The 56,679-nt window shown below is 62.2% G+C and carries 52 protein-coding genes and 2 pseudogenes (2 of these 54 only partly in view); 32 read left to right on the top strand and 22 right to left on the bottom strand.

Annotation, left to right across the window (positions count from 1 at the left end; genetic code table 11):
- Positions 1-1,030, bottom strand: the 5' portion of a protein-coding gene (locus tag ADU59_RS15890; protein WP_068955185.1) for a Gfo/Idh/MocA family protein. 113 nt of this gene lie to the left of the window's left edge; the window shows 1,030 of its 1,143 coding nt (coding positions 1-1,030); its start codon is at positions 1,028-1,030; the stop codon falls past the left edge of the window.
- Between the two features lie 172 nt (positions 1,031-1,202).
- Here ADU59_RS15890 and ADU59_RS15885 point away from each other — a divergent pair, with 172 nt between their 5' ends.
- The 11 genes from ADU59_RS15885 to ADU59_RS15835 all read left to right on the top strand — a co-directional run bounded on the left by ADU59_RS15885 (position 1,203) and on the right by ADU59_RS15835 (position 11,165).
- Complete coding sequence (locus ADU59_RS15885; RefSeq protein WP_068955104.1) at positions 1,203-2,549, top strand: ABC transporter substrate-binding protein; 1,347 nt, start codon at positions 1,203-1,205, stop codon at positions 2,547-2,549.
- A gap of 104 nt (positions 2,550-2,653) precedes the next feature.
- A complete protein-coding gene (locus ADU59_RS15880; RefSeq protein WP_244506448.1) occupies positions 2,654-3,484 on the top strand; it encodes a carbohydrate ABC transporter permease in 831 nt (276 codons plus the stop codon).
- Positions 3,481-4,317 (top strand): carbohydrate ABC transporter permease, encoded by an 837-nt coding sequence (locus tag ADU59_RS15875; RefSeq protein WP_068955103.1) that lies wholly within the window; start codon positions 3,481-3,483, stop codon positions 4,315-4,317. Before ADU59_RS15880 ends, ADU59_RS15875 begins: the two co-directional genes overlap by 4 nt.
- 4 nt (positions 4,318-4,321) lie before the next feature.
- The gene (locus ADU59_RS15870) at positions 4,322-5,140 is read left to right on the top strand and encodes a sugar phosphate isomerase/epimerase family protein (protein ID WP_068955102.1); all 819 of its coding nucleotides are present in this window, start codon (positions 4,322-4,324) and stop codon (positions 5,138-5,140) included.
- A gap of 11 nt (positions 5,141-5,151) precedes the next feature.
- Complete coding sequence (locus ADU59_RS15865; RefSeq protein ID WP_068955101.1) at positions 5,152-6,228, top strand: Gfo/Idh/MocA family protein; 1,077 nt, start codon at positions 5,152-5,154, stop codon at positions 6,226-6,228.
- Entirely contained in the window at positions 6,228-7,046 is an 819-nt protein-coding gene (locus ADU59_RS15860; RefSeq protein WP_068955100.1) for a sugar phosphate isomerase/epimerase family protein, read from the top strand. Before ADU59_RS15865 ends, ADU59_RS15860 begins: the two co-directional genes overlap by 1 nt.
- Positions 7,046-7,882, top strand: coding sequence for an alpha/beta fold hydrolase (locus ADU59_RS15855; RefSeq protein ID WP_068955099.1), 837 nt, complete (start codon positions 7,046-7,048; stop codon positions 7,880-7,882). The genes ADU59_RS15860 and ADU59_RS15855 overlap by 1 nt, the downstream gene beginning before the upstream one ends.
- On the top strand, positions 7,879-8,601 hold the full coding sequence (locus tag ADU59_RS15850) for a ribulose-phosphate 3-epimerase (protein ID WP_068955098.1): 723 nt from the start codon (positions 7,879-7,881) through the stop codon (positions 8,599-8,601). The genes ADU59_RS15855 and ADU59_RS15850 overlap by 4 nt, the downstream gene beginning before the upstream one ends.
- Positions 8,601-9,635 (top strand): ROK family protein, encoded by a 1,035-nt coding sequence (locus ADU59_RS15845; protein WP_083198293.1) that lies wholly within the window; start codon positions 8,601-8,603, stop codon positions 9,633-9,635. Before ADU59_RS15850 ends, ADU59_RS15845 begins: the two co-directional genes overlap by 1 nt.
- Positions 9,628-10,719 (top strand): ABC transporter ATP-binding protein, encoded by a 1,092-nt coding sequence (locus tag ADU59_RS15840; protein WP_068955096.1) that lies wholly within the window; start codon positions 9,628-9,630, stop codon positions 10,717-10,719. The genes ADU59_RS15845 and ADU59_RS15840 overlap by 8 nt, the downstream gene beginning before the upstream one ends.
- Before the next feature lie 26 nt (positions 10,720-10,745).
- A complete protein-coding gene (locus ADU59_RS15835) occupies positions 10,746-11,165 on the top strand; it encodes a GlcG/HbpS family heme-binding protein (protein ID WP_068955095.1) in 420 nt (139 codons plus the stop codon).
- A 44-nt stretch (positions 11,166-11,209) separates the two neighbouring features.
- Here the strand turns inward: ADU59_RS15835 and ADU59_RS15830 are convergent, their stop codons facing one another.
- The 3 genes and pseudogenes from ADU59_RS15830 to ADU59_RS29670 all read right to left on the bottom strand — a co-directional run.
- Entirely contained in the window at positions 11,210-12,043 is an 834-nt protein-coding gene (locus ADU59_RS15830; RefSeq protein WP_068955094.1) for a DUF3313 domain-containing protein, read from the bottom strand.
- Between the two features lie 167 nt (positions 12,044-12,210).
- A pseudogene (locus tag ADU59_RS15825) lies at positions 12,211-12,612 on the bottom strand (sensor histidine kinase); the annotation flags it as partial.
- 11 nt (positions 12,613-12,623) lie between these two features.
- A pseudogene (locus ADU59_RS29670) lies at positions 12,624-12,827 on the bottom strand (DNA-binding response regulator); the annotation flags it as partial.
- Positions 12,828-13,134: 307 nt separating this feature from the next.
- Between ADU59_RS29670 and ADU59_RS15815 the strand changes: the two are divergent.
- The 5 genes from ADU59_RS15815 to ADU59_RS15795 all read left to right on the top strand — a co-directional run bounded on the left by ADU59_RS15815 (position 13,135) and on the right by ADU59_RS15795 (position 19,688).
- Positions 13,135-14,319, top strand: coding sequence for a M20 metallopeptidase family protein (locus ADU59_RS15815; RefSeq protein ID WP_068955091.1), 1,185 nt, complete (start codon positions 13,135-13,137; stop codon positions 14,317-14,319).
- A gap of 188 nt (positions 14,320-14,507) precedes the next feature.
- Positions 14,508-16,091 carry an ABC transporter substrate-binding protein gene (locus ADU59_RS15810; RefSeq protein WP_068955090.1) on the top strand — a complete coding sequence of 528 codons (1,584 nt, stop codon included), beginning with the start codon at positions 14,508-14,510 and terminating at the stop codon, positions 16,089-16,091.
- 183 nt (positions 16,092-16,274) lie between these two features.
- Positions 16,275-17,261, top strand: a complete 987-nt coding sequence (locus ADU59_RS15805) for an ABC transporter permease (protein WP_068955183.1) — start codon at positions 16,275-16,277, stop codon at positions 17,259-17,261.
- The gene (locus ADU59_RS15800; protein WP_068955089.1) at positions 17,258-18,088 is read left to right on the top strand and encodes an ABC transporter permease; all 831 of its coding nucleotides are present in this window, start codon (positions 17,258-17,260) and stop codon (positions 18,086-18,088) included. The genes ADU59_RS15805 and ADU59_RS15800 overlap by 4 nt, the downstream gene beginning before the upstream one ends.
- Positions 18,081-19,688 carry an ABC transporter ATP-binding protein gene (locus ADU59_RS15795; RefSeq protein WP_068955088.1) on the top strand — a complete coding sequence of 536 codons (1,608 nt, stop codon included), beginning with the start codon at positions 18,081-18,083 and terminating at the stop codon, positions 19,686-19,688. The genes ADU59_RS15800 and ADU59_RS15795 overlap by 8 nt, the downstream gene beginning before the upstream one ends.
- A gap of 133 nt (positions 19,689-19,821) precedes the next feature.
- Here the strand turns inward: ADU59_RS15795 and ADU59_RS15790 are convergent, their stop codons facing one another.
- The 10 genes from ADU59_RS15790 to ADU59_RS15745 form a co-directional block, all read right to left on the bottom strand.
- Entirely contained in the window at positions 19,822-21,051 is a 1,230-nt protein-coding gene (locus tag ADU59_RS15790) for a cystathionine beta-lyase (RefSeq protein WP_425332024.1), read from the bottom strand.
- Between the two features lie 44 nt (positions 21,052-21,095).
- Complete coding sequence (locus ADU59_RS15785; RefSeq protein WP_068955086.1) at positions 21,096-21,692, bottom strand: 2-hydroxychromene-2-carboxylate isomerase; 597 nt, start codon at positions 21,690-21,692, stop codon at positions 21,096-21,098.
- Positions 21,693-21,746: 54 nt separating this feature from the next.
- Positions 21,747-22,787, bottom strand: coding sequence for an LLM class flavin-dependent oxidoreductase (locus tag ADU59_RS15780; RefSeq protein ID WP_068955085.1), 1,041 nt, complete (start codon positions 22,785-22,787; stop codon positions 21,747-21,749).
- A gap of 14 nt (positions 22,788-22,801) precedes the next feature.
- Positions 22,802-23,740 (bottom strand): ABC transporter substrate-binding protein, encoded by a 939-nt coding sequence (locus ADU59_RS15775; protein WP_068955182.1) that lies wholly within the window; start codon positions 23,738-23,740, stop codon positions 22,802-22,804.
- A gap of 77 nt (positions 23,741-23,817) precedes the next feature.
- Positions 23,818-24,762, bottom strand: coding sequence for an ABC transporter substrate-binding protein (locus ADU59_RS15770; protein ID WP_068955084.1), 945 nt, complete (start codon positions 24,760-24,762; stop codon positions 23,818-23,820).
- A gap of 78 nt (positions 24,763-24,840) precedes the next feature.
- The gene (locus ADU59_RS31320; RefSeq protein WP_083198290.1) at positions 24,841-26,619 is read right to left on the bottom strand and encodes an amino acid ABC transporter permease/ATP-binding protein; all 1,779 of its coding nucleotides are present in this window, start codon (positions 26,617-26,619) and stop codon (positions 24,841-24,843) included.
- 35 nt (positions 26,620-26,654) lie between these two features.
- Positions 26,655-27,197: a GNAT family N-acetyltransferase gene (locus ADU59_RS15760; protein WP_068955083.1), complete on the bottom strand. Its 543-nt coding sequence runs from the start codon at positions 27,195-27,197 to the stop codon at positions 26,655-26,657.
- A gap of 39 nt (positions 27,198-27,236) precedes the next feature.
- On the bottom strand, positions 27,237-28,424 hold the full coding sequence (locus ADU59_RS15755) for a M20 aminoacylase family protein (protein ID WP_068955082.1): 1,188 nt from the start codon (positions 28,422-28,424) through the stop codon (positions 27,237-27,239).
- Positions 28,425-28,441: 17 nt separating this feature from the next.
- Positions 28,442-29,791 carry an LLM class flavin-dependent oxidoreductase gene (locus ADU59_RS15750; protein WP_068955081.1) on the bottom strand — a complete coding sequence of 450 codons (1,350 nt, stop codon included), beginning with the start codon at positions 29,789-29,791 and terminating at the stop codon, positions 28,442-28,444.
- Between the two features lie 24 nt (positions 29,792-29,815).
- Positions 29,816-30,808 (bottom strand): MsnO8 family LLM class oxidoreductase, encoded by a 993-nt coding sequence (locus ADU59_RS15745; RefSeq protein ID WP_068955080.1) that lies wholly within the window; start codon positions 30,806-30,808, stop codon positions 29,816-29,818.
- 202 nt (positions 30,809-31,010) lie between these two features.
- Here ADU59_RS15745 and ADU59_RS15740 point away from each other — a divergent pair, with 202 nt between their 5' ends.
- On the top strand, positions 31,011-32,039 hold the full coding sequence (locus ADU59_RS15740; RefSeq protein ID WP_068955079.1) for an NADP-dependent oxidoreductase: 1,029 nt from the start codon (positions 31,011-31,013) through the stop codon (positions 32,037-32,039).
- 38 nt (positions 32,040-32,077) lie between these two features.
- Here ADU59_RS15740 and ADU59_RS15735 read toward each other — a convergent pair whose 3' ends face one another.
- Positions 32,078-33,445 (bottom strand): FAD/NAD(P)-binding protein, encoded by a 1,368-nt coding sequence (locus ADU59_RS15735; RefSeq protein ID WP_068955078.1) that lies wholly within the window; start codon positions 33,443-33,445, stop codon positions 32,078-32,080.
- A 328-nt stretch (positions 33,446-33,773) separates the two neighbouring features.
- On the opposite strand from ADU59_RS15735, the gene ADU59_RS15730 reads away from it, so the two are divergent.
- The 5 genes from ADU59_RS15730 to ADU59_RS15710 all read left to right on the top strand — a co-directional run bounded on the left by ADU59_RS15730 (position 33,774) and on the right by ADU59_RS15710 (position 38,857).
- The gene (locus ADU59_RS15730; RefSeq protein ID WP_068955077.1) at positions 33,774-35,363 is read left to right on the top strand and encodes an ABC transporter substrate-binding protein; all 1,590 of its coding nucleotides are present in this window, start codon (positions 33,774-33,776) and stop codon (positions 35,361-35,363) included.
- Between the two features lie 69 nt (positions 35,364-35,432).
- Positions 35,433-36,446 (top strand): ABC transporter permease, encoded by a 1,014-nt coding sequence (locus ADU59_RS15725; protein WP_068955180.1) that lies wholly within the window; start codon positions 35,433-35,435, stop codon positions 36,444-36,446.
- Positions 36,443-37,303, top strand: coding sequence for an ABC transporter permease (locus tag ADU59_RS15720; RefSeq protein ID WP_068955076.1), 861 nt, complete (start codon positions 36,443-36,445; stop codon positions 37,301-37,303). The genes ADU59_RS15725 and ADU59_RS15720 overlap by 4 nt, the downstream gene beginning before the upstream one ends.
- Positions 37,296-38,129, top strand: a complete 834-nt coding sequence (locus ADU59_RS15715) for an ATP-binding cassette domain-containing protein (RefSeq protein ID WP_068955075.1) — start codon at positions 37,296-37,298, stop codon at positions 38,127-38,129. The genes ADU59_RS15720 and ADU59_RS15715 overlap by 8 nt, the downstream gene beginning before the upstream one ends.
- Positions 38,126-38,857 carry an ABC transporter ATP-binding protein gene (locus tag ADU59_RS15710; protein WP_068955074.1) on the top strand — a complete coding sequence of 244 codons (732 nt, stop codon included), beginning with the start codon at positions 38,126-38,128 and terminating at the stop codon, positions 38,855-38,857. Before ADU59_RS15715 ends, ADU59_RS15710 begins: the two co-directional genes overlap by 4 nt.
- 57 nt (positions 38,858-38,914) lie before the next feature.
- On the opposite strand, the gene ADU59_RS15705 is transcribed toward ADU59_RS15710, so the two are convergent.
- The 3 genes from ADU59_RS15705 to ADU59_RS15695 form a co-directional block, all read right to left on the bottom strand.
- Complete coding sequence (locus tag ADU59_RS15705) at positions 38,915-39,841, bottom strand: fatty acid desaturase (protein ID WP_068955073.1); 927 nt, start codon at positions 39,839-39,841, stop codon at positions 38,915-38,917.
- A gap of 71 nt (positions 39,842-39,912) precedes the next feature.
- The gene (locus ADU59_RS15700) at positions 39,913-41,235 is read right to left on the bottom strand and encodes an O-acetylhomoserine aminocarboxypropyltransferase/cysteine synthase family protein (protein ID WP_068955072.1); all 1,323 of its coding nucleotides are present in this window, start codon (positions 41,233-41,235) and stop codon (positions 39,913-39,915) included.
- Positions 41,236-41,268: 33 nt separating this feature from the next.
- Positions 41,269-41,919, bottom strand: a complete 651-nt coding sequence (locus ADU59_RS15695; RefSeq protein ID WP_068955071.1) for a peroxiredoxin-like family protein — start codon at positions 41,917-41,919, stop codon at positions 41,269-41,271.
- A 356-nt stretch (positions 41,920-42,275) separates the two neighbouring features.
- Between ADU59_RS15695 and ADU59_RS15690 the strand changes: the two genes are divergently transcribed.
- From ADU59_RS15690 to ADU59_RS15655, 8 genes are all read left to right on the top strand, one after another.
- On the top strand, positions 42,276-43,319 hold the full coding sequence (locus ADU59_RS15690) for an amino acid ABC transporter substrate-binding protein (protein WP_083198289.1): 1,044 nt from the start codon (positions 42,276-42,278) through the stop codon (positions 43,317-43,319).
- A gap of 19 nt (positions 43,320-43,338) precedes the next feature.
- Positions 43,339-44,529, top strand: coding sequence for an amino acid ABC transporter permease (locus tag ADU59_RS15685; RefSeq protein WP_083198288.1), 1,191 nt, complete (start codon positions 43,339-43,341; stop codon positions 44,527-44,529).
- A complete protein-coding gene (locus tag ADU59_RS15680; RefSeq protein ID WP_068955070.1) occupies positions 44,526-45,599 on the top strand; it encodes an amino acid ABC transporter permease in 1,074 nt (357 codons plus the stop codon). The genes ADU59_RS15685 and ADU59_RS15680 overlap by 4 nt, the downstream gene beginning before the upstream one ends.
- 242 nt (positions 45,600-45,841) lie before the next feature.
- Positions 45,842-47,404, top strand: a complete 1,563-nt coding sequence (locus ADU59_RS15675; RefSeq protein ID WP_068955069.1) for an ABC transporter substrate-binding protein — start codon at positions 45,842-45,844, stop codon at positions 47,402-47,404.
- Between the two features lie 44 nt (positions 47,405-47,448).
- Positions 47,449-48,435, top strand: coding sequence for an ABC transporter permease (locus ADU59_RS15670; protein ID WP_244506446.1), 987 nt, complete (start codon positions 47,449-47,451; stop codon positions 48,433-48,435).
- Positions 48,432-49,277: an ABC transporter permease gene (locus tag ADU59_RS15665; protein WP_068955068.1), complete on the top strand. Its 846-nt coding sequence runs from the start codon at positions 48,432-48,434 to the stop codon at positions 49,275-49,277. Before ADU59_RS15670 ends, ADU59_RS15665 begins: the two co-directional genes overlap by 4 nt.
- Positions 49,274-50,251 (top strand): ABC transporter ATP-binding protein, encoded by a 978-nt coding sequence (locus ADU59_RS15660; RefSeq protein ID WP_068955067.1) that lies wholly within the window; start codon positions 49,274-49,276, stop codon positions 50,249-50,251. The genes ADU59_RS15665 and ADU59_RS15660 overlap by 4 nt, the downstream gene beginning before the upstream one ends.
- Positions 50,248-51,207 (top strand): ABC transporter ATP-binding protein, encoded by a 960-nt coding sequence (locus ADU59_RS15655; RefSeq protein ID WP_068955066.1) that lies wholly within the window; start codon positions 50,248-50,250, stop codon positions 51,205-51,207. Before ADU59_RS15660 ends, ADU59_RS15655 begins: the two co-directional genes overlap by 4 nt.
- Here the strand turns inward: ADU59_RS15655 and ADU59_RS15650 are convergent.
- Positions 51,189-52,004 carry a phosphate/phosphite/phosphonate ABC transporter substrate-binding protein gene (locus tag ADU59_RS15650; RefSeq protein WP_068955065.1) on the bottom strand — a complete coding sequence of 272 codons (816 nt, stop codon included), beginning with the start codon at positions 52,002-52,004 and terminating at the stop codon, positions 51,189-51,191. The two genes, ADU59_RS15655 and ADU59_RS15650, sit on opposite strands and share 19 nt — an antisense overlap.
- A 101-nt stretch (positions 52,005-52,105) precedes the next feature.
- On the opposite strand from ADU59_RS15650, the gene ADU59_RS15645 reads away from it, so the two are divergent.
- Together ADU59_RS15645 and ADU59_RS15640 are read left to right on the top strand one after the other, a co-directional pair.
- Entirely contained in the window at positions 52,106-53,719 is a 1,614-nt protein-coding gene (locus tag ADU59_RS15645; RefSeq protein WP_068955064.1) for an FAD-dependent oxidoreductase, read from the top strand.
- Positions 53,719-54,039, top strand: a complete 321-nt coding sequence (locus ADU59_RS15640) for a 4Fe-4S dicluster domain-containing protein (protein ID WP_068955063.1) — start codon at positions 53,719-53,721, stop codon at positions 54,037-54,039. The genes ADU59_RS15645 and ADU59_RS15640 overlap by 1 nt, the downstream gene beginning before the upstream one ends.
- Positions 54,040-54,112: 73 nt before the next feature.
- Here the strand turns inward: ADU59_RS15640 and kduD are convergent, their stop codons facing one another.
- From kduD to ADU59_RS15625, 3 genes are all read right to left on the bottom strand, one after another.
- Positions 54,113-54,862, bottom strand: coding sequence for a 2-dehydro-3-deoxy-D-gluconate 5-dehydrogenase KduD (kduD, locus tag ADU59_RS15635; RefSeq protein WP_068955062.1), 750 nt, complete (start codon positions 54,860-54,862; stop codon positions 54,113-54,115).
- Between the two features lie 3 nt (positions 54,863-54,865).
- Positions 54,866-55,702: a 5-dehydro-4-deoxy-D-glucuronate isomerase gene (gene kduI, locus ADU59_RS15630; protein WP_068955176.1), complete on the bottom strand. Its 837-nt coding sequence runs from the start codon at positions 55,700-55,702 to the stop codon at positions 54,866-54,868.
- A gap of 100 nt (positions 55,703-55,802) precedes the next feature.
- A protein-coding gene (locus ADU59_RS15625) for an ABC transporter substrate-binding protein (RefSeq protein ID WP_083198287.1) crosses the window boundary here: on the bottom strand, positions 55,803-56,679 show its 3' portion. The gene runs 407 nt beyond the window's last position; only the last 877 of its 1,284 coding nucleotides appear in the window; its start codon lies beyond the right edge, outside the window; the stop codon is at positions 55,803-55,805.

Genomic DNA, 56,679 nt, shown 5'->3' with positions numbered 1-56,679 from the left:
TTTCAAGCACATGCAGGGCGAGATCACCGGAGGCGCGCGGCGCACGGCCATCGGCCAGAGCGCGAACGAGATCGGCAACCCCGAGCATGCGATAATTGGCACGGTCGGGAGCGGCATAGGGCCAGTTGCGGGCACCATAGAGCTCGCCTTCGCTTTCGAAATTCACCCACTCGGCGCCGCGCTCCGACAGGGACACCGTGCCGCCGAACGTATCGGGATCCGGCAACCGCAGCGAGCCTTCCGTGCCATGCAGTTCGATCGGATGGTTGGAGTGGCGGAAGACATCCCAGGAGGCGCCGAAATTGACAGTGGCGCCTGAATGGAATTCGAGCAGGGAGAGGACGTTGGTCGGCGTTCCGACGGTGAACGTGGTATTCTGAAACGGACCTTCGGCGGTGATGCGGCGTTCTTCCTGACCCTTGGTCGCCAAGGCCATGACGCTTTTGACCGGCCCCAGAAGATTGACCAGCATGGTCAAATAATAAGGCCCCATGTCAAAGACCGGACCGCCGCCGGCCTGATAGTAGAATTGCGGGTTGGGGTGCCAGTGTTCCATGCCACGGCCCATCATGAAGGCCGTGCCGGTGACGGGGCGGCCGATCGCGCCCTTGTCCATCAGCCGACGCGCCCGCCGGCCGGCCGCGCCGAGAAAGGTATCGGGTGCCGAACCGAGCAGCAGTCCCCGCCGTTTCGCTTCCGCCACCAGCTTGCGCCCATCGGCAGCGGAGGTTGCCAGCGGCTTCTCGGTAAAGACGTGCTTGCCCGCCGACAGGGCCGACAGGGTGACGTCATAATGGACGGCCGGGATTGTCAGATTGAGGACGAGATCGATCTCCGGATCAGCCAGCAGCGTATCCACATCGAGCGCGCGGATTCCGTATTCCTTCGCCCGCAAGGCCGACATGTCGGCGGAGATATCCGCGCAAGCTTTCAGCTCGACGGCTCCGAAGAGCGCGGCATTGCGCAGGTAGGTCATGGAGATATTGCCGCATCCGATGACACCGATACCCAGTTTCGTTTTCGTCTTCATTGAGCCGGCCTCCTCCGCCGATTCCACATCAATAACACACATGCCCATATCGCAAGGGGCAGCCTTCCGGATGCTATAAAGCATTTTATTTATTGACGCGCGACAAATTTTAATGACACATACGGCAAGCTGGATCGGTATGGAGGCCGCCAGTTTCCTTGGGAGGAAAACAATGACTGATATTAAAAAACCGCTCGGCGGTGCGTCTTCTGTCGGGCATGTTACGATGGCGGATCGCCGCAAATTCCTGCTTGGTGCCGCCGGCGTCGCGGCCGGAGCTGCTGCACTCACCGTCGGATCCGGCCTTGGCATCCGCACCGCCCGCGCGCAAAGCCGGGCTGAAATCAGCTTCGCCAGCGCCGCATTCTTCGGAAACGAGACCTTTGGTGATCTCTGCAAGACATTCAACGAATCGCAGGACCGCGTCACCGTCACCTATATCGAACTGCCGCCACCGAGCTCCTCGACAGAGGTTTATCAGGGGCTGGTACAGCAGCTGGCCCGCCGCAACGGCACTCCCGATGTCTTCAGCCAGGACGTGATCTGGATTGCCGGCTTTGCCGCCGCCGGCTGGGCCTTGCCGCTGGATGAGTATTTCCCGGCCGACAAGCGCGGAGACTATTTTGCCGGAACCGTCGCAGCGTGCACCTATCAGGAAAAGCTGACGGCCCTGCCCTGGTTCCTCGATTCCGGCATGTTCTACTATCGCAAGGACATCCTCGAAAAACACGGCGCCAAGGTGCCGGAAACCTGGGACGAGATGGCAACGATCGCAGCCGCTGCACAGGCGGCAGGCGATGCCAAGTTCGGCTATCTCTGGCAAGGAAAGCAGGCAGAAGTTCTGGTCTGCGACGCGGTTGAAATCATCACCTCGAACAATGGCTCTATCCTTGCGGCCGACGGCAAGTCATCGCTCATCGGCGACAAGCCGGCCGTGGATGCCATCCAGTTCCTCTACGATACCATCAACAAGACCAAGATCAGCCCGCAGAACGTGCTGTCCTGGGATGAGGAGCCGTCACGCCAGCCATTTACGTCGGGAGAGGCGATGTTCATGCGCAACTGGTCCTATGTCTATCCGATCGCTCAGGATCCCAAGGCATCCGAGGTCGTCGACAAGGTCGGCGTCGCGCCGCTTCCGCATTTTGCAGGCGGCAAGAGTGCAGCCTGCCTTGGCGGCTACCAGCTCGGCGTCAATGCCAACTCCAAGCAGCGCGAAGCGGCAATCGAGTTCCTGACCTGGCTGTCATCGACGGAAACCCAGCAGCGGATCGCCTTGAACTTCGGCCTGGCGCCGACGCGCCCTGCCCTGTTCAAGGATGCAAAGATCAAGCAGGAACAGCCGTTTATGGCGAGCCTCGAAAGCGTTTTCACAGGCGCGACGGGCCGCCCGATCACCCCGGAATATGCAAAAGTGACGCTCGCGCTGCAATCCGGAATTTCAAAGGCCCTGGTGTCCGGCAACGTGCAGGCGGAGCTTTCCGCATGCGCCGAGCAGATCAACAAGATTGTCGGCTGATGTTGTCACAGGCGGCCACTCTCCCTCCCGACGGTGGGCCGCTCCGGGCCCGGAGGGCGCTACCCAGCGCCCTCTGGCCTTGGCTCCTGCTGCTGCCAGCCTTCATGGCACTGGCATCGGTTTCTTTCTATCCGATCGTCAATGGCCTCTATCTTTCCCTGACCAACACATCGCTGATCAGCCAGGAAAATGACTTCACCGGCTTTGCCAACTATGTCGAGCTTTGGAACGACCCGCTGTTCTGGAATGCCTGGTGGCATACGATCTGGTTCACGTTCGCCTCGACCACCCTTGAGACGCTCATCGGCCTGGCCATGGCGCTGATCCTGTGCGAGGCATTCAGCGGGCGCGGCCTGGTGCGCGCCGCCATGCTGGTTCCCTGGGCCATGCCGACTGTCGTAACCTCGAAGATGTTCGGATGGTTGTTCGACGGCCAGCACGGCATCATCAATTTCGTACTCCTGCATCTCGGGCTGATCGACCAGAACGTCAACTGGTACGGCTCTCCCGATACCGCAATGACGACCATCATCATCGCCGATGTGTGGAAGACCACGCCCTTCATGGCGCTGCTGCTCCTGACCGGCCTCCAGACCGTGCCGAAATCGCTGGTCGAGGCGGCGCGCATGGATGGTGCAAAGGCGTGGGTGATCTTCTGGAACATCCGGCTGCCGCTGCTGATGCCGACGCTGCTGATCGCCGGTCTGTTCCGGGCGCTCGATGCGTTCCGCGTCTTCGACCTTGTCTACGTCCTGACGGGCGGCGGCCCCGCCGACAGCACCGAAACGCTGTCCACCTTGTCCTACAAAGTGCTCTTCTCGACGCTGCAATTCGGTTACGGCTCGGCTGTCTCCACCGCCATGTTTATCACCGAAGGCCTGATCGCACTTGCTTTCTGTCTTTACCTCGTCCGCCAGATCAGGAGGACGACATGAACGAGACACGCTCCCCGCTGCAAAGCATTGCCATCTATTTCGGCGCGGCCCTGATCCTCATCTGGTCGGGTGGCCCCTTCCTGTGGCAATTCTCGACCTCGTTCCAGCTCGACAAGGCCCTGACGGCCGAAACGCCGTCCTTCATTCCCGATCCTTTCACGCTCGAGCACTATTACAATGCCTTCGTGCAGAAGGGCCTGCATCGTTACGTCTGGAATTCGCTGGTCGTATCGCTGGCAACCACGTTCCTGTGTCTGCTGGTCGGGTCGCTCGCCGCCTTCGCGCTGTCGCGGCTGAACGTCAAGGGCCGCTTCGGCATCCTCATGGTCATTCTCTCCGTGTCGATGTTTCCGCAGATCGCGCTGGTCGGACCGCTCTACCTGCTGGCTGCCAATCTCGGCCTGCTCGACACCTATACGGCGCTGATCATCACCTATCTGGCGCTTGGCCTGCCGCTCGTCACCTGGGTCCTGTTCGGCTATTTCGAAACGCTGCCGAAGGAAATCGACGAGGCCGCCCGCATGGACGGCGTCGGCGTCATCGGCCTGCTCTGGCACATCATCCTGCCGATGTCGCTGCCAAGTCTCGTCACCACCGGGCTGCTGGCCTTCATCACCGCCTGGAACGAGTTCCTGTTTGCGCTTGCCTTTACCTCCAACATCGATCGCCAGACCATTCCCGTCGGCATCGCCAACTTCACCAACCTCTACTACGTGCCCTGGGGCGATATTGCCGCAGCGTCAGCCGTCGTCACCGTGCCGCTCATCATTCTGGTTCTCTTCTTCCAGCGGCACATCATCGAAGGCCTGACACAGGGCGGAATCAAGGAATAAGCCTATGACCAAGGACCTCAAAGTCGGCTGCCAGACGTTTACCTGGGAAATGCTCGGCAACGCCTTTGCCGGCGGCCCCGACGATCTTCTGCGGGCGATTTCTCAGGGCGGCTATAGCGGTATCGAAATCACCGACACGATGATCGGCCACTATGCCGGCAAGCCGGCCGAATTCGCCGCTGCCCTGAAAGACAATGGCCTCACGCTCGTTTCCTTCGCCATGGGCTCGAAAAGCGGCTTCACGGTAAAGGAAGAGATCGGCACAGATCTTGAGGCGACGCAGCGCTGGATCGATTTCGCCGCCGAATTCCCCGGCGCGATGGTGTCGATCGGCTCGGCGACCGTTGTTTCCGAAGGCCCGCGCGACGACAAGTTTGCCATCGCTGCCGAATTCTACAATCGGGCCGGTGAGCTGGGTAAAAAGTCGGGCGTGGATGTCGCAGTCCATCCGAGCTCGCACCACAATACGCTGCTGTTTGACCGCGCCGACTACGACCGGATTTTTGCCCTGCTCGACGGGGATCTGGTCGGCTGGGTGCCGGACACGGGCCATATCCTGCGCGGCCATGCCGACATTCTCGACACGCTGCGAACCTATCAGGATCGCATTCGCTACCTGCACCTGAAGGATGTCGATGCCGGCGGCAAATGGGCCATGCTCGGCAAGGGCGTCTGCGACACGCCGGCCGTCATCGACATCGTTGCCGCCGCACCGAAATTCAACGGCTGGCTGGTCCTGGAAGAAGAATCCGACACCGCGGCGGCTGACCCGGCTGCCGCCGTGAAAATCAATCGCCAAACGATGCGCGGCTACGGCGCCTGAGGAAGAAGACGATGATTGAAAAGGAAAGCCGGCGTCTGCGTGTTGGCGTGCTGGGTTGCGGACCGATCGCCCAGTTCGCGCATCTGGAATCCTGCGTCAAGGCCCGCAATGCGGACCTGTATGCGATCTGCGATGCGGCGCCCGATCTTCTGGCGCGGATGGGTGCGACCTACGAACCGCAGAAGATGTATGCCGATTACGATGCCATGCTGGCCGATCCGGAGCTGGAAGCCGTCATCGTCGCGACGTCGGATGCCTATCACGTGCCGATGTCGATCAGGGCGCTCAATGCCGGCAAGCACGTGCTCTGCGAGAAGCCGACCGGCGTGACCATCGAGGAAGGCCGGGAACTCGCCGATGCGGTGAAACGTTCCGGCAAGGTGCTGCAGGTCGGCCACATGAAGCGCTTCGATCCGGCGCTGGAAGCGGCCCACGACTTCGTGCGCAACGACATCGGCGACATCTTTGCCATGAAAGCCTGGTATTGCGATTCCACCCATCGCTACACCAACACCGACGCGGTGCAGCCTTTGCCGATCACCAGCAAGCTGGCCAAGAAACCGGCCGGCAATCCCAAGGCCGACCTGCGGCAATATTTCATGCTGGCGCATGGCTCGCATCTGGTCGATACCGCCCGCTTCTTCTGCGGCGAGATCGTCGCGGTGCGGGCGCGCCTTCTGGAACGGGCCGGTGCCTATTGCTGGTTCGTCGAGACCGAATTCGCCAATGGCGCACTCGGCCATCTCGACCTGACCGTCGCCGTGCGCATGGACTGGCACGAGGGCTTCCAGCTCTATGGCGAAAACGGCTCCGTCCTCGCCAAGACCTTCAACCCCTGGTACCTGCGGGCCAGCGAAGTCGAAATCTTCCATGAGAGAGATGCAACGACCCGCAAACCGCTGGGCGCCGACGGCCATTTCTTTCGCCGCCAGCTGGAAGGGCTTGCCGACACGGTTCTGACCGGCGCACCGATGCGCGGGGCCGACATCGAAGACGGCATCGCATCGATCCGCGCCATGGTCGCTATCGCCCGCTCGGTGGAAGCCGGCGAGCGTGTCGAGCTTGCCTCCGTGACGGGGTCGGTCTGATGCAGATCGGGATTTTCGCCAAGACCTTTGCCGGATCGGACCCGTTGAGCGTGCTGTCATCGGTCAGGCAAAGCGGCTTTGCGACGACGCAGTTCAATCTGGCCTGCGCCGGCCTGCCTTCGATGCCCGATACGGTCTCTCCCGGCATCATCGCAGCGATAAAGGCGGCATCGAAACAGACCGGCGTATCGCTGGCAGCACTGTCCGGCACCTACAACATGGCGCATCCCGACAAGGCGGTGCGCGACAGCGGCCTGCGCCAGCTTGCCGTCGTGATCGAGGCGGCCGCTGTCCTCTCCATTCCGCTGGTGACATTGTGCACCGGTAGCCGCAATGCCGCCGATCAATGGGCGCACCATCCCGACAATGCCGATCCATCGGCATGGGCGGATATGGCGACCGAGATGGCCAAGGCACTCGTAATCGCAGAGCGGCATGGCGTCGATCTCGGTATCGAACCCGAGCAGGCCAATATCGTCACCTCCGCCGATGATGCCGTCCGGCTGATCGCCGAGATGGGCTCGAAGCATCTGCGCATCGTGCTGGACCCGGCCAATCTGTTCGAGCGGGCAACCAAGAACGAGGCCCTTACGATCGTTGCCGATGCGGTCGAAACATCCGCCGGCCACATTGCGATGGCCCACGCGAAGGATCGCCATGTGGACGGACGTTTTGCCACCGCCGGGCAAGGCGTCATCGACTTCGCCGATTTCGTCGCCCGCTTGAAGGCGACGGGGTTTGACGGTCCACTCATCACTCACGGCCTGTCGGCGGAGGAAGCGCCCGATGTCGCCGCCTTCCTGAAAGGGTTGATCTGATGGCCCGTGTTGCCGACCTTCAGCGCGATGATGCCGAACTTTGCGTCTTTGACGGCGGCGAAGGCCAGCCGGTCGTGTTTCAGCACGGGCTCGGCGGAGACGAGGCACAGGTTGCGCAGGCTTTTCCCGATGGGTCCGGCCAGTGGCGCAGGCTCACCGTCGAATGCCGGGGGCACGGCGGCTCATCCCTGGGCACCAGACCCGACTTCTCGATCGCGATGTTTGCCGACGACGTGCTTGCCATTGCCGACCGGCAGGGCATCCGGCAATTCGTTGCCGGTGGCATCTCGATGGGCGCAGCGGTCGCGCTTCATCTCGCACATGCCTTTCCGAACCGGGTGACCGGGCTCATTCTGGTCCGCCCCGCCTGGACGTTTGCGGTCTCGCCCGTGAACATGGCGCCCATTCGCGAGATCGCGGAGCTGATCCGGTCGAACCCACTTGAGCGGGCACGCGCCCTGTTCGTCCATTCTGAAACCGCCCGGCGCCTGAGCGTCGAGGCCCCCGATAATTTCGCATCCCTGCTGGGCTATTTCGATCGGCCGAACGCCGTGCCCTTCGCCGGCGTACTCGCCGGGATCGCCGCCGACGGACCGGGCGTTTCAAAGGCGAATGCCGCCGCGCTGTCGCTGCCGGCGCTGGTGATCGGCAATGCGCAGGACGCCGTTCATCCGCTCGATTCGGCCCGGCTGCTGGCTGACACCCTTCCGCATGCCCGGTTCGTCGAAGTTGCCGCCAAGGCGACCGACAAGACCCGGCATCTGGCCGAGACCCGCGAAGCCATCGACCACTTCCTCATGACCCATTTCAAGAACCGGAGCCTCGTTACACCATGACGTCCACACCCCTTTCCGGCCCGGCCGCCATCGCTGCCCTCCCGCGCGACCGGCTGCTCGGCGAATTCTCGCTCTGGTCGGCGGATCTTGCCAATATGGAGACCGATCTGAAGCGTATCGAAGCGCATGTCGATCTACATCATATCGATGTCGCCGATGCCCGCTTCACACCCGGCTTTCTGTTTTTCCCGGATTTCGTCGCCCGCATCGCCAAGCTAACAGCCAAGCCGATCCACGTGCATCTGATGGTCGAGGCTGAAATCGTCGAGGAACAGACGCGGCAATTCATCGAAGCCGGCGCCGATCTGATCAGCGTTCATGCCGAGAATGGCGAGGCCGGCCTGCGTGCCGTCAAGCTGGCCCGGGAACTCGGTGCCGAGGCCGGGGTCGTGCTGCGTCTGGAAACGCCGGTCGCCGAGGTTGTGCCGTTTCTGGCGCATGTCGCCTTCGTGACACTTCTGGGCACGTCGATCGGGGTCAAGGGACAAAGCCTCTCGGAAAAGGCCTGCGACCGGCTGCTTGAAGCGCGTGCCCTGCTGAAACAGGCAGGCCGCGAGCAGGACATCATTCTGGCTGCCGATGGCGGCATCCGCGAACAGACCGTGCCGCTGCTGCGCGGCGCCGGCGCCGAAACTGTCGTGCTCGGCTCTCTCGCCTTCGGCGACAAGGATCTGGCCAGCCGCATCGCCTGGCTGCACGCGCTGGAGACCAAAAACTGATGACCAGGGTCGCTCTTGCCTTTGATCTGGGCGGAACGGAGCTTCGCGCCGCGCTCGTCGATGGCGAGGGCCGGCTTCTGGCATTCGCATCGGTTCCGACGCTTGCCAGGGAAGGTGTGATGGCGGTTGTCGGCCAGATCGAGATGCTGGCCGAAACGGTCCGCAGGGAGGTGCCCGACGCCGTTGTCGCCGGGGTCGGCATCGGAGCGCCGGGGCCGCTCGATCCGAAAGCGGGAATCGTTCTCGGTGCGCCGACCTTGTCCGGCTGGCACGACGTGCCATTGGCCGGCATTCTGAGCGACCGGTTTGGCCTGCCGGTCGGCCTCGAAAACGATGCCAATGCCGCAGCGCTCGGCGAATGGTGCTTCGGCGCCGGCCGTGGCGCCAATTCTCTGGTCTTCGTCACCGTCTCGACCGGGATCGGCGGCGGCGCAATTGCCGATCGGCGCATCATCCACGGGCGGCGGGGGCTGGCCGCGGAAATCGGCCATATGACCATTACCGATACGGGCGACCGCTGCTTTTGTGGCGCGGTCGGATGTTTCGAAGCCGTCGCCTCCGGTACCGCACTCGGCCGCCGTGCGACCGCCATGACGGCGGCTGGAGATGGCTCGAGGCTGCGTGTCCTGTCCTGCGACGCAGCCGTGACCGGCCGCGATGTCGTCGATGCGGCGCGAGCGGGCGATCCGATGGCACTGTCTCTGCTGGCGGAGGAAGCGCGATGGCTGGGTATCGGCTTTACCAATCTTCTGCATCTCTATTCGCCGGACGTGATTGTCATGGGCGGCGGCATTTCAAACGGGTTCGATCTGTTGAGCGAAACCATCGAGGCGACAATCCGCAGCCGCGCCATGCCGGCCTATCGCGACGTACCGGTGGTACCGGCGCAGTTGGGCCGCCATGCCGGCCTCATCGGGGTCGCAAGCCTCATCCTCCGCGATGAAGGCGAGGCCATGCCTCCCGCCACCGAAGCAGATCTGGACCATCAGCCCGGGGCCACGCCCGCCGGGCCAAAGGAGGCCATTCATGGCTGAGCTGAACCTACGCGACGTCCGCAAATCCTATGGAGCCGCCGAGGTGATCAAGGGCATAAATCTCGATGTCAAGGACCGCGAATTCGTCGTCTTCGTCGGCCCGTCCGGCTGCGGCAAATCCACCCTGCTGCGGATGATCGCCGGTCTGGAAAAGATCAGCGGCGGCGAACTGACCATCGACGGCGTGCGCTCCAACGAGATCGGCCCTTCGGAACGCGGCCTTGCGATGGTCTTCCAGTCCTATGCGCTTTACCCGCATATGACCGTGGCGGAAAATATGGGCTTTGCGCTGAAGGTGGCCGGCATACCGGTCGCTGAGCGGTCCCGAAAGGTGCGCGAGGCAGCCGAAGTGCTGCAACTGGCGCATCTTCTCGACCGGCGACCGAAGGAGCTTTCCGGTGGCCAGCGCCAGCGCGTCGCCATCGGTCGTGCCATCGTGCGCAATCCCAAGATATTCCTGTTCGACGAGCCTCTGTCGAACCTCGATGCGGCGCTGCGGGTCAACATGCGGCTGGAACTGATGCGCCTGCACGAACAGCTCAAGGCGACGATGATCTACGTGACCCACGATCAGACCGAAGCCATGACCATGGCCGACAAGATCGTCGTCCTGCATGCGGGACATATCGAGCAGATCGGCTCGCCCCTCGATCTCTATAACCGTCCGGCCAATACCTTCGTCGCAGGCTTTATCGGGTCGCCCAAAATGAACCTGCTGACTTTGAAGATTACTGCCGCCGGACCGGAAGGCGTGACCGTCACGCTCCCCGATGGTGCAGCGCTGACCGTCGCCGTCGACGCCGGAAGCCTGAAGCCAGGCGATGAAGCGATCCTCGGCATCCGGCCGGAGCATCTGCGCGTTGCGCAGGCCGGCCAATTCGGCGGTGAGGCCGTGCTGGCCGAACGCCTGGGAAGCCTGACGATCCTTCATGTCGATCTGATCCCCGGCACGACGCTGGTCGTTCAGGCCGAGGGTGGCGATACAACGCCGCTGCACGCGTCGATCAGGCTGACCGTCGATCCGGCCAGCTGTCACCTCTTCGATGCCGGCGGCAAGGCTCTTCAGCCGCTTGGCCGCGGCTGAACCGATTTCACCAAAGGAAAACACCCATGGCTGTAACACGAGAAACCCTGACATTGACCCATTCGGGCGCCATGACCGCCCTGGCCGCGGCGATCGCCCATGCCGAAGCCATCAAGGTTCCGCAATGCATCTTTCTGGTCGATGTCAGCGGCGAGGTGATTGCAAGCGTCCGGATGGACGGCGCGAAATATCTGAGCATGCATACCGCCCGCGCCAAGGCGCGAACGGCAGCCTCGATCAATGCACCGACGGGCACGATGACGGCCGAATTCGGCACGGCCGCCGGTATCGCTTCACAAGGGGGCGTCACCTCGCTGCCCGGCGGTCTGCCGATCCGCTTCGGCAACCGGCTGGTCGCTGCGATCGGCGTCGGCTCGGGAACCGGTGATCAGGATTTCGAGGTCGCACGCGCCGGCCTGGCAGCGATCGGCGCCGACGCAGTCTGACCGGGTATACGTCGGGTCTGACGGCGTCGGCGCTGGTCTGAAAGTCAGGATTGCGGAGTGGCCTTGGCTTTTTTGTCGGTCCACTGCGGAGGTGCTCCGAACTTGTCCGCCACCATGCCGGCCAGGCCGCGCGCGCGGCCAAAGGCATCGCAAGCTGCATATTTCGGTTTGCCGCCCATTGCCGATTTCATGCGCTGTCCGGACGGCAGGGAAAGATCCAGCCCCTTCGGCTCCTTACCCGCCACCAGCATCCGCGAGAAATACGTGCCGAAATTGGCCGCAAGACTGTAGGCGTCGCCGACTTCGGAGACGCGTGCACTGTTGGTGATGGAGTTGGCGCCCTTCGACCAGATAACGGCCGCGCGTTGTGCCCCCATCGGGTCAAGCGCCTCGGCTTCGACCGCCAAGCCACCGAGACCGGCGGGCAGACGCGGAATGCCGACTGGCAGGGCGACACTGCTTCCAAGCGAAACGGCGGTGGAAACGCCAGCCATGGTCTTGTTGGTCGGCACGATATCGGTGACGACGGCCCGAACGGTCAGGTCGGCCGGCTGACCGGCAGGGACCAGCTGATACTTGTCGCTGAGTGCGACACAAACGGCGCGGTCCAGAGCGTTCGTGACAAGCGATCGATCCTGCACCGTCTTGATGCGAGAGGCAGCCTCGAAGGAAAAGATGGACGGCAGGATAGAGACGGTCTTTACCGCCGCCAATCCTTGCGCATCCACGAATGTCCGCGACTTGGTGAACTTACCCTTGGCGGGACTGAGCTGATTGTAGGAAGTCAGCGTTCCGCCCTCTTTCAAGGGGACGGATGTGCAGCCGGAGATGAGGAGGAGAAGCGGCAGGCCGACCCCTGCGATTTTCAATCGAGGCATTGTCCTGTCACCACAAACGCGACGGGTTGAATTCACATGGTCGTTTGCTGCACACGTTTCGGCCTCCATCATGGATAACAATGCCCCAGATATTCTGCGCCGAGGATTGCGGCAACATTACAAGCCTGCCTCTGAATGATGGCAGGATCGTATTTGCTGGTGCCATCTTACAACCGGATCCTGACGGCGGTTCCGGACGGGGCACCGTCGATCGTCACCTGGCCGCCATGACTGGCGACGATCTGCTTGACGAGGCTCAAGCCAAGGCCTGCGCCTTTGCTTCGCGGCGTGACGCGGTAGAATGGCTCGAAGACCTGCTCCCGCTGATCTGCTGGTATCCCCGGCCCTTCATCGGAAACTGTAATCTCGCCCACGCCTGAGACGGAGACCACGATCGTACCGGTATTGCCGCCGTGGTCGATGGCGTTGCGCACCAGATTGCCGATCGCCCGCGGCAGGGCAGCGGGACTGCCGTCCAGCTTGAGCACCGCAACGTCACTCTCGAAGGAAATTTCATAACCCGCGGCAATCGCCAGGGGCGCGAGATCGGCAACCACAGTGCGGGCGATGTGCCCCCTCCGCGAAGGACGGTCTTGCCCTTGCGCTTGGCAAGCGCAACGAGAACCAGAAGCTCACGACGGGGGAGGTCAAAGGGAGCTGAATTGACCGTCACGTCCAGATGAAGCGGATCGATCACGATCCGCCCGGCGGCGATCTGCTGTTCCGCCAGAACGGCCGGCCATCTCAGCACCGCTCGCACGCGCGCCATCAGCTCCTCGATCAGCAGAAACCTCATCGCCATGCTCCTTTCGTCCGTCTCTTTCTACCGCCAAGGTTGCGGCAGCATTGCGGACGGTTCGGTCAAAGCATGGCTGGATGTTTGGCTGTCGGTCGGAGGGCGGATGTTGGAAAACTGGGTTACGACCTCAGCCGCCGCGCCGAACAAGGGCGACGAGATCACGAGCCCGGCGAGAAGATCGACCGAGTGCCTTTCCTGACCAACCGTCATCCCCTATAAGCTGCGACGCCAGATCTGGTATCGTGTACGGCCAGCTTCGCTTGAGGCTTGAGTTTGTAGTAAGGACATCAACATGAACACCCACGTCAACGACCTCAACAGGCTCATTCAGGACCTGTCATCGAACCATGAGGCACATCTGATCGGAATCCGCCGTGACATTCATGCGCATCCCGAAACCGGCTTCGATGTCGAGAGAACAAGCGGTGTCGTCGCACGCGAGCTGGAAAGCCTCGGCATCGAGCATGTCACCGGCGTCGGGCGCACCGGCATCGTCGGCTTTATTCCGTGTGGAGCGCCGGGGCCGACGCTGATCATTCGCGCCGACATGGATGCGCTGCCGATTAAGGAACAGACCGGCCTGCCCTTCGCCAGCCGCATCGAAGGCAAGATGCATGCCTGTGGTCACGATTTGCACACGGCGACGCTGATCGGCGTGGGAGCCGTCCTGAAAGAGATCGCGCCGCGCCTGAGCGGCAACATCAAGTTGATGTTCCAACCGGCTGAAGAGACACAGGAAAGCGGCGCAGCCGCGATGATCGCCGACGGTGTGCTTGATGGCGTCGATTTCGCGCTCGGCTTCCACAATCACCCCGATGAGCCGATCGGCACCTTCAGTTTCGTCGAAGGGATCGCCAACGGTTCGTCCGACGAGTTCGATATCACCATCCACGCGGTATCCGGCCATGCCGCCCGCCCGCATATGGCTGTCGATCCCGTCGTCGCCACCGCGCAACTGATCACCCAGCTCCAGACCATCGTTTCGCGCGAGGTTGATCCCATGCGGCCGGCCGTGTTGACGATCGGTTCCATCCATGGGGGCAACACCCACAATATCATCCCGGATTCCGTCGGCATTATGGGGACCGTGCGCTGTCAGGATCCGGTCTCGCGCGACGCCATCGAAGCGGCGCTGAGACGCGTCTGTGCCGGTCTGGAAGCATCGATGCGGGTCAGGTGCGAGATCAACTATGTGCGTGGTGTCCCGTCGCTGGTATCCGACGATCGCCTTTTGAAAACGACGATAGCAGCCATCCGCGATCATTTCGGCGATGTCGTCCTGAAGCGCGAAGCAAGCCTTGGCGCGGAAGATTTCGCGCTGGTAGGGGCGAAGGTCCCCGCCTTTCAGCTCGGTGTCGGCGCCTCGCAGGAAGGCCGCGACGACCGGCTGCACAATTCCGATTACCAGCCGGATGAGCGCTGCATCGGCAACGGCGTCGTGGCGCTGTCGCTGGCGGCTGCGAGACTGCTGGCTTAACAGGGTCCGGGGGTGGTTCCATCGGTGGCAATCCGCATTTTCTTCCTCTGCGCAGAGGAATTTTAGAAGGAATTTGCGGGATTGCGCCACCGGAACCACCTAGAAACGCGGGCACGAACGTCGACAATCCATCATTCCGGGCGCGCTGACGCCAAACATCGTGAAACCACACCAAGGACGGAGCCATAATGCCGGGTCACAAGACTACCTCGAACATCCTGCAGCCCACGCGCCGGCAGCTTCTGCAAAACGCGGGCCTTCTGTCTGCAGCACTTTCGGCCGGTGGCCTGCTATTGCCGGGTTCGGCCGGCGCGCAAGCGGCAACGCCGGTCAAGGGCGGTCATCTGATCCTCGGCCTCGACACGGCTTCGAGCTCCGACCGGCTGGACCCGGCGTTCTACACCGAAGCCTACATGTATACGGTCGGCTTTCAGCTATTCAACACGGTGCTGGAACTCGGCCCCGACGGAAAGCTCTTCGGCGCCCTGGCCGAGAGCTGGGAAGCGGCAACCCCGGATGCGAGCAAATGGGTCTTCAAGCTGAAGAAGGGCATCCAGTTCCACAACGGCAAGGAACTTGTGGCCCAGGACGTCGTCTACTCGCTCAACCATCACCGCGGCGAAAAGAGCAACTCCGGCGGCAAGGGCCAGCTGCTCGCCGTTACCGATATCAAAGCCACCGACACCCATGAAGTGACCGTCACGCTCAGCGCCGGCAATGCCGATTTCCCGGCGGCCCTGGTGGATTATCACATGGGCATCGGCCCGGACGGCGGCGATTTCGACAAGGGCGTCGGTACCGGTGCCTTCATTCTCGAAGACTTCCAGCCGGGCGTGCGCGCGCTGACCAAGCGGAACCCGAACTACTGGGCATCCGACCGCGCCCATGTCGATTCGGTCGAAACCATCGCCATGAGCGATGCGACAGCCCGGATGGCCGCGCTTCTCAGCGGGCAGGTCCATATCATCAACCGCGTCGAACCCCGCACCCTGAGCCGGCTGAGCTCGCGTCCGGGCATACAGATCCTGCGTTCGCAGGAAAATACGATGTTCTGCTTCCCGATGCGGGTCGATGCCAAGCCATATGACAACGTCGATCTGCGCCTCGCGCTGAAATATGCGATCGATCGCGAAGAGCTGCAGAAGAGCCTTCTGGTCGGCACCGGCGCGATCGGCAACGACAATCCGATTGCATCGTGGAATCCCTACTTCGCCAAGGACATTCCGCAGCGTGCCTATGACGCCGACAAGGCCGCCTTCCATTTCAAGAAGGCCGGCTCGCCCGACGGCATCCAGCTCAGCGTCTCCGACAACGGCTTCCCCGGTTCTGTCGATGCCGCACAGCTCTTCCAGGCCTCGGCCGCCAAGGCCGGCATCACCATCGATGTCGAGCGCGTGCCTTCCGACGGCTATTGGGACGAGGTGTGGCTGAAAAAGCCGTTCGTCGCGTCCAACTGGTCCGTGCGCCCGACCGCCGACGCCATGCTGTCGCTGATCTTCCAGTCCGACGCACCGTGGAATGAAACGGCCTGGCGCGACGAATCGTTCGACAAGCTGCTTGCAGCAGGACGTGTCGAGCTGGACGAGACGAAGCGCAAGCAGATCTACCACGACCTGCAGGTGAAGCTGGTGGACGAGGGCGGCGAGATCATTCCGCTCTTCGTCGACAATCTGGCCGCAGCAACCGACAAGGTCGGCGGTTACGTTCCGGTCCCGGGCGGCGGCGATCTCAGCGGCTACCGCATCGCCGAGCGCGCCTGGCTGAATGCCTGACCTGCCGCAAGGACAGCACACTCCTTGCCCCCGGACGACAGTTCGGGGGCGTTTTTTACGGCGTCCCGCAGCCAGACCATTGCGCTGCGGCGCAGTTCGCGATAGCGCCATTCGATAAATCCTGACAACAGACAGATGGGCGGCCGGCCGTTGGCTGACGGAATCGATATAGAAATGCAGGCCATGCGGCCGTTACCGGCGCAAAAGGCGACCGGCGGAAGCCTGTGGCTGCTGCTGATCAAGCGTCTTTTCCTCGGCCTCGTGCTCCTGTGGGCCGTCTCGGTCGTCATCTTTGCCGGAACGCAGATCCTGCCGGGCGATGTCGCGACCTCGATGCTTGGCCAGCAGGCAACGCCGGAAGCCGTGGCAAGCATCCGCAAGGAGCTGGGGCTGGAACAACCGGCACCCGTCCGCTACGTCAAATGGCTGAACGGCGCCGTGCGCGGCGACTTCGGGCGCAGCTACAGCAACCGCCAGGACATTGCCAAGAGCATCGCGCCCCGTTTGAAAAATACGCTGCTTCTGGCAGCAATGGCTGCCGTGATTGCCGTGCCGCTTTCGATCCTTCTCGGCATCCTGTCCGTGCTCTACACCGGCACCTGGATCGACCGGACGATCGGCCTGGTCACGCTCAGCGCCATATCGCTTCCGGAATTCTTCGCGGGCTATCTATTGATCGCCTATTTCTCCGTCGCCCATTTCTGGCTTCCGAGCAGCGCCACCGTGTCCGACGCCATGCCGCTTGGGCAAAGGCTTGTTGTCATGTTGCTGCCCTGCCTGACGCTGGTTCTGGCCGTTCTCGGGCACATGATGCGGATGACGCGGGCAGCGCTCCTCAACGTCATGGCCTCTCCCTATATCGAAACGGCGCTCCTCAAGGGCCTGCCCTCCTGGCGCATCGTCTGGAAGCATGCGCTGCCCAATGCCCTGTCGCCCATCGTCAATGTCGTGGCGCTCAACCTGGCCTATCTCATCGTCGGCGTCGTCGTCGTCGAGGTGATCTTCGTCTATCCCGGCATGGGCCAGTATCTGGTGGATCACGTGGCAAAGCGCGACGTGCCGGTCGTGCAGGCCGCTGGCCTGGTGTTCGCCGCCGTCTACATCGTCCTCAACATCGTCGCCGACATGATTTCCGTTCTGGCCAATCCACGGCTGAGGCATCCGCGATGAAGAATCTGCCACGCTTCACGCTCATGGCCATGATCGGCTTTGCCGGCGTCGCCGCCTTTCTTTTGGTGGCGATCTTTGCGCCCTGGCTTGCGCCGCATCCGGTCTCTGCCGTGGTCGGCGGCGTCTGGGATCCGCCGTCTGCCGATGCGCTGCTGGGAACCGACAATATCGGCCGCGATCTGTTCTCGCGTCTCGTCTGGGGGGCAAGGATCACCTTCGTCATCGCAGCACTGGCGACCGCCATGGCCTTCCTGATCGGCGTATCGCTCGGCTTCTACGCCGCTGTCCGGCGTGGCTGGACCGATCAGGTCCTGTCGCGGCTCAACGACCTGATGATGGCGATCCCGACGCTGATCTTCGCGCTCGTCGTGCTCGCCGTCCTTCCCAAGAACATGGTAGTGCTCGTGCTCGTCATGGCCACGCTCGAGGCGACGCGGGTCTTTCGCGTCAGCCGCGCGATCGCCGCCGATCTCGTCGTGCTGGATTATGTCGAGGTGGCCCGGCTGCGCGGCGAGAGCTGGAGCTGGATCATTTTCCGCGAGATCCTACCGAATGCATTCTCGCCGCTTCTGGCCGAACTCGGCCTGCGCTTCGCCTTCGCCATTCTCTTCCTGTCCACGCTCTCGTTCCTTGGCCTCGGCGTCCAGCCGCCGGTCGCCGATTGGGGCAGCCTTGTGAAGGAGAACAAGGATGGATTGGTGTTCGGCGTCTTCGCGGCCCTCATTCCGGGTGCCGCGATTGCCGCGCTGGTCATCTGCGTCAATCTTGTCGTGGACTGGATGCTCCAGAAGACGACCAGCCTGAAGGGCGGGCGCCGCAATGGCTGAACTCCTGCTGAAAGTCACCGATCTCGAAATCAAGGCAGGCGATGCGGTGATCGTCGACAAGGTGTCGTTCGATCTCGAAAAGGGCCGTGTTCTCGGGCTGATCGGCGAATCCGGCGCCGGCAAGTCGACGATCGGCCTGGCCTCGCTCGGCCATAGCCGTGACGGCCTGCACATCACCGGCGGCCGCGCGGAGCTGAACGGCCGCGATATCCTGCACCTGTCCAACCGGGACACGCGCCTGCTGCGCGGTGCCGTCGTCACCTATGTCGCCCAGTCGGCGGCAGCGGCCTTCAACCCGGCGCACCGGCTGATCGATCAGGTCATCGAAGCCACGCTCTGGCACGGGCTGATGGGCCGCGCCGAGGCGATGGAGCGCGCCAAGGAACTCTTCGCCCTTCTCGGCCTGCCGGACCCGCGGAATTTCGGCGACCGCTATCCGCACCAGGGCTCCGGCGGCCAGTTGCAACGTGCCATGACGGCGATGGCGCTTTGCCCGAAACCGGAACTGATCGTGTTCGACGAACCGACCACCGCGCTCGACGTCACCACGCAGATCGAGGTTCTCGCCGCCATCAAGCAGGCCATCGCTCTCACCAGCACGTCCGCACTCTACATCTCCCACGATCTGGCCGTCGTCGCCCAGGTCGCCGATGAAATTCTGGTGCTCCGTCACGGCAAGATGGTCGAGCGTGGCACGGTCGACGATATCTTCAATGCGCCGACAGAAGACTATACCCGGCAGCTCGTTTCCATGCGCCAGTCGGAAAAGCCGGCCCGGGAACAGGCACCCGACAGCCTTTTAACCATCAAGGGAATAGACGCAGGCTACATACCGGGCATACCCGTTCTCCAGGATGTGACCCTTGATCTCGGCCGCGGCGAAACGCTCGCGGTGGTCGGCGAATCCGGTTCGGGGAAATCGACACTGGCGCGCGTTGTCACCGGCCTGCTTCCGGCCTCTTCCGGAACCTTGAGCTTCGACGGCAAGGAACTGGCGAACGGGCTTGCCGCGCGCACGCCTGACACGCTGCGCAATATCCAGATCGTCAACCAGATACCCGATCTTGCCCTTAATCCGCGCCAGACCGTCGAGGCGATCCTGTCACGGCCCCTCGCCTTCTATTTCGGCCTGAAGGGCGCCGCGCTCAAAAGCCGCGTGGCCACCCTGCTCGACCAGATCGAGCTTCCACGCGGGATGCTCAGCCGCTATCCGGCCGAATTGTCCGGCGGGCAGAAGCAACGCATCTGCATCGCTCGCGCGCTTGCGGCGGATCCCAAGCTGATCATCTGCGACGAGCCCACCTCGGCGCTCGATCCGCTGGTCGCCGAAGGCATTCTCGATCTCCTGATGCGCCTGCAAAACGAGGCCGGCACATCCTATCTGTTCATCACCCACGATCTCGCCATCGTACGGGCGATCGCCGACACGGTCGCGGTCATGCTCGGCGGCAAGGTTGTGCGTTATGGCCGCAAGGCCGAGGTATTGGCGCCGCCTTTCGATCCCTATACCGAAAAGCTGATTGCCTCTGTCCCGGAAATGCGCCCGGGCTGGCTGGATGAAGCCATCGCCAGAGGGTCTGCTCTCAAGGCAAACGACTGAAACATACGATGACACGGCGTGGACTGATTCCGGACGGCGGTACCGGCCACATCCATGCCCTTTCCGGGCAGTGCCGCTGCGTGTGATTGCAGGGGATACGGCCGCTGACGTGGAGCCACCATGTCCCCCTCTATCATTGAAGCGCGGCAAAACCTTTCGCGAGATCCGCCTTGAGATCGGCGACATCTTCAAGACCGATATGAAGGCGCAAAACCGGGCCTTCGTCCGGCGCTTGCAAAATGCGCCGCTCCTCCAGATCGACGTGGAGTGCCAGGCTCGAAAAACCGCCCCAGGAATAGCCAAGCCCGAAAAGCGAAAGACCATCCAGAAACGACTGGGCTTTCGCCTTGAATTCATCCTTGCGGGCAACAGCGAGCACAAACGAGAAGACGCCGCTTGCACCCTTGAAATCCCGCTTCCAGATGTCATGGCCGGGGAAACTCGGCAACGCAGGATGCAGCACGCGCGCCACCTCGCTGCGGGCCTCCAGCCAGCGGGCGATCTCGAGCGCGCCGGACTGATGGCGCTCCAGACGCACACCCATGGTGCGCAGCCCGCGCAAGACCTGATAGGCATCGTCGGCTGCTCCGCAGATGCCGAGCGCGCCATTCGCCTGTCTGAGGCGTTTCCAGTGTTCGGCGTTGGCTGAAACGGTCCCCAAAAGAATGTCGGAGTGACCGGCCGGATATTTGGTGGAAGCCTGGATCGAGATATCGACGCCGAAATCGAGCGGCCTGAAATAGAGAGGCGTCGCCCAGGCATTGTCCATCGTCACCACCGCATCATGCCGGTGAGCGACGGCGGCAATCGCGGGAACATCCTGCATCTCGAACGTATTCGAACCCGGTGCTTCGAGATGAACGAGTCTGGTGTTCGGCTTGAAGAGGGTTTCGATCGCCGCTCCGACGGAGGGATCGTAATATTCGACCTCGACGCCGAAGCGCTTGAGCATCGTATCGCAGAAATGGCGGACGTTGCCGTAGACGGAATCGACAATCAGCACGTGATCGCCCGGAGAGAGATAGGCCAGGAATGCAAGGGTGACCGCCGCAAGGCCCGACGGCACGAGGATGGTGCCGGCAGCCCCTTCCAGCGCGTTGACGGCATCACACAAGGCATCCGTCGTCGGTGTGCCGCGGGTGGCATAGGTATACTTTTGACTATGGGTTTCCATCGCCGCGGCATTCGGGAAAAGCACCGTCGATGCGCGAACCGTGGGGGGATTGATGAAACCGTGATAGTCGAAGGGATCATACCCCGCCCTGACCAGCTGCGTATTGGGCCCAAGGTTCTTTGATCTGTGGTCGCTGTCGCTCATGATGTCCTGCGTCTGGTTGGTGTCGGCCTGTGCAACCCGCTCGATCGTCCGGCGTGGTCGCGTACCCGGCCCAAATTCGTACTCTTTGGCTAAGGCCTGTCGCCATGAATGTGGCGTTCAAGAAAGGGCAGATTGTCCTGCCCCCAGTATAGCTCGTCCTCGTAGAGGAAGGTCGGAAAGCCAAAGACGCCGCGCTTTATCGCGTGTTCGCGATCGGCAGCCCATTTGGCCCGCACGTCGTCGTCCGCCTGCCGCTTCAAGAGGCCGGCTCCGTCGAAGCCCGCCGCGTCGGCAATCGCCGCCCGTATGCGCGGCTGGCCGATATCCTTTGCCTCGCTCCAGAAAGCATGCTGCAAGGCGCGGGTCAGGCCGATCCAGTCCTTGCCGTCGAGATAGGCGGCGATCACGATGAGAGATGCCGGCGCGGGGTCGCTCAACGCGGGACGGCTTTCGAGGATCAGCGTCTTGCCGCGCACACGCGCCCAGCGTTTCAGATCGCGTGTCCAATAGCCCCGGCGGATTTCGGGGCGATTGCGCGAGAATATCCCGCCATTCTCTTCGACGACCGTCGTCAGATACGGTTTGATCTCGACCTCGTTCTTCGCCGCCAGATCGACGAACGCGTCAAAGCCGATATAGGACCAGGGCGAGCCGATGGAAAAGAAATACTCAACGATTTTGGTCAATGTTCTTATCCCTATGGATATGGGCGCTTTGGGCGGAACGATGCTCGCTGCCGTCTACGCCGTGCGTTTTTCGCGGCCCGCGCCATCGAGCCAGCCGAGGCGTGGTGCGATGAGCGTGGCGAAATCGTGGATGATCTGGCGGTATTCCTCGTCCTCGAATTCATACGGAAGCTCGAGCCTGAGTTCGCTGACATGCGGCAGGATGGGATCGGCAAGCAGCCGTTCGAGGATCTGCTCCGAACTGCCGACAAGATCGCTGGCAAAGAGTGTGCGCCGCTCGCCCTGGGGCGTCAACGTCCGCTCATGGCGCCCCGTCGCATAATCGAGATAACGCTTGCGGGTGTGCCCATCGGCACTGTCGAGAGGGACGATGACGCGGCCGAGCGCGACACGTCTGCCGCCGCCACCACTTGCCTTGTAGACTTCCAGCTGGCGCGACTGGGCGACGAAGAAGTCATCCGTCTCCTCCCCCGTGGTGACATTGCCGATCAAAAGGTTGAAGTGGTTTTTGCCCGCCCAGCCGGCCGAGCGCAGCGAACCGCCGCCATACCAGATGCGATCGGTCAGCCCTTTGGCATAAGGCTGCAGCCGCGGCCTTTGCGGCCCGAAGGGCGTCTTGATGAAGGTGGTCTCGTCGCCGACCGGGTTGCTGTGCAGATTGTCGACGAAACGCAGGACGCGCGCGTGGGAGAAGTCGTTGCTTTCCCAGCCATCGTCAAAGACCAGCGGCGCGATCAGATCGGCATGCAGCGGCCGCCCGGCGCTCAGGCCGATGTTGAGACGCCCGCGCGACAGGACATCGACCGTCGAGAGATCTTCGGCCAAGCGGTAAGGGCTTTCATAGCCGATCGGGATAACCGCCGTTCCAAGTTGGATGCGGCTGGTGCGCTGCGTCGCGGCCGCCAGAAAGGCGGTTGCCGACGAGATACCCGGTTCCAGATGCCGCTGGCGTGCCCAGGCACTTTGGAAGCCGAGTTCTTCGCCATATTCCAGAAGCTGCAGCGCCTTTTCCAACCCGGACAGCGGATCGTCGGCCGGATAATTGCCCGGCGTCAGAAAGCCGATATGGCTGATAGACGGTGTGATGTCAGTCATTCTGCGTCTCCTGCTCAGGACTTCGGCAGGCCGGGTGGATTGGTTTCCGATTTTGGCAAGGCCTCCTCGGAAAGATGCCACCGGTTCAGAATTTGAGCGTAGACGCCACTGCCGATCAGGCCGTTGGTGGCGGTGGTCAGCGCGTCTGCCAGACCGCTCCCCTTCTTCGTGGCAATGGCCACGTCCGAGCGGTCGGGCCAGCCGGCGCTGAGCGTGCCGACACGCTTGATGTTATGGTCGCGGGAGGCAATGTAGACCAGCTGCGCATGCGGCTGGACGATCACGTCGGCACGTTTGGAAGACAGCGCCAGCAGGCTTGCAGCCTCGTCGTCGTAATATTGCAGCTCCAGCGGTTTCAGTCCGGTGGCGACGTTTTCCTCGTTCCATCGAAGCAGGATACGCTCCTGATTGGTGCCGGCACCGACGATGATCCTGAGACCGGCGGCGTCCTTCGGCTCCCTGATGGATGTGATCACGCTATCGGATTTGACGAAGAAACCGTGTAGTCCCTGCCGATAGGTGGAGAAATCGAATTTCTCCTTGCGCTGCTCGGTGACGCCGACATTGGAGATCACCGCGTCGTACTTGCCGGATGCCAGGCCAAGCGGCCAGTCGATCCAGGCGACCGGCACAAGCTCCAGTTCAAGCCCGAGACTGTCGGCGACAGCGGATGCATAGTCCGGATCCGCGCCGACCACGGTTGCCGCGTCCGTCGCATAGGTGGCGAGCGGCGGGCCGCCGGGACTGACCGCAACGGTGAACTTGCCCGGCGTTACAAATTTGAAATCCTTTGCAATCGCTGCGATGGCGGCTTCGTTCTTCTGCGCCCGGATGCGGCCCGATTGCTCGCGGCTGAGATCGAATGCATCGCCGGCATAAGCCGTACCGAACATGGCAAAGGCAGACGCCAGGGCGCCAAGCAAGACATTCCGAAAGGCCGATCTGCGGGTCATTGTCATCGTCTCCATATGAGAAACAGTCTTGCTCGAACCGGCGCTGCGCAAACGGCGCCGGTTCGGTTCTTGCAGGATTACGAACCGCTCTTCGGCAGGCCGGGCGGATTGGTCTTGGCTTCATCGATGGCCTCCGAACCGAGGCTCCAGGTATCCAGAACCTTCCGGTAGGCACCGCTGGCAATCAGATCGTTGACGACATGCGTGAGCGGCGCCGCCAGGCCACTGTCCTTGCGCGTGGTCACCGCGATCTCGGCGGTAATCGGCCAGCCGCCGCTGAGAGTGCCGACGAGCTTGGTCTTGCCGCTCAGCGCCGCCGCATAGGCCTGGGTCGCATTGACGCTCAAAACGACATCAGCCCTGCCGGACTGGACGGCCAGGTTCCGGACCGCATCATCGTCGTAATATTGTACCTCGACTGGCTTCAGCCCGGCCGCGACGTTCTGGCGGTCCCATTCGAGCAAGATCTTCTCCTGGTTGGTTCCGGCGTCGGTGATGACTTTCAGACCGGCGATATCCTTCGGCTCCCGGATCGTGGTGATCGGGCTTTCGGCCTTGACGTAGAAGCCCAGCTCATCCTTGCGATAGGTGGAGAAGTCGAATTTCTGCTTGCGCTCTTCGGTCACCGTCACATTCGAGATCACGGCGTCGAACTTGCCCGACGTCAGGCCGAGCGGCCAATCGGCCCATGCGACGGAGACCAGTTCGAGCTTCCGCCCCAGGCTGTCGGCAAGAACCTGCGCGAAATCGACGTCATAGCCGATGACCGTTTTGGAATCGGATGCATAGTCATGCAGCGGAAGATTGCCGCTGGTGCTGATGCCGACGGTGAAGACGCCATCTTCGACGAATTTGAAGTCCTTGACCTCTTCGATACGCTTCTCGTTCTTCTCGACCCGCAGGCGGTTCGGCTGCTCCGGGCTCAGGTCGAACTTGTCGGCGGCCTGCGCGGATCCGATGCCAAGAGCCGCAATGGTCACCGCGCCGGCCATCAGGCGTTTGGCTCTGTATAAGAATGTCATGTTTCCCGTCTCCATTTTCATCTTATGGTTGTGATTGTCGATAGTCCCATCCCGTCCGCTCAAGCGGCCGGGAAGCTGCTAGAGAACTTTTGCGAGGAATTCGCGGGTGCGCGGATGATCCGCCTGGCTGAAGATGCGGGCGGGCGGACCCGCCTCCAGAATGTGGCCACCATCCATGAACACGACCGTATCGGCCACTTCGCGGGCAAAGCCGACTTCGTGGGTGACGATGACCAGCGTCGTGCCAGTGCGCGCCAGCTCCTTGATGACATCGAGCACTTCGCCGACCAGTTCCGGATCGAGGGCCGAGGTCGGCTCGTCGAACAGCAGCACCTTCGGCTTCAGCGCCAGAGCGCGGGCGATGGCGACGCGCTGCTGCTGACCGCCGGACAGCTGGCGGGGATAGGCATGGATCTTGTCGCTGAGGCCGACACGGGCAAGCAATTCGCCGGCAAGCCGGATGGCTTGCTCGCGGTCGATACCGCGGACCTGCATCGGCGCTTCGATCAGGTTTTCGAGCACGGTCAGATGCGGGAAAAGGTTGAAGCTCTGGAACACCATGCCGATGTCGGCGCGGCGCTTGAGAATGTCCTTTTCCTTCAGTTCATAAAGCGTCTCGCCATTCTGGCGATAGCCGACGAGATCGCCATCGACGGAGATGAAACCGCTATCGACGCGCTCCAGATGATTGATGGCGCGCAGCAGCGTCGACTTGCCCGAGCCGGAGGGACCGAGAATGGCGGTAACACTGCCGGCAGGCAGGGTCAGATCGATCGTGTCGAGGACTTTCAAAGATCCGAAGCTCTTGGAAATACCGTGAATGCGTACAGTACCGCCGGTTCGCATCAGGGGCGCGTCACGAAAACCGGACTGCTGGGCGGCAGGGCTCGCAGCGGCAACAGGCGCCGGCGCCGGGCGGCGAAACTGCGCCAGGAGCGCTTGAAACGGCAGCGGAACCGGGTTGCGCACGGCACCCCTGGAGAAATAGCGCTCGATATAGTGCTGGGCGATCGACAGCACGGTCATGATGACCAGATACCAGGCCGTCGCCACCATCAGCAGCGGGATGACTTCGAGGTTGCGGCGATAGATGACCTGGACCGTGTAGAACAGTTCCGGCAGGGCCAGCACGTAGACCATCGACGTGCTCTTTGCCAAACCGATGATCTCGTTGAAGCCTGTGGGCAGGATCGAGCGCATGGCCTGCGGCATGACGATGCGGAACACCTGACGGCGGCGCGGCAGACCGAGGGCGGCAGCCGCCTCGAACTGTCCCTGATCGACGGACAGGATACCGCCACGCACGATTTCGGAGAAGAAGGCGGACTGGTTGAGCGTCAGCCCGAGAAAGGCCGCCGCAAAGGGTGTCAGCAATTGCACGGTGGGATATTCAAACAGGAGCGCGTTGGTGAACGGGACGCCGATCCGGATCGTCTCGTAGAGATAGCCGAGGTTGTTGAGGATCAGGAGAAGCACGATCAGCGGGATGGAGCGCAGCAGCCAGACGTAGCCCCAGGACAGGCCCGAAAGCAGCGGCGATCTCGACACCCGGGCGAGCGCCAGCGCTGTCCCCAGCACCGAACCCGACACCGTGGCCAGCACCGTCAGAAGCAGCGTCCTGCCGAGACCGGCAAGCACGGGTTCGGAAAAGAACCACTCGGCAAAGACGTTCCAGCCCCAGCGCGGGTTGGTGAAGGTGGAATAGAGAATGGCCGCGATGATCAGGCCTGCGAAAATCGTACCGACCAGGCGGCCGGGATGGCGGGCCGGAACGATCCGGTAGCGCGCATAATCCTGCTTGTGCTCGGCCGCCCTGATGACGGGATTGATGCCCGGGAAATCTGTCGTCAATGCCATGGCTATCCCCTTTATGGATTTAGGTCTTCGGCGCGTCAGCGATGTCCGGCTGCGAACTGGAGTTGCTGTTCGGCAGGCACGCTTGCCGCGGCGAGATGGCCGATCTCTTTTTCAAAGGGCAGGGATTTGTAGATTTCCGGATCGGCATCGACATCGAACAGGGCCGTGTAGCCGTAGGTCAGGTAGAGGCCGATCGCTTCCGGCTGGCGGAAGCCCGTGGTCAGATAGACCCGTGAATATCCCTGCCGTGCAGCCTGAACCTCCAGCTCGATCAACACTTTGCGCGCAAGTCCCTGACGGCGCAGATCGGACCGCGTCCAGATGCGTTTGAACTCGGCGGTGCGCTCGTCATAGTGCTTGAAGGCACCGCCACCGATGGTTTCGCCATTGCGCAGCAGCAGCAGGAAATTGCCGTGGGGCGGTGCGAAGGCTTCGGCCGGGTAGCGGTTCATCTCTTCGACAGCGCCCGCGGCATTGAAATAGGTGCCGTAGCGGCTGTCATATTCGAAGGTCAGTTCGTCGATCAGGGGCTTTGCACGCGGATCGAGGGGTGTGGTGTAGAGAAACGTATCGCTCATGTCGCCAATCCTGTTGATGTCGTGGGCCTGTTGATGTCGTCAGTTGAGAAAGGTTTCCACCAGCCGCACCCAGTAGCGGGCGGCGGGTGCGATGATCGCGTCATTGAAATCGTAGTGGGCGCTGTGGAGGGGGGCGGTGTCGCCGTTGCCGACGAAGAGGTAAGTGCCGGGCTTGGCCTGCAGCATGAAGGCGAAATCCTCGCTCGCCGTGCGCGGCTTGAAGCCCTCCTCGACCTTTGAAGGACCGAACGTATCGACGGCGACCGTTCGCGCGAAATCGGTCTCGTCGCGATGATTGATCAGCGCCGGGAAGCCGAGCCGGTAATCCACCTCCGCCACGGCGCCGAAGCTTTCCGCCTGGGCGCGGGCGAGCGCCGGAATGCGGTCCCCCAGCTGCTGACGGACGGTTTCGTTGAAGGCCCGCATGGTGAGCTTCAGTTCGACGCTTTCCGGGATGACATTCGAGGCAGAGCCCGCATGGATGGAACCGACCGTCGCCACCGCCATCTCCTGCGGATCGATATTGCGCGACACGACACTCTGCAGCGCAGTGATGAACGAGGCTGACGCCAGCACCGGATCGACGGCGCGATGCGGCTCAGCACCGTGACCGCCTTTGCCGACGATCCGGATCTTGGCCTGATCGACCGATGCCATCGCCGCACCGGCAACGAAACCGAATTGCCCCGGCGGCACGCCCGGCCAGTTGTGCAGTCCGAAGACCGCATCGACGGGAAAGCGTTCGAAGAGGCCTTCCGAGATCATCTTGCGGGCACCGGCGCCGATTTCTTCGGCCGGCTGGAAGATCAGATGCAGCGTGCCGTTGAACGTTGCGCTTTCGGCGAGATAGCGCGCCGCAGCCAGCAGGATCGAGGTGTGTCCGTCGTGACCGCAGGCATGCATGACGCCGGGATTGTTGCTGGCATAGGCAAGCTCCGTCGCCTCCTCGATCGGCAGCGCATCCATGTCGGCGCGGATGCCGATCCGCCGCTCACCGTCGCCGCGTTTCAGCGTGGCCACAAGTCCCGTTCCGGCAATGCCGCTGGTGATTTCGTATCCCCAGGACGAGAGATGGGAGGCGATGAGCTTGCTGGTGCGCCGCTCCTGGAAGGCAAGTTCCGGATATTGATGCAGGTCGTGACGGAGCGCGATGATCTCGTCGAGATAGGCGGCGATGCCGCGCTCTACCGGATCGTTCAGTCGTGGTGTCTGTGCGATGACGTTCATGGCCGTTTCCCGGCGCCTTACGCGCCGACCGCCTTTCCGTGTTCGACGTCATCCGCCACGGCAACATAACGGCTCTCGCGATACGGCAGGCCCAGATGATCGCGCAGCGTCTCGCCCGTCAGCACCGGATTGAAATATCCGCGCCTCTCCAGGATCGGCAGAACGAACCGCGCAAAATCGTCGAGCCCTTCAGCAATGACCGGGAAGCCCAGGATGAAACCATCGGCTGCGTCCTCGTCCACCCAGCGGATGATCTCATCGGCAATATGGTCCGCCGTGCCGATGAAGGCCGTCCGAGGTGTCGCGACATCGAGGGCGATCTGACGCAGCGTCAGGTTCTGTTCCCGCGCCGTCTTCTTGATGCGGTCGGTGGTGGCGCGGAAGCTGTTCTTGCCGATATCGCCGAGATCCGGAAACGCCTCGTCGAGCGGATAGGCGCTGAAATCATGGTGATCGAAGAAGCGGCCGAGATAGAGCAGTGCTTCCTCGATGGTGACGAGATTGCGGATTGCCTGATATTTCCGCTCGGCCTCCTCTGGCGTTGCGCCGACGATCGGCCCGATGCCGGGATAAAGGCCGACTTCGGCGGCGCGGCGGCCTTGCGCGATCGCGCTCTGCTTCACCTGCTTGTAGAAAGTCTTTGCCTCCCCGATCGGCCCGCCATTGGTAAAGACCGCATCGGCGTGCTTGCCGGCCAGCCGCACGCCCGAATCGGAGGCGCCCGCCTGGAAGACGACCGGCTGTCCCTGTTTCGACCGGCCGATATTGAGCGGCCCCTCGATGCGGAAGAAACGGCCCTTGTGGTTCAGCCGGTGGAGCTTCGACCTGTCGGCATAGACGCCCGTCTCCCTGTCGCGTGCAAAAGCGTCGTCATCCCAGGAATCCCAGAGCCCCTTGATCGCATCGAGATATTCATCGGCAATCTCGTAGCGCAACTCATGTTCGGGATGTTCGCGGCTGTAGTTGCGTCCCGACCCTTCGAGCGGCGAGGTCACCGCATTCCATCCGGCCCGGCCGCCGCTGATCAGGTCGATCGTGGCAAACTGGCGGGCGACGGTGAAAGGATCGCTGTAGGAGGTGGAGACCGTGCCGACCAGGCCGATCTTCGAGGTCGATGCCGCAAGGGCCGAGAGGATGGAAATCGGCTCGAACCGGTTGAGGAAATGCGGGATCGACTGTTCGTTGATGTAGAGCCCGTCGGCGACGAAGGCAAAGGCGATACCAGCCGCTTCGGCCTTGCGCGCGGTCTCGACGAAATATGCGAAGTTGACGCTGGCATCGGCCGGGCCGCTCGGGTGTTTCCAGGCATTCATATGGCCGCCGGGCCCCTGCAGCATGATGCCGAATGGGATATGTTTCTGAGCCATCGGAGAAATCCTTTTGCTAGATTGTCAGGCAGCGAGCGAAAGCCGCTCCTTGGCGAGACGTTCGATGGAGGCAAGGCGCTCGGCAGCGCCGAGAGCCGGCGTTTCGATGATGAATTCGGCAATGCCGTACCGGCTGTGCAGGTCATCGAGCTGCCGGCGAACCTCAGTGGCCGTGCCGTGAAGCACGCTCGGAGACCTTGCTTCGAGCCGATCGATGCCGACACCCGCCTGGCGCGCATATTCGGCGGCCTGTTCCTCGCTGCCGACATTGACGCTTCTGCCATCGGTGAGGAAAACCTTGAAAACGCGAAGATCCGCGACAGCCTTTTGCGCCACGCGTGCGTCTTCCGCGGCATAGGCCGCAAGCGCCAGAACGGGCGTTTGCCCGCCGCTTGCCCGCGCATAGGCCTCGAAGGTCTTGCGCAGATTGTCCGGATCGCCATTCAGCTGCCCGGCAAAGACGAGACGCCAGCCCTTCGCAGCAGCCAGTTCCGCGCTTTCGACGCTGGCGCCCAGAAGAAAGCGTTCAGGCGCTGTCGGCGGGAACGGGGTTGCGTGCGGGCCTTCCCGGTCGGGATCAGTGGCAAGATATCTGTTGATGTCGGACAGCTGCCCGGCGAAATCCGGCTTTCCGGCCGGGTCGATCCCCACCTGGAGAGCGCGGGTCGAGAGTGGAAAACCGCCCGGTGCCTTGCCGACACCGAGATCGACGCGATCAGGGGCAAGCGATGCCAGAAGATTGAAGGTCTCGGCAACCTTGTAGGCACTGTAGTGCTGAAGCATGACGCCGCCCGAGCCGACGCGGATCCGCGCTGTTCTGGCCAGAAGATACGCAATCAGCGCCTCTGGCGCGGAACTCGCGAGCGTGGGAACATTATGATGCTCGGCGACCCAGAAACGGTGGTAGCCGAGCTCCTCCGCCTTGACGGCAAGCCGAACGGTCGTATGCAGTGCATCGGCAGCGGTAGCGCCCTCTTCGATAGGGCTTTTGTCGAGAAGACTGAGGAGGTAAGGCATGAGCCTCCGATCCCTTCACTAAGTTGCAAAACTTAGTCTATAAAATCAGTAGACAAAATGCTTTATAAGGAATGGCATTCTCTTTAAGGAGAGTTGGAGGGAAAAAGCCACCTGGCTTGGGAGGCGGGAATTGCTACCCTCGAAAACCACGCCCCGCGTGAAAACAAACTGCCAATATCCACAAACAGAACGAGGATTACCGATGCCCACTCAACCGACCGCAACCCGTGTCGTTCTTGCCTCGCGCCCTTCCGGCAAGCCTGTGGCAGAAAATTTCCGGCTCGAGGCCGAGACGGTCCGTGATCTTGCCGAGGGCGAGGTTCTTCTCCAGATTCTTTATCTCTCCCTCGACCCGTATATGCGCGGACGCATGGACGACGCCAAATCCTATGCCAAACCGGTCGAAATTGGCGGCGTGATGGAGGGGGGAACAGTGGCGAGGGTCCTGCGCACCCGCAACGCCGCTTTCGATCCCGGCGATATCGTCCTGTCCCATTCCGGCTGGCAGAGCCATGCAATCTCGAACGGCAGCGACTTGCGAAAACTCGATCCCGGACAGGCGCCGGTGACGACAGCGCTTGGCGTTCTCGGCATGCCCGGCTTCACCGCCTATGCCGGCCTTCGCAACATCGGAAAACCAAAGGCGGGAGAGACGGTGGTGGTCGCCGCAGCCAGCGGCGCGGTCGGCTCTGCAGTCGGCCAGATCGCCAGGATTTTCGGTGCCCGGGTCGTCGGCATCGCCGGCGGGCGGGAAAAATGCGATTATCTGCGAGATGTGCTCGGTTTCGACGCTGCGGTAGACCATCACTCAAGCGATTTCGCCACTGCGCTCGCTGCGGCCTGCCCGCAGGGCATCGACGTCTATTTCGAAAATGTCGGCGGTCCTGTCTGGAGCGCGGTGTTTCCCCTGCTCAACGATTTTGCGCGTGTGCCGGTTTGCGGGCTGATCGCGCACTACAACGAAGACAGCTCCGTTGCGAACAGTCATGACCAACTCCCCGCCGTCATGCGGGCGATCCTGCGCAAGAGCCTCACCATCCGGGGCTTCATCCAGCGCGAGTTTGCAGATCAGCGTTCCGATTTTTATCGGGAAGCCGGGGCCTGGATTGCCGAGGGCCGGCTGAAGCATAAGGAGGATATCGTCGTGGGGCTCGAAAACGCGCCAGAGGCCTTCATCGGCCTTCTGGAAGGAAAGAACTTCGGCAAACTGATCGTTCGCGTCGCATCCTGACCCGCACCGGAAAACCGGTTTAGCGTCGCCAGCCGTTATCAGACATTGGTGGGGCTCAGATACTGCGATATCGCGACGGCTACATTCCTGGCCTGAACACGGATATCGGGCACGGCGGTTATCTCCCAGAACTGTCCTGCCGTCAGGGCGCCAACGGCAAACAGGCCGGGCTGTGCCTTGCCGTTACAATCGAGCACCTGCGCATTCTGACCGACACAGATGCCGAGCCCGAGCTTGTCCGAAGAGATCAGGCCATCCTCCCGCATCTGCCGAAGCAGCGGTGAATGGGCGATCCCTGCCCGCTCCATGCCCGTGCAATTGATGATCCAGTCGGCCCGCAAACCAATGATGTCCGCACGGCCACGCGGGCGAAATGCCAGCTCCAGCCGGTCTCCGGCCTCGCCGATCGTCTGCAGATAGCCCTTGTGAACAATCACGGTGCCACCGTGCACAAGCGCATCGAGCTGGCCAAAGACATCCGGCGCCAGTCGGTGGCGATGGATGTTCCACCAGGCAAGCGCATGGCGCAGAAAGCGGCTTTGCTGCTCGCGCGACAGTTCCTGCCAGAGGCGCTGCGTCAACGGCCGCAGTCCATCCATGACGCCCCGCCAGTCCGCGCCGGCGCGCACCTGGCGGCGAAGCGCCGAAAGAAGGACGCTGATATCACGCGATGCCGGCAGCTCCGGCGCGACCGGCTCCACCTTTCGGGTCAGGTGCGGATGAGAGACAAGCCCGCGCCGGGACAGCACATGGATCGGACCACGATGCCCATGTGCCCGAAGGGCCAGAACCTGATCGACCATGGTCAGGCCTGAGCCGAGAATACAGATGGCCTGGTTGGGCTCGACCTGCGACAGCCAACCGAGGCGCCAGGGGTTTCGGACGATCCGCTCCTGCCTGAGCCCCATCACATTGGCCGGATCGACAGGCAATTCCGCATTGCCGACGCCCAGGCACAACACCACGCTGGCGGCGTCGAGGCGCGTGCCGTTGTCGAGCTGAAAGACGACCCTATCCGCCGTACACTGATCGCACGCCAATGCCTTCGCCTTGATGAAATGCAGTGTCGGCCGGTTGTCGCGATTGCGCAGCAAAGCCGCCAGCCTGTCACGGAGGTATCGGCCGAAATCGTCCCGGGACGCAAAGCCGTCCGGTGGAACCCCGCGCTTCTGCTCGCGCAGCCAGAGCACGAAGTCATCCGGCTCATCGGGAAATATGCTCATGCGGCCGGCTGGCACATTGAGACGATGAACGTGCAGCTCGGTCCTGTAGGCCGTGCCGCGCCCGAAGCCCGGATCGTCGCCGACCACGGCGATCGATGCCGATGGCGGCAGCAACCGCAAAAGATTGACTGTTTCGGCAATTGCCGAAAAGCCGGATCCCACCACGGCGACGTCATAAAACATCTCATTCCCTCTCACGCCGGCCGCAGGGGCCGTACCGGTGGCACCCATGGCAGAGGCTTTACCGTCAGATGACAGCAGCCCAACAGGAGACCTCGATCCCTTTCGACAAAAGCATGGAGTTGCAAGCTTTGTCTATAATTTAGGTATATTTTACTATGCCTTCTCCCCATCCGCCTCTAGCCTTTGCGCCAAGAACCGATTGGCATTGGAAAGGCTGATTGACCAATGCGAACTGTCACTTGGTCGAATGCGTGAGACCGGTTTCTAAAGTCATTTCCATGCGGTTCACGCATGTTCAAACAAATCATTGTTTCACAGGAGAATATCGATGAATGAACGATCCCGCCGGGCCAAACTGCTCGGCGCTGTTTTCAGCGTCGCACTGGCCTTTACCGCAGGGACATCCCACGCCGAGACACCAGCCAACGCCCTCATTGTCGCACAGTCGATCGATGACGCGGTGAGCTTCGATCCGGCCGAAGGCTTCGAGTTGACGACGGTGCAGTCGTTCAACAATCTCTATCAGCGTCTGATCGAATCCAACCGCGATGACGGCACCAAGATCCAGCCGGCGCTCGCAGCCGCCTGGGAAGCCGGCGCGGATGGCAAGAGCCTGACCTTTACGCTGGCGGACAAGGCCGTCTTTTCTTCCGGCAATCCGGTTCGTCCGGAAGACGTGGTCTTTTCGCTGACCCGCGCCGTCAAGCTCAACAAGTCGCCGGCTTTCATTCTGAACGAGCTCGGCTGGACAGCCGAGACTGTCGACAAGGCCGTCGAAAAGATCGACGACACGCACGTAAAACTCACCTGGACCGCCGATGTCGGCCCCGCCTTTGCGCTGTCGCTCCTGACCGCGCCGATCGCTTCGATCGTCGACGAAAAGACCGTCTCGGCCGAAGCCAAGGACGGTGATTTCGGCAATGGCTGGCTGAAGACCAATTCGGCCGGCAGCGGTGCGTTCAAGATCGCGTCCTATACCCCACACGAGGCACTGGTGCTTGAAGCCAATGCCCAATCTTCCGACAAGCCGAAGCTGGAAAACGTCATCCTGCGCAATGTGCCTGACGTCGCGGCCCGACGGCTGCTGGTCGAGCAGGGCGATGCCGATATCGCCCGCGGCCTCGGCGCCGACCAGATCGATGCGCTGAAGGACAAGGCCGGCATCAAGGTGCTGTCGGTTCCCTCCGCCCGCACGGATTACATCCTGATCAACTCCAAGGCCAACGAGACGCTCGGCAACCCCGCCTTCTGGGAAGCTGCCCGCTACCTCGTCGACTATAACGGCATTGCCAAGGATCTCCTGCGCGGCCAGAGCCAGGTTCACCAGGCATTCCTGCCGGTCGGCTTTCCCGGCGCCGTGACCGACACGCCCTTCTCGCTCGACGTCGAAAAGGCCAAGACGGTCCTCGCCGACGCTGGCATCAAGACGCCGGTCAAGGTCGAGTTCATCGTGTTCAACGACCAGCCCTTCCTGTCGATCGCGCAGTCGCTGCAGTCTTCCTTTGCCAAGGCCGGCATCGAGCTTGACATCCAGCCGGGCGTCGCCAGCGACATCTATGCCAAAGGCCGCTCCGGTCAGTACCAGATGACGCTGCGCTACTGGATTCCGGATTATTTCGATCCGCATTCCAATGCCAGCGCCTTTGCCATCAACCGCGATAATTCGACCAATACGGCGGCGAAATATGCCGGCTGGGTGATCCCGGACCTGACTGACGAAACGCTGGCCGCCGTCAAGGAACAGGATGCCGCCAAGCGCATCGCGCTTTACGAAGACCTGCAGAAGAAGGTGCAGAAAAGCTCGCCCTTCGTTTTCCTACTTCAGGGCAACGATCAGGTCGTGATAAGCGACAAGGTGAAAAACTATGTCCAGGGCCTGAACGCCGATCAGGTCTATTACGATCACGTGGAGAAGTAATTGGCAAAAGCGGTCCTCCGCAGCCTGTCTGAATCCGACAACTCCCGCCAGCGGCCTCGCTGGCGGGAGTTGTCTTTGCTCGGGCGTCTCCTGAAATGGCTGGCATCCTTCGCGATGACCCTGCTGGGCCTGGCGCTGGTGACCTTCGCCATGACGCGCCTTTCGCCGATCGATCCGGCGTTGCAGATGGTTGGCGACCATGCCAGCCAGTCCACCTATCAGGCGGCGCGGCTTGAACTCGGCCTCGACCAGCCGCTTCCCGTTCAGTTCCTGCGCTACCTGCAACAGGCCCTGTCCGGCAATTTCGGCCAGTCGATCTCGACCGGCCAGCCGGTCGCCTCCGACATCGCCCGCACGTTTCCGGCCACGCTCGAACTAGCCACCGCCGCCATCATCATCGGCAGCCTCATCGGCCTGGCGCTCGGCATCGCCGCCGCCATGCGACAGGGCAGCCTGATCGACGCGCTTGCCCGCTTCGTCTCGCTGTTCGGCTATTCCGTGCCGATCTTCTGGCTCGGCCTCCTCATGCTCCTGTTGTTTTACGCACGCCTCCATTGGGCGCCCGGACCGGGCCGGCTCGATGTCATGTTCCAGTATACGGTCAAGCCCGTGACCGGCTTTGCCCTGATCGACACCTGGATATCCGGCAAGGCCGGCGCATTCCGCGATGCACTGGCGCATCTGGCCCTGCCCGCCATCGTTCTGGCCTTCCATGCGCTGGCCGGGATTTCCCGCCTGACGCGCGCCTCGGTCCTCTCCGAACTCGGGCAGGAATATGTGCTGACCGCGCGGGCCAAGGGCGCCAGCCTGTCCCGCGTCGTCTTCGTCCATATCCTGCCGAATATCGCCGGCACGCTGCTCACCGTTATCGCACTCGCCTATGCCAGCCTGCTCGAGGGCGCAGTGCTGACGGAGACCGTGTTTGCCTGGCCCGGCATCGGCCGTTATCTGACGACCGCGATGTTTTCCGGCGACATGCCAGCCATTCTCGGTGCGACGCTCGTCGTCGGCAGCTGCTTCGTGCTGTTGAATGCGCTCACCGATCTGGCCGCCGCCAGACTCCATCAGGGGCAGGCACGATGACGGCCCTTTCATCTGCGGACATATCGCCGGCCCGCTGGCTGCTGCTGCGGCTCTTGCGCTCCCCCTCCGCGACGGTGGGAACCGCGATCATCCTGACCGTGCTTATCATGGCGCTCCTTGCCCCCTGGCTCGCCCCTTACGATCCGACGCTTCAGGAAACCGCCAACCGGCTGATGGCGCCAAGCCCGCAGCATTGGCTGGGCACCGATGCGTTCGGCCGCGACATCCTCTCGCGGCTCATCTACGGCGCTCGCCCGACATTGCTGCTCGTGCTGTTTGTCGTACTCCTGATGGCGCCGGTGGGGATCACCATCGGCGTTCTCGCCGGCTATTTTGGCGGCCTCGTCGAGCGCGGCCTGATGCGCGTCACCGATATCGTCATGTCCTTTCCGCGCCTGCTGCTGGCCTTCGCCTTCGTCGCCATCATGGGGCCGGGCCTGCTCAATGGGGCACTGGCGCTGGCGCTCACCAGCTGGCCGGCCTATGCCCGGCAGGCCCGCGTTGAAACAGCAAAACTTGCCAGGAGCGACTATCTTGCCGCCGCCGAAATGGTCGGCATCAAGGGGCCGCGCCTGCTGTTCGGGCATATCCTGCCGCTCGTCCTGCCTTCCGCTGTCATCCGGCTGGCGCTCGATCTCTCGGGCATCATCCTGGCTGCGGCGGGCCTCGGCTTTCTCGGACTGGGCGTGCGCCCGCCGACGGCGGAATGGGGCTCGATGGTCGCCGAGGGCACGCAGGTGATCTTCGATCAATGGTGGATCGCCGCAACGCCGGGTTTCGCCATTCTCATCACCTCCTTCGGCTTCAACCTGCTTGCCGACGGCCTGCGCGACCTGATGGATCCCCGCAATGACTGAGCCCCTCCTGTCCGTCGAAGATCTGACCATCGCGTTTCCCTCGGATTCCGGCCCGGTTCCCGTCGTCAAATCGGTCTCGCTGACAGTCGGCCGCGAGATCGTCGCCGTCGTTGGCGAATCCGGTTCGGGCAAGTCCCTGACCGGCCGGGCGATCATGGGCCTCTTGCCGCGCCGCGCTGAAGTCCGCGCCGTGCGCATGGTGTTCGAAGACATCGACCTGCAGACACTCGATGCGTCTGGCTGGAACCGCCTGCGCGGCAGCGGCATGGGGCTGATCCTGCAGGATCCGAAATTCTCGCTCAATCCCGCCCACCGCATCGGCCGTCAGGTCGAGGAAGCACTGCTGCTGCACACCGGACTTTCCGCCGGGGAGCGGAAGGAGCGCGCCCTCGACATGCTGGCCAAGGTCGGCCTGCCCGATCCGAAACGGATCTATGCGAGCTATCCTGCAGCGCTTTCCGGCGGCATGGGGCAGCGTGTGATGATTGCTGCCATGCTGATCAACCGGCCGAAGCTGATCATCGCCGACGAACCGACCTCCGCGCTCGATCGCGGCCTGCAGGATCAGGTGCTGACCCTGCTGCGCGCGCTGACGGAAGAGTTCGGCATGGGGCTGCTTTTGATCAGCCATGATCTGCAACAGGTTTCGCGCTATGCCGACCGGGTCATCGTCATGCGTCAGGGAGAGATCGTCGAACGGTTGCCGGCATCGCAGCTGGCTCAGGCCCAATCCGCCTATACCCGTGGTCTCTGGGCTGCCCGGCCATCGGTTGCCACCTATGGAACCCGGCTGCCGGTCTTCGATGCGAACGGAAAGCCATCATGACAGCAGCCGTTTCCGTCCACCAGCTGTCGATTTCGTTCCAGTCGGAAAAGACCCGGTTTTCGGCCGTGCGCGATGTGAGCTTCTTCGTTGAGGCAGGCGAAACCTTCGGTCTTATCGGCCCGTCTGGATGTGGCAAGACGACGGTGCTGCGCGCCATTGCCGGGCTCAACACCGGCTGGACCGGCGCAATCGATGTCTTCGGCACAGCGCTCGAACCGGGCAGGAAGATCACCGGCGAGACCCGCCGCAATATCCAGATGGTGTTTCAGGCCCCCTATTCATCGCTGCATCCGCGTCACCGGATCGCGCGCATTCTCGGCGAGCCGCTCAAGGTCCATGGTGTCGAGGGTATCGACGCGGCAGTGCGCGCGGCACTCGATCAGGTGGGTCTTGTCGCCGCCATCGCCGGGCGTTATCCGCACCAGCTGTCCGGCGGCCAGCGCCAGCGTGTCGCCATTGCCCGGGCCTTGCTGCTGAAACCGAAGCTGCTGTTGCTCGACGAGCCGACATCGGCCCTCGATGTGACCGTTCAGGCTGAAATTCTCAACCTGCTCAACGATCTGAAAGTGTCGCACCGGATAACCTTCATTCTGGTCAGCCACGATGCCGGCGTCATCGGCCATATGTGCGATCGCGGCGTGCTGATGAGCCACGGGCAGATCGCCCGCGAACTCGACCGCGCCGCCCTGTCGGAACTGACGGAAGACGCCGTCGAGACGGCCGTCTGAGGCAGCAGGGTCGTCAGGTTCACAGCCAGAACCCCGGCAGCAAGATAATGCGCGGGCTTACGAATGATGCGGGTGCCTTGGGTCATCGTGACGGGTCAGGAAAAACCGGCGCGCGATATCCCAATAGCCGCGATAGACAAGCCCGCCGTTGCGGCGCACGAGCTCATCACGGTTTTCGCGGTAGATCGATGGCAGGCGGTACCAGGAAATCCCCGGACGCAGATGATGAAGGACGTGCAGGTTGTTGTAGAGGTAGAGAACGCCCAGAATGGCGCTGCCTTCCACGATCGCCGTCCGCTCCTCGTGGTCATCGGCATACCGGTGCTCTGCAAACGATCTGAGCCGTGTCAGCGCCGCACCGATATAGACGAAGCCAAAAAGATAGAGCCAGAGCGGCATGCCGCAAACCAGGGTGACCCATGCCAGCACAGGCACGGTGGCGGCGAAGTGCAGGGCCCATATCCGGGCACGCCCGGCAACACCGGAACGAATGAGATTCCCTTCGCTGAGCAGGAAACTCAGGATCATGACGACGGGGCCAAGCGTCAGTCGCCCCAGCAGCGTCATGTTGAAATCGGCCAGCCAGCGGCCCACACGGCCCATTCTCTGCCAGGCCAGTTTGGTGACATAGGCGGATTCCGGATCGTCGATGGGATCGGTCAGGAACTCGTCCCGGTGATGAACGAGATGGGTATCGCGGTAGATGCGATAGGGAAGCCAGAGGGAAAGCGGCACAGAACCGATGGCGTCGTTGACGGCCTGGTTGCGGGTCGGATGGCCATGAATGACCTCGTGCTGAAGAGAGCCCTGCCAGGCGATCAACCAGCCGCCGGCGAGCATGACGACAACGATCGGCAGTTGCTGCCACCAGAAGGTCAGCGCCAGAAACGAGCCATAAATGAAAATTGCAAGAATGACCGTCGGCCATTCCAGATTGCTCGTCTCGATATGAAACCGGAAGGTCCGGCGGGGTTTAATCGACATCGTCTTCTCCGCAGATGGAAAAAACCGGACCGCCGCATCCATTCTGCGGCGGCCCGGCCGAATTCAAAAAATCAGGCCACCTGGCGGTCGCCGCTCACACCCGAGGCCGCATCGAGGCCACGGCCGATATCTTCGAGAATGTCATCGATATGTTCGATACCGATCGACAGCCGGACATAGCCTTGAGAAACGCCGCTGGCCAGCTGCTCCTCGCCGGAAAGCTGCGAATGCGTCGTCGTGGCCGGATGGATCGCCAGACTGCGGGCATCGCCGATATTGGCAACGTGATACAGCAGTTCCAGACTGTCGATGAAGCGGCGGCCGGCTTCCAGGCCGCCCTTGAGTTCGAAGCCGACCAGCCCGCCATAGCCGCCCTTGAGATATTTGTCGGCGCGCTCGCGCCACAGCCCTGTCTGCTTCGACGGATGGATGACCTTCGACACTTCCGGCCGCTTCGAGAGATAATCGGCAACGGCATCGGTATTCTTCGTATGACGCTCGATGCGCAACGGCAGCGTCTCGATCCCCTGGATGATCTGGAAGGCATTGAACGGAGAAAGCGGTGCGCCGAGATCCCGCAGCAGCGTTACCCGCGCCTTGATGATGTAGGCAATCGGACCGAGCGGCTTGACCGCTTCCGTCCAGATGGCGCCGTGATAGCTCTTGTCGGGCGTGTTGAGGGCCGGCTGCCGCTCGGGATGCGCGGCCCAGTCGAAGTTTCCGCCGTCGATGATCAGGCCGCCGATCGATGTGCCGTGGCCGCCGAGATACTTCGTCGTCGAATAGACAACCACCGCGGCGCCATGATCGAGCGGCCGGGCAAGAAGCGGGGCCGCCGTGTTGTCGACAATCAGGGGAATGCCAAACTCGCGGCCGATGGCGGCCACCTCGGCGATCGGGAAAACGGTCAGCTTCGGATTTGGAAGGGTCTCGGCATAATAGGCCCGTGTCCGATCATCGGTGGCCCGGCGGAAGTTCTCCGGGTCGGTGGGGTCGATGAAGCGCACCTCGATCCCCTGGTCCTTCAGCGTGTTGGCAAAGAGGTTCCATGTGCCGCCATAAAGATCGGTCGAACTGACGATATTGTCACCGGCCTTGGCGAGGTTCTGGATCGCAAAGGCGGACGCCGCCTGCCCCGAGGCAAGGGCCAGAGCGGCAACCCCGCCCTCGATCGCAGCCACCCGCTGCTCGAGCACATCGACGGTCGGATTGCCGATGCGGCTGTAGATATTGCCGAGTTCCTTGAGAGCAAAGAGATTGGCCGCGTGCTCGGTATCGCGAAACTGGAACGAGGTCGTCTGGTAGATGGGGACGGCAACGGCCCCTGTAGCGGGATCGGCCCGCCATCCGGCATGAAGGGCCAGGGTTTCCGGACGTGTGGTTTTCAGGCTCATGGTCTCTCTCCTTTGAAACGCAGATGAAGGGGATCAGGCGGCAACCCGGCGAAGGGCGGCAGCGATATTGGCAGGCTCGGCACGCACCGAGAAATCGGCATCAACGAACGCCCACACGACCGTGCCTTTCGAATCGACGATGAAGGTTGCCGCGAGCGGCAGCTCATGGCTTTCGTCGCCATTCCAGTCCTCAAGATCGATGCCGATCGAGCGATAGAGCGGCCGCAGATTTTCCGGCAGGGAAAAGACGATCCCGAGTTCGCGGGCATAACGATTGCCCTTGTCGACCAGAACAGGAAAGCCCAGCGTGTTCTTGCCGGCGGTTTCGCGCGCGCTGTCCGGCTGCTCCGGCGAGATCGCCACTACCGACGCACCCGACGCCTCGATGTCTCCCAGCGCGTTGGCAAGAGCGCGCAATTCGACATTGCAATAGGGGCACCAGCCACCGCGATAGAAACTGATGACCAAAGGCCCGTCGGCTGCGAGCTTACGCAGATCGACGTCGTTGCCGTCAAAATCCGTGATGACGGGCAGCGGAATGGTCGAGCCGACCGATGCGGCTCTCTTGGCGATCCCGGTTGCTTTCAGATCGGCAATGGATTGCCCGATTGCCGAGAAGATGTCCTCCGGCAGGGCGGCCTTGAGAGAATCTGCAGTTTTCTTCAGTTCAACGGCAAGTGACATGGATGACTGCTCCTTCGAGACCGTGCCGCGGGAGAGCGGTTACAGGGCGGCAGGATCGCTTATGTCTATAGTTTTTGTAGAGTAACGAATTTCCAATTTTCGGGGCTTCGTTGGAAATTGCATTTATTTCTGTTCGCACCACCGCAGGTCGAGATAGGCCTGCCGGAAGCGGTCCGCCGGACGGTTAGCGGCCAAAATCGCTTATAAATCGAGCAATCTGTTTTAAAAGCGGGCACGCAATGGGATTAATATATCTATTCTATAATTTTTATAGACTTATTCTGCAGTCGATCCCGGCGATGGTGGGGATAGCCATTTGCCGGGACCGGGGACACCACATCTTTAGGAGCCATTTCATGAATCCAATTTCCGCACGCAGCGGCCTTTTCAAAAAGGCGCTCGCGACCACCCTGGTGCTTGCCACGGGCCTCATTGCATCGTCTGCGCTGGCAGGCGAAACACTCGACAAGATCAAGCAGCGCGGCCTGATCAAGGTCGGCGTCGGCACCACGCCGGGCTTCTTTACCCCCGATAGCAACGGGCGCTGGCAGGGTTTCTTCATCGATTTCGGCCGGGCACTGGCCGTCACTGTTTTCAACGACCCGGAAAAGGTGGAGTTCACCAATTCCTCGCCGCAGCAGCGCCTGCCGGCGCTGCAGTCGGGTGAGTTCGATATTCTGCTGTCCGGAGTGACGCAGACCGTCACCCGTGCCTTCAAGCTCGGCTTCCACTTCGGTCCGGTGGTTTTCTATGACGGACAGGGTTTGCTGGTCCGCAAGGATCTCGGCGTCACCAAGGGTGACGAGCTGGACGGCGCCACGATCGGCGTACAAAGCGGCACCACCGGCGAGCTGAACATTGCCGACTTCTTCCGCAAGACCGGCAAGAAATTCACGCCCGTTACAATCGAGGAAACCGGCGAATTCCTGAAGGCGCTCGATTCCGGCCGCGTCGATGCCCTGACCCAGGATGCCACCGACCTTGCCGCAAAGCGCACGCAGCTGAGCAAGCCCGACGACTACGTCCTCCTGCCCGAACGCCTGTCGAAGGAGCCCTTGGCCCCTGCCCTGCGCGCCGGCGACGACCAGTGGCTGGAAATCGTCAACTGGACCGTCTACGCCACGATCCAGGCGGAAGAGTTCGGCATCACCCAAGCCAATGTCGACGAGTTTCTCAAGAGCGAGGATCCAAGCATCCAGCGCTTCCTCGGCGTCGATCCGTCGCTTGGCGAAGCCATCGGCCTCGATCCGAAATTCGCCTACAATATCGTCAAGGCGGTCGGCAATTACGGCGAGATCTTCGACCGCAACGTCGGCAAGGGCACGCCGCTGAACTTCGAGCGCGGCTACAACCAGCTCTGGACCAATGGCGGCCTGCTCTACTCCCCGCCGTTCCGTTGAGCCGCAGCCGGATTTTTCGATGACAATCATGACTGTGCCGGGTCCCGATGGACCCGGCTTTTTCGCCAAGGTCAGGGCTTGGATCGGTCCCCGGCCGCTGCAGCAAATCCTTATGCTGGCCGGCATTCTGTCGATCCTCTGGCTGTTCGGGTCGAATACCGTCGACAGCATGGAGCGCCTCGGCATCAAGCCGGGCTTCTCGTTTCTGTCGCAGCAGGCCAATTTCGAGATCGGCGAGAGCGTCATCGCCTATTCCTCCGGCGATACCTATGCCCGGGCGCTGACAGCCGGACTGGCGAACACGATCAAGGTGGCGTTCTTCGGCTGTCTCCTTGCGACCATTCTCGGCGTCGCCCTTGGCATCGCCAGGCTCTCCGGCAATCTGCTGCTCTCCAGCTTTGTCTACGGCTATGTCGAGGTTCTGCGCAGCACGCCGCTGCTGCTTCAGCTTTTCCTGTGGAGCGCGATCAGCCGTAGCCTGCCGACGCCGCGCGGCGCGTTTTCGCCGTTTGACGGTTTCTTCCTCAGCAACCGCGGCATCTTCATTCCCAGTCTGCAGTTCGAAGGGCTCCCGGCGACGCTTTGGCTGCCGCTGTTGCTCGCAATCATTGCCGTCACGATCTTCCTGTCGCGGCGGCTCCTGACCGGGGTGCCCTATTATTTTCTGAAGGCGACCGGCATCCTGTTGTCCGTCATTCTGCTGTATTTCGCGTTCCTTCTGACCCTGGGCCTGTCCGCCTCCGCCGAACTGCCGGCCAAGGGCGGCTTCAACATTCGCGGCGGCCTTTCGCTGACGCCGGAATTCGCGGCCCTGCTCGTCGGCCTCGTCGTCAATGCCTCAGCCTCGATTTCGGAGATCGTGCGCAGCGGTATCCAGTCGGTGAACAATGGCCAGTGGGAAGCCGCGCGGGCCATGGGTCTCAAGCGCGGCCACATCATGCGGCTGATCGTCATGCCGCAGGCCTTGAGGGTGATCACGCCGCTCATGACGTCCAGCTATCTCGACCTCACCAAGAATTCGAGCCTGGCGGTGGCCATCGGCTTTCCCGATCTCGTCAGCGTGGCCAACACCACGGCCAACACCACCGGTCAGGTTTTCGAATCCATCAGCATCATCGTTGCCGTCTATCTGACGCTGAACATCGGAGTCTCGATCCTGATGAACATCTATAACCGCCGCGTGGCATTGAAGGGCGGAGACAAACGATGAGCCAGATCGATCTGCCACCGCCCAAGGCGCCGGAATGGCGGCGCTGGCAAAGCGGCCTGTTCGGAAGCATCGGCAATACCATCGTGACGTTCGCCACGCTGGCCATGGTTCTCTGGCTGCTCGCACCGATGCTGCGATGGCTCCTGACCGACGCCGTCTGGAGCGGGTCAGCCGAGACCTGTGCAGCCGATACGGCCGGCGCATGCTGGGCCTTCATCGGCGCGAAATTGCGCTTCATCCTGTTCGGTTTCTTTCCGCCCGATCTTCAATGGCGGCCGGCGTTGGTCGTTCTGGGGATTGCGACACTTCTGATCTTTTCCGCGCTGCCGCGGTTCTGGACCGTCAAGCTGATCCCGGTGTGGCTGCTGGCCCTCGTGCTGTCCTGGACGCTGATGGCGGGCACGTTCACGCCGCCGCGTGTATCCAGCAACCAGTGGGGCGGCCTGCCCATTACACTGGCGGTCGCCATTGCCGGGCTGGCGCTTGCGTTTCCGATCGCGCTGCTGCTTGCCCTTGCCCGCCAATCCAACATGGGCGTGCTGCGCATCGTTGCCATCACCTTCATCGAGGTCTTGCGCGGCATTCCGATGATCGCGGTGCTCTACATCGCCATGCTGATCGTGCCGATGGCCGTTCCCGGCGGCGCGCTGATCGACAAGCTCTTGCGCGCGCAGATCGGCGTGACGCTGTTTTTCTCGGCCTATCTGGCGGAGATCATCCGCGCCGGACTTCAGGTCATTCCGCACGGACAGACGGAAGCCGCTGCCGCCCTTGGCCTCGGCTATTGGCGGACGATCCGGTTGATCGTGCTGCCGCAGGCGTTGCGCGCCGTGATCCCGGCGATCGTCAACCTGTCGATCGGCATTCTGCTCAATACCTCGCTGCTGGCGGTTATCGGCATCTTCGATCTGCTCAATACGGCCAGGACCGCGGCCACCGATCCGCTATGGCTCGGGTTCTATACGGAATCCTATGTCTTTACGGCCCTGATCTATTTCATGATCTGCTTCAGCGGCTCCCGCTACAGCCTCTGGCTCGAACGCTATCTCGGCAGATCGGTAAGCCGATGAGGCCGATACCGGTTCCGGTGTTGACCACTGCAATTGGCAGCAAATATCCAGCCATCGCGAACCATTATGCAGGACCGGGGAAAATTTCCGTTCCCCGTCAAATTAGAGATTCATTTTCTAAAATTCGTCCCGGCAACAGGCGCATTTAATCTACTAAATTTATGCATTTAATGCGTAATAAATAGACATTTCGAATCCGGTGTTGCTGCGGACATGACGCCTTTTTCTCAAGGGAGAGATTTATGACATTGAACATTACCCGGCGCCAGGCGCTCCTCGGCGGTGCATCGATTGCAGCAGCCGTGGCGCTCGGCGGTGTCCACCCCGCATTTGCAGCAGCAGACCGCACGAAGATCGTCGTGCGCGTCGACAAGGATCTCGTCAATCTCGATCCGGCAAACCGGTCCGGCCCCGTCGATCTCAACGTGATCTGGTCTGTCCAGCAGGGCCTGATCTCCTTCAAGCCGGAGTCGACCGAATGGGAGCTGGATGCAGCCGAAGAGCTGGTTCAGGTCAACGACAAGGAAATCCGCTTCAAGCTCCGTCCGGGGCTGACTTTCACCGGCGGCTACGGCGAGCTGACGGCGGAGGACGTAAAATTCTCCTTCGAGCGCTTCCTCCATCCGGACGCCGAAGGCAAGCCGGTCACCTATGCGAAGGACTGGGCAGCACTCGACCATGTCGAAGTGACCGGGCCGCTGGAAGGCCGCATCCTGCTCAAGACCCCGGCTCCGGCCCTCTACTCGATCGCACTGGCCGATGGTTCCGGCCGCATCGTCTCGAAAAAGGCATTTGAAAAGCTCGGCAAGGATTTTGCCACCACGCTGATCGGCAGCGGGCCGTATATCCTGAAGGAATGGACGCCGCGCGAGCAGTTCGTGCTCGAAATCAATCCGGACTACAAGGGACCGATAAAGCCGCATTTCCAGCAGATCGTCGGCAAGCCGATCTCGGAACAGCGCACGGCGGAAATCGCCTTCAGCTCCAACGAAATCGACTTTACTGCAATCGATCCCGAAAACGGCAAGGCGCTTTCCCAGACGCCGGATGCAAGCGTCACCCAGGTGCCGGCCATCGACTACGTCTGGTTCGGCCCCAATATCGAAAAGGCGCCGTTCGATGACGTCCGTGTACGCAAGGCGCTTCGCCTTGCCGTCGATATCGACGGAATCTTGCAGGGCGCCTATGCCGGTCTCTACCCGCGCGCCAATTCCCTTCTCGCCCCGCAGCTGCTTGGGTACTGGAAAGACGCGCCGGTTTACCAGCGTGATATCGAGGCTGCGAAGACGCTCCTGGAAGAGGCAGGCCATGCGGATGGCTTCAAGACGAAACTGACGATCGAGGCAAACGCGCGTTACGAGGCCATCGCCCAGATCATCCAGGCAAACCTGGCCGATGTCGGCATCGAGGTGGAGATCGAAGCTCTCGAGTCCGCCGCCTACTGGGCACTGGGCGACAACAATGCCAGCAAGGACCTCGAGCTGTCGCTGATCAAATACAACGGCAAGTTCGACCCGAGTTTCCAGACGCAATGGTTTACCTCCGAACAGGTCGGCCAGTGGAACTGGCAGCGCTGGCAGAACGCCGATTTCGATGCGCTTCACGCAAAGGGTGCAACGACGGTGGACCCCGAGGAACGCGCCCGCATCTATGTCGAGGCACAGAAGCTGCTGGACGAATCCGCGGCGTTCATCTGGATCACGCACAACGTCAACGCGTTTGCATCGCGCAAATGGCTGAAGCCCGGCGTGCTGCCGAACGGCAACAACTGGCTCTACACGGCCTTCAGCGAAGCAACGGCATAGGCACGGCCTGTGAAGATCGCAGTGCAGACAGACGGTCGAAGACCGTGCTGAAAAGCCATTCGTTCTACGCCTATCTCGCTTTCAAACTGGCGACGGCTCTTCTGGCCGTCGCCGGCGCCGTTGTGCTGTTGCTGGCTCTGACCCGCTTCATTCCCGGCGATCCCGCGACCGTCATTCTCGGCTCGCGGGCAACGCCCGAAGCGGTCGCCATCCTCAATGCCCGCATGGGGCTCGACAGGCCGCTTGCCGAGCAGGCGCTGGCCTTCTTTGCCCGGCTTTTTACCGGTGACCTCGGCCAGGATGTTTTCAACGGGCGGCCTGTTCTGACCCTTGTTGCAGCCGCCTTGCCCAACACGGCCGCTCTTGCCGTTTCCGCCATTCTGCTTGCCATTATAATTGGAGTGCCGCTCGCTGTTCTTTCCGCCCATCGTCCGGGCGGCAAGGCCGACAGCCTGATCGCCTTCGTCAGCGTCGGCTTCATCTCCACGCCCAGCTTTGTGGTCTCCGTCTTCCTCCTGCTGTTCTTTGCCGTGTCGCTGCGGCTGTTTCCCGTGCTCGGCGCCGGTGATCGCGGCAATCTCGCCGATCAGCTCTGGCATCTCGTTCTCCCCTCGGCGGCACTTGCTGTCGGCTGGATCGGCTATATCGCCCGGCTCCTGCGCTCGTCGCTGCTGGAGGTTCTGGGCGAGAGCCATGTCAGGACCTTGCGCGCCTATGGTGTCAGCGAGGCGAGAATCCTGCTGAAATACGCCCTCAAGCCCGCATTGATCCCGACCATCGCCATCCTTGGCATGGGGTTTGGCGAGTTGCTCGGTGGCGCTGTTTTCGCCGAGGTCATCTTCAACCGGCCGGGCCTTGGCTCGCTCATCTATGATGCCATCCGCACGCGCAACTATCCGCTTGTCCAGGGCGGCGTCTTTGTCATCGTGCTGCTCTACGTCCTGACAAATCTGGCCGCCGACCTGCTCCAGACCTTTCTCGATCCGCAAGAGCGCAGCCGTCTGACATCCGCTGCGGGAGAAGGGCGATGAAGGCCTTTCTCTCCACTCTGCACGACGTCTCGAAACGCCCGGGCGGCACGTTCAGCCTGATCGCAGTGGCACTCATCCTCATCGTTGCCATCGCCGCTCCGCTCATTGCTCCCTATGCGCCGAACGCAATTGCGCCGGCAAACCGGCTGATGGCGCCAAGCTTCGATCATCTGTTCGGGACAGATCATCTCGGCCGCGATCTGCTCAGCCGGCTGATTTTCGGCTCGCGCGTCGCGCTCGGCGTTTCGCTGTCGGTCATCGCCATATCGCTGAGTGTGGGGATCACGCTTGGAGTAACCGCCGCCTTGTCGCCGCGTCCGCTCGATCTTGTCATCCTCGGCATCTTCGATGTCGTCACGTCCTTTCCGAGCGTGGTGCTGGCGCTGGCGCTTGTCGCGGTGTTCGGGCCGGGGCTGAGCAATATCGTCCTGCTGGTCAGCATCGTCTTCATACCGCATTTCGGCCGTGTTGCCCGCGCCCAGACGATCGCCATCCGCAACAGCCCCTTCATCGAGGCTGAAAAGGTGCTTGGCGCGGAGCGATGGCGCATCGTGCTGCATCATGTCACGCCCAACATCATCGGCCCCATCTTCGTCCTCGCCTGCATGGATATACCCGTCGTCATTACCATCGAGGCAGGCCTGAGCTTCCTTGGTCTCGGCGTGCGCCCGCCTCTGGCAAGCTGGGGCAATCTGCTCAACGATGGTTATACCTATCTGGATCAGTCGGTCTGGCCGGCGATCTTCTCCGGTCTTGCGCTGATCGTCGCCACGCTGGGTTTCTCGCTTCTCGGAGAGGCTCTGCGCGACACGTTCGATCCGAAGCTGAGGCGTAGCCAATGACGGTACCTCTGCTCTCCATCCGCAACCTCGATGTCTCCTATCCGACCGCCCGTGGACAGGCGCAGATTCTGTCCGCCGTCGATCTGACGATTGCGCCCGGCGCATCCGTCGGCCTTGTTGGCGAAAGCGGCAGCGGCAAGTCGACCCTGGCACTGGCATTGCTGGGTTTGCTCCCCGACAATGCTAAAATCCAGTCGGAAAGCGCGGTCTTTGATAACTGTCCCGACGCGCTGTCGCCTGCGGCAACGCGGCGCCTGCGCGGCATCGACATCGCCATGGTCTTCCAGGATCCGATGACGGCGCTCAATCCGCTGTTTACCATCGGAACCCATCTCGTCGAAATCCAGCGCCGGAAATTTGCAGGCGCAAGCCGGGCCGAACTCTGGGCGCGTGGCGAAGCCATGCTGGCCCGTGTCGGCGTTTCCGATGCCGGCAACCGGATGCGCCGGTATCCGCATGAATTTTCCGGCGGCATGCGGCAGAGGGTGGTGATCGCCATGGCGCTGCTTGTCGAACCGAAACTGCTGATCGCCGACGAGCCGACGACTGCGCTCGATGCGACGATCGAGGCGCAGGTCGTGGACATTCTGCGCGATCTGCGCTCGGAGCTTTCGGCTGCGCTGCTGGTTGTCAGCCACAGCTTCGGCCTGATCGCGGAACTGTGCGAGACCGTCATCGTGATGTATGCCGGAACCATCGTCGAAACGGGCGCGGTCGGCGACGTGTTGCGCGACCCGCACCATCCCTATGCGCAAGCGCTGCTGGCCTGCGAGATCGAGCCGCTGTCGTCCATCGAAAGTGCAGAACCTCTGGTGACCATTCCGGGCACTGTGCCGGATCCCGCCAACCGGCCGGCGGGCTGCGTCTTTGCTGCCCGCTGTCCCGCCCGCCATGACCGCTGCTCCGAGCCGCCGCCCTTCGTGTCGCAGGGCAACGGCAGAGGTTTTGCCTGCTGGCTTGGAGTGTCCTCATGACCGCCCCGGTGCTTTCCCTCAACAATGGCGCCGTGCGCTATGGCGACCTGACGGCCGTGGATGGCGTGTCGATCGACCTTCATGCCGGCGAAACGCTGGGTCTTGTCGGCGAAAGCGGATGCGGCAAGTCCTCCATCGCGCGGGCCATTTCCGGGCTTGCGCCGCTGTCTGCCGGATCGCTGCTGATCGACGGACAGGATGTTGCCGCCGGTATCCGCGCGGACCGTCGTTTTCTGGCCGATCGCGTCCAGCTTCTCTTCCAGGATCCGGTAGCGTCGCTCTCGCCGCGCCAGACAGTCGGCGCACTGCTGGCCGAACCGCTGAAGATACGCAAGATCTTCAATGCGGACACATGGGGCGCGGCGGTCGCCCTTCTGCGGGATATGGGGCTGGGCGAACAGTTCCTGTCGCGCTACCCGCATCAGCTGAGCGGCGGTCAGGCGCGACGGGTGGCGCTCGCCCGTGTACTGACGGCCAAGCCGCGGATTATCGTTGCCGACGAACCCACAGCCGGGCTCGACGTCTCCATCCAGGGCGACATGCTCAACCTGCTCCGCGCACTGCGCGACAGGCTGGGGCTCAGCTACCTGTTCATCTCGCACAACTTGAATGTCGTCGGCCGTGTTACGGACCGCGTGGCGATCATGTATCTCGGCCAGATCGTCGAGACCGGCAGGACCAGCGTGCTTTTCCGTAATCCGGCACACCCATACACAAAGGCGCTTCTATCCTCGAACCTGACGATCGATCCGCAACGGCGGCGCGAGCGCATCATTCTCAAAGGTGAATTGCCGAGCCCCCGCAATCCGCCGTCCGGTTGCCGTTTTCACCAACGCTGCCCGGTCGCGCAACCTATCTGTGCCGTTCAGCAACCACGGCTTGCGCCTCTGGACGACGGCCGCGCCGTCGCCTGCCATTTCCCCCTGAGCGGCGGCTCTCAGGCAATGACGGGATAACCAAGACGATGCGCTTCACGCTCAAGCTCAGCCAGCGGTTCATAGGCCTCGTCGTCCAGCATGACGAAACCTTTCAGCGAGAGCGTCTCGCGCGCTTGCGCAAGGGACGGATCGGTGATCGCATCCTGCAGCGCCTTTCGCAGAATGAGAACCTCTTCGTCCGATGCTTCAGCCCGGGTGATAAACGGAAGTCCCGGACCCTTGACGGTTTCCGTCAGGATACGAATTCCGGCAAGCCGCTCCGGGTCGAACCGCAATGTGTTGCCATAGGTGACACAATCGATCGCCGCCACATCGGCCTTTCCCTCCGCCACGGCATCGATGCTGGCCCGGTGGCCACCGGTCTCGATGACGGACGAAAAGAACCGGCCGTTGCGGGCAAACGGCGCGATGGTCGCACGCAGCAGATTGACACCGGAATTGCTGCCCGGCTCGTTGATCGCCGCCTTTACACCGCGCAGGTCCTCGATCGTTTCAATCCGGGAATCACGGCGAACGATCACGAAACTGCATTTGAACGGCCCGTCGCAACCGGCAAGACCGTAGACCGGCGTGGCCACCAGACGGACCCGTCCGCGCAGATGTTTCACATAGGGGTAACCGCAGGTCTGCCCGAGAAGAAGATCCGGATGCACCCACGCCTCGTCGTAGCGCACGGTCGCATCGAGCGCCGCGGGGACATCCGGCAATCCCGACCGTTCAAGGCGAGCGGAAAGAAAGCTCCAGAGCGCGGCTGTCGCCTCGGCGATCGGCGGCGGGCTGACATACATGGCAAGGCTTGCGAGACGCGTTGGCATTCAAACTCCAGTCAAAACAACCGTTTGTAGACGGCATAATAGTCTATATAAATTATGCACTACAGGTAACATAGTCAAATTAACATGTTTGAGGAAGCGTCATGACATCAATTGAATCTCCGCAATCGGGATTCCAGCTCGATCTTGAGACCGACGTCCTGATCATCGGCGGCGGGCCTGCCGGATGCTGGGCTGCCCTCAATGCGGTATCCGCCGGTGCACGCGTCGTGCTTGCCGACAAGGGCTATTGCGGCAGTTCGGGCGCGACGGCATCCGCCGGCACGCAGATCTGGTATGTGCCGCCGGTTGCCGAAGAGCGGGAGGCCGCCATGGCCAGCCGCGAGGCCATGGGCGGCTATCTTTCGGATCGAAGCTGGATGCGGCCGGTGCTCGACACGACATACGAGAGCGTCAACCGGCTTGCCGAGTGGGGCTATCCTTTTCCGGCGGACGAAAACGGTGTCCAGCAGCGCATCTCCGTCCAGGGGCCGGAATATATGCGGCTGATGCGCCGCAAGGTGAAGAATGCCGGCGTCACCATTCTCGATCATTCGCCAGCCCTCGAGCTGATCATGGATGAAAGCGGCACCATCGCCGGGGCGACGGGCATCCGGCGGCAGGAAGGCGGCAATTGGATCGTGCGGGCCGGCGCGGTGGTGCTGGCAGCGGGCGGCTGCGCCTTCAAGAGCAAGGCGCTCGGCTGCGACGTGCTAACGGGGGACGGATATCTGATGGCGGCGGAGGCCGGCGCGGAACTCTCCGGCATGGAGTTCTCCTCGGCCTATGCCATTTCGCCAACCTTCGCATCCGTGACGAAGACCGCTCTCTACCGCTTCGCCAGCTTCTACCGCGAGGATGGTTCGCTGATCGAAGGTGCTGGATCGGCGCGCGGCCGCTCGATCATCGCCCGCACCTTGCTGACGGAACCGGTTTTCGCACGGCTCGACCTTGCCGAAACGGAAGAGGTCCGCGAGATCATGCGGCGGGCGCAACCGAACTTTTTTCTGCCGTTCCTTCGCCGTGGCCTCGATCCGTTTACCGAGCGCTTCGCGGTAACGCTGCGGCTGGAAGGAACGGTGCGTGGGACCGGTGGATTGCGTCTGACCGGCCTTGACTGTGCAACCAACGTGCCGGGACTGTATGCGGCCGGCGACAACGCGACACGCGAACCGATCTGCGGCGGCTTCACCGGCGGCGGCAGCCACAACGCCGCCTGGGCCATTGCCACGGGCAGCTTTGCCGGCAGCGCTGCCGCCGGATTTGCCGGCCGCCGGGAAAAACCGACGCAGGGAGAGATACTGCGTCTGGGCAAGGCTGGATTTTCGCAAGGCCATCCGGCACTCGACGCGCCCGCAGCACTGAAAGCCGTACAGGCCGAAGTGGCGCCGCTGGACATCAATTATTTCCGGACGCAATCCGGGTTGGCAATATCGCTTAAACGGCTGAATACGATCTGGCAGACGCTGGAAACAAGCGGCGGCGTTTCCGATGTCGCCTTGCTTGCCCTGCGCGAAACGGCCGCGATGGCGGCGACCGCCCGCTGGATGTACAATGCCGCCCTCGCCCGCACGGAGACCCGCGGCATGCACCGGCGCGACGATTTTCCGAAACAGGACCCGCTGCAGCATCACCGCCTGATCGTCAGCGGACTGGCGGATATTGCGGTCAGGCGCGAACCCGTCGAATCCGTATCGTTCCGGGAGGCTGCGGAATAATGATCGAAGTTCTCGATACCGATGTCTGTACCGACTGCAACCTGTGCGTCTCGGTCTGTCCCACCAATGTCTTTCAGGCCGTCAAGGACGGCCCTCCGGTGATCGCGCGGCAAGACTCTTGCCAGACCTGCTTCATGTGCGAGGTCTATTGTCCCGTCGATGCGCTCTATGTCGACCCGGATCCCGCCCATGTCTACAGCCTGACCGTCGACACCGTTAAACAGGACGGTCTGTTCGGCAGCTATCGCCGGGCCATCGGCTGGGCCAAGGAGACGCGGCATCTGCGCAAGACGGACGACCATTTCCGGCTACCGCAATGAGCCGCTCCTGACGTTCTGAAACACGGATGAACCATGCCGAACGCCAGGAGGCCTGGCTGCGCACATGCCGTCGTTATCGTGACAGCCAGCCGCCATCGACGGGAATGGTCGTGGCCGTGACATAGCCCGAAGCGGGCGACGCCAGAAACAGGATGGCGGTGGCAAGATCGTCGGGCACACCCCATCGTCCCATCGGGATACGGGCGAGGATGTCGCGCGACCGGCCGGCATCCTGCCGGAGCGCCGAGGTGTTGTCGGTCTCCATGTAACCCGGCGCGATGGCGTTGACCGTGATGCCGCTTGTCGCAAGCTCGTTGGCCATGGCTTTCGTCAGGCCGACGATCCCATGCTTCGAGGTGGTATAGGCAACGACGCGGATGCCGCCCTGGTAGGAGAGCATCGAGGCGATATTGATGATGCGCCCACCACGCCCGGCCTGCACCATGTCTGCGGCTGCCGCCTGCGACAACTGGAAGACCGCCCGCAGATTGACCGCGTTGACGGCGTCCCAGTCTTCAAGCGAATAGTCGGCAAGATCGCTGCGCCGGATGATGCCGGCATTGTTGACGAGAATATCGATCCGGCCAAGGGTTCCGGTCACGGCCCCGATCAGGTCCGCGCCCTCGAAGGCCGACCCGAGATCCTGCCTGATCGCAAAGAAGCGCCGGCCGAGCGCGGCTATGCGCGCGGCCGTTTCGGGCATGTCCTGTGATCCGATCGCCGCGATATCGGCCCCTGCCCCGGCAAGGGCGATTGCCGCCGCCTGGCCGAGTCCGGTCCGGGCGCCGGTCACCAGCGCCACTTTTCCCGTCAGATCAAACATCGCTCACCTCAGATCCTGCGGCCGCACCATGTCCATGTCCTCAAAGACCTGGTTTTCCCCGGACATGGCCCAGATGAAGGTGTAGTTGCCGGTTCCGCAGCCGGAATGGATCGACCAGGGCGGCGAAATGACCGCTTCCTCGTTGCGCATGACGATATGGCGGGTTTCCTGCGGTTTTCCCATCATGTGAAAAACCAAGGCTTCCGGCGCCATGTCGAAATAGAAATAGACCTCCATCCGGCGGTCGTGCAGGTGGGCCGGCATCGTGTTCCAGTTGCTGCCGGGCGCAAGTTTGGTCAGGCCCATCAACAATTGGCAGGTCGGCATGACATTGGGGTGGAGATAGCGGTAGATGGTGCGCTCGTTGTTGGTCTCACGCGCGCCGAGCGTCACCGGAGATGCTTCCTCCAGCGTCACATGCTTGTTGGGGTAGCTTTTGTGCGCGGGCGCGCAATTGCCGTAGAATTTTGCCGGATGCGCCGCATCGTCGCTCGAAAACACGATGCTCCTTGCACCTGCACCGATATAGAGGGCTTCCTGCGGTCCCAATCCATAGACCTCGCCGTCGACACTGACCTTGCCCGGCCCGCCGATATTGATCAGCCCCATTTCCCGGCGCTGCAGCAGGAACTCGGTCCCGGTTACGCCGGAAACGTCGTTCGGTGCCTCGACCGTTCCGCTGACCGGGCAGACACCGAACACGATCACGCGGTCGTAATGCGTGTAGGTCATATTCATCGCATCGGGTGTAAAGAGCCCGGCGATGTGAAACTGCGCGCGCAGGCCGTCCGTATCGAGCAGTTTTGCGTGTTCAGGGTGAATTGTCTCGCGGATGTCCATGGTCTTTCCTTGCTGCTGTTCATGCGGGCGGATGCCGCCCGCCCGGGACGCGAAATCGGCGCCGCGGTCTGTCACGGCGCCGATCGGATATGCACTGATGTTACTTGGCGGCGGCGGCGTATTTGGCAAGCTCGACGTTCGCGCCCTTGGCATCGGCGGCCAGCTGCGCATAGGCTTCCTCAAGCGTCAGTTCGCCGACGATCAGCTGGCTCATGCGCTGTACGATGGAACCATAGACGGCACTTGCCCCTTGGGTCCTTTCGATGGTCCGCGCTTCCTCCGGCACGTTGGCAACATTGCGGGCAAAGGCTTCCATCGAGGATTTGGCGTTGGCGCTGTCGGTCTTGTAGTGCGGGTTGTCGATCTGGGCGCCGGTGAGGATCAGGAACTGCTCGGCAATCTCGCGCTGGACCTTTTCCGAGCCGAGATACTCGATGAGCCTGGCGGCCGCTTCCGGCGCCTTGGTGTGCTGGAAGGCGACGACGAATGTCGAGCCCGGCATCGGCACGCAGCCGGCATCGCCGCAAGGCGGATCGATCGCCGTCCAGTCGAACGCATCGCCGATCTTTGCGATGAAGGGATTGACCATCCAGTTTCCGGCCAGATAGGTCACGACATTGCCGTTGGCGAACTCGTCACCCATGTTCTTGTAGCGCGTTCCACCGGCAGCCCCCCACATTTCCTTGGGAAACGCCCCGGACTGGCTCCATTTGTAGAGATCCGCGATATAGCGCTTGGCCGCGTCGTCGGGGAAGATCAGCTGCCCGTCCTTGAGGAAATGGGCGCCATAGGAAAAGGCCGGACCGGCGAAACGGTGTCCGGAGCGGTCCATGGTGAAGGGAATCTCGACGCCGGTGGCCTTGGCAACCTTGACGGACGCATCGACGATTTCCGTCAGCGTCGCCCCCTTTGCCGGCAGCGGAACCCCGGCCTGCTCGAACAGGGTGACGTTGACGAACGGCTGGTTGAGCGTCTGC

The sequence above is a fragment of the Pararhizobium polonicum genome, assembly GCF_001687365.1.
Lineage (GTDB): Bacteria > Pseudomonadota > Alphaproteobacteria > Rhizobiales > Rhizobiaceae > Pararhizobium > Pararhizobium polonicum.
Note: the sequence above shows the minus strand (reverse complement) of the source record. Positions and strands in the feature narration are given on the sequence as shown.

Excerpts from the sequence above, each read along its gene's own strand:
- ADU59_RS15885 (WP_068955104.1), top strand. The coding sequence starts at position 1,203 with ATGACTGATATTAAAAAACCGCTCGGCGGTGCGTCTTCTGTCGGGCAT.
- ADU59_RS15880 (WP_244506448.1), top strand. The coding sequence starts at position 2,654 with ATGGCACTGGCATCGGTTTCTTTCTATCCGATCGTCAATGGCCTCTAT.
- ADU59_RS15875 (WP_068955103.1), top strand. The coding sequence starts at position 3,481 with ATGAACGAGACACGCTCCCCGCTGCAAAGCATTGCCATCTATTTCGGC.
- ADU59_RS15870 (WP_068955102.1), top strand. The coding sequence starts at position 4,322 with ATGACCAAGGACCTCAAAGTCGGCTGCCAGACGTTTACCTGGGAAATG.
- ADU59_RS15865 (WP_068955101.1), top strand. The coding sequence starts at position 5,152 with ATGATTGAAAAGGAAAGCCGGCGTCTGCGTGTTGGCGTGCTGGGTTGC.
- ADU59_RS15860 (WP_068955100.1), top strand. The coding sequence starts at position 6,228 with ATGCAGATCGGGATTTTCGCCAAGACCTTTGCCGGATCGGACCCGTTG.
- ADU59_RS15855 (WP_068955099.1), top strand. The coding sequence starts at position 7,046 with ATGGCCCGTGTTGCCGACCTTCAGCGCGATGATGCCGAACTTTGCGTC.
- ADU59_RS15850 (WP_068955098.1), top strand. The coding sequence starts at position 7,879 with ATGACGTCCACACCCCTTTCCGGCCCGGCCGCCATCGCTGCCCTCCCG.
- ADU59_RS15845 (WP_083198293.1), top strand. The coding sequence starts at position 8,601 with ATGACCAGGGTCGCTCTTGCCTTTGATCTGGGCGGAACGGAGCTTCGC.
- ADU59_RS15840 (WP_068955096.1), top strand. The coding sequence starts at position 9,628 with ATGGCTGAGCTGAACCTACGCGACGTCCGCAAATCCTATGGAGCCGCC.
- ADU59_RS15835 (WP_068955095.1), top strand. The coding sequence starts at position 10,746 with ATGGCTGTAACACGAGAAACCCTGACATTGACCCATTCGGGCGCCATG.
- ADU59_RS15830 (WP_068955094.1), bottom strand. The coding sequence starts at position 12,043 with ATGCCTCGATTGAAAATCGCAGGGGTCGGCCTGCCGCTTCTCCTCCTC.
- ADU59_RS15815 (WP_068955091.1), top strand. The coding sequence starts at position 13,135 with ATGAACACCCACGTCAACGACCTCAACAGGCTCATTCAGGACCTGTCA.
- ADU59_RS15810 (WP_068955090.1), top strand. The coding sequence starts at position 14,508 with ATGCCGGGTCACAAGACTACCTCGAACATCCTGCAGCCCACGCGCCGG.
- ADU59_RS15805 (WP_068955183.1), top strand. The coding sequence starts at position 16,275 with ATGCGGCCGTTACCGGCGCAAAAGGCGACCGGCGGAAGCCTGTGGCTG.
- ADU59_RS15800 (WP_068955089.1), top strand. The coding sequence starts at position 17,258 with ATGAAGAATCTGCCACGCTTCACGCTCATGGCCATGATCGGCTTTGCC.
- ADU59_RS15795 (WP_068955088.1), top strand. The coding sequence starts at position 18,081 with ATGGCTGAACTCCTGCTGAAAGTCACCGATCTCGAAATCAAGGCAGGC.
- ADU59_RS15780 (WP_068955085.1), bottom strand. The coding sequence starts at position 22,787 with ATGACTGACATCACACCGTCTATCAGCCATATCGGCTTTCTGACGCCG.
- ADU59_RS15775 (WP_068955182.1), bottom strand. The coding sequence starts at position 23,740 with ATGACCCGCAGATCGGCCTTTCGGAATGTCTTGCTTGGCGCCCTGGCG.
- ADU59_RS15770 (WP_068955084.1), bottom strand. The coding sequence starts at position 24,762 with ATGACATTCTTATACAGAGCCAAACGCCTGATGGCCGGCGCGGTGACC.
- ADU59_RS31320 (WP_083198290.1), bottom strand. The coding sequence starts at position 26,619 with ATGGCATTGACGACAGATTTCCCGGGCATCAATCCCGTCATCAGGGCG.
- ADU59_RS15760 (WP_068955083.1), bottom strand. The coding sequence starts at position 27,197 with ATGAGCGATACGTTTCTCTACACCACACCCCTCGATCCGCGTGCAAAG.
- ADU59_RS15755 (WP_068955082.1), bottom strand. The coding sequence starts at position 28,424 with ATGAACGTCATCGCACAGACACCACGACTGAACGATCCGGTAGAGCGC.
- ADU59_RS15750 (WP_068955081.1), bottom strand. The coding sequence starts at position 29,791 with ATGGCTCAGAAACATATCCCATTCGGCATCATGCTGCAGGGGCCCGGC.
- ADU59_RS15745 (WP_068955080.1), bottom strand. The coding sequence starts at position 30,808 with ATGCCTTACCTCCTCAGTCTTCTCGACAAAAGCCCTATCGAAGAGGGC.
- ADU59_RS15740 (WP_068955079.1), top strand. The coding sequence starts at position 31,011 with ATGCCCACTCAACCGACCGCAACCCGTGTCGTTCTTGCCTCGCGCCCT.
- ADU59_RS15735 (WP_068955078.1), bottom strand. The coding sequence starts at position 33,445 with ATGTTTTATGACGTCGCCGTGGTGGGATCCGGCTTTTCGGCAATTGCC.
- ADU59_RS15730 (WP_068955077.1), top strand. The coding sequence starts at position 33,774 with ATGAATGAACGATCCCGCCGGGCCAAACTGCTCGGCGCTGTTTTCAGC.
- ADU59_RS15720 (WP_068955076.1), top strand. The coding sequence starts at position 36,443 with ATGACGGCCCTTTCATCTGCGGACATATCGCCGGCCCGCTGGCTGCTG.
- ADU59_RS15715 (WP_068955075.1), top strand. The coding sequence starts at position 37,296 with ATGACTGAGCCCCTCCTGTCCGTCGAAGATCTGACCATCGCGTTTCCC.
- ADU59_RS15710 (WP_068955074.1), top strand. The coding sequence starts at position 38,126 with ATGACAGCAGCCGTTTCCGTCCACCAGCTGTCGATTTCGTTCCAGTCG.
- ADU59_RS15705 (WP_068955073.1), bottom strand. The coding sequence starts at position 39,841 with ATGTCGATTAAACCCCGCCGGACCTTCCGGTTTCATATCGAGACGAGC.
- ADU59_RS15700 (WP_068955072.1), bottom strand. The coding sequence starts at position 41,235 with ATGAGCCTGAAAACCACACGTCCGGAAACCCTGGCCCTTCATGCCGGA.
- ADU59_RS15695 (WP_068955071.1), bottom strand. The coding sequence starts at position 41,919 with ATGTCACTTGCCGTTGAACTGAAGAAAACTGCAGATTCTCTCAAGGCC.
- ADU59_RS15690 (WP_083198289.1), top strand. The coding sequence starts at position 42,276 with ATGAATCCAATTTCCGCACGCAGCGGCCTTTTCAAAAAGGCGCTCGCG.
- ADU59_RS15685 (WP_083198288.1), top strand. The coding sequence starts at position 43,339 with ATGACAATCATGACTGTGCCGGGTCCCGATGGACCCGGCTTTTTCGCC.
- ADU59_RS15680 (WP_068955070.1), top strand. The coding sequence starts at position 44,526 with ATGAGCCAGATCGATCTGCCACCGCCCAAGGCGCCGGAATGGCGGCGC.
- ADU59_RS15675 (WP_068955069.1), top strand. The coding sequence starts at position 45,842 with ATGACATTGAACATTACCCGGCGCCAGGCGCTCCTCGGCGGTGCATCG.
- ADU59_RS15665 (WP_068955068.1), top strand. The coding sequence starts at position 48,432 with ATGAAGGCCTTTCTCTCCACTCTGCACGACGTCTCGAAACGCCCGGGC.
- ADU59_RS15660 (WP_068955067.1), top strand. The coding sequence starts at position 49,274 with ATGACGGTACCTCTGCTCTCCATCCGCAACCTCGATGTCTCCTATCCG.
- ADU59_RS15655 (WP_068955066.1), top strand. The coding sequence starts at position 50,248 with ATGACCGCCCCGGTGCTTTCCCTCAACAATGGCGCCGTGCGCTATGGC.
- ADU59_RS15650 (WP_068955065.1), bottom strand. The coding sequence starts at position 52,004 with ATGCCAACGCGTCTCGCAAGCCTTGCCATGTATGTCAGCCCGCCGCCG.
- ADU59_RS15645 (WP_068955064.1), top strand. The coding sequence starts at position 52,106 with ATGACATCAATTGAATCTCCGCAATCGGGATTCCAGCTCGATCTTGAG.
- ADU59_RS15640 (WP_068955063.1), top strand. The coding sequence starts at position 53,719 with ATGATCGAAGTTCTCGATACCGATGTCTGTACCGACTGCAACCTGTGC.
- kduD (WP_068955062.1), bottom strand. The coding sequence starts at position 54,862 with ATGTTTGATCTGACGGGAAAAGTGGCGCTGGTGACCGGCGCCCGGACC.
- kduI (WP_068955176.1), bottom strand. The coding sequence starts at position 55,702 with ATGGACATCCGCGAGACAATTCACCCTGAACACGCAAAACTGCTCGAT.